The organism is Prosthecodimorpha staleyi (assembly GCF_018729455.1).
Lineage (GTDB): Bacteria > Pseudomonadota > Alphaproteobacteria > Rhizobiales > Ancalomicrobiaceae > Prosthecodimorpha > Prosthecodimorpha staleyi.
The window spans coordinates 56,324-112,004 of the sequence record NZ_JAHHZF010000013.1 but is presented as its reverse complement, the minus strand read 5'-3'; the positions used below and the strand labels follow the sequence as shown (position 1 = coordinate 112,004).

At 69.7% G+C, this 55,681-nt stretch carries 56 protein-coding genes and 1 riboswitch (1 of these 57 only partly in view); of the genes, 34 read left to right on the top strand and 22 right to left on the bottom strand.

Annotated features, from left to right (window positions below; genetic code table 11):
• Positions 1 to 156: 156 nt before the first annotated feature.
• Positions 157 to 741, bottom strand: a complete 585-nt coding sequence (locus KL771_RS23440) for a TetR/AcrR family transcriptional regulator (protein WP_261970936.1) — start codon at positions 739 to 741, stop codon at positions 157 to 159.
• A 201-nt stretch (positions 742 to 942) separates the two neighbouring features.
• On the opposite strand from KL771_RS23440, the gene KL771_RS23435 reads away from it, so the two are divergent.
• From KL771_RS23435 to KL771_RS23410, 6 genes are all read left to right on the top strand, one after another.
• Positions 943 to 3,195: an ATP-binding protein gene (locus tag KL771_RS23435; protein ID WP_261970935.1), complete on the top strand. Its 2,253-nt coding sequence runs from the start codon at positions 943 to 945 to the stop codon at positions 3,193 to 3,195.
• 157 nt (positions 3,196 to 3,352) lie between these two features.
• Positions 3,353 to 4,954, top strand: a complete 1,602-nt coding sequence (locus KL771_RS23430; RefSeq protein WP_261970934.1) for an ABC transporter substrate-binding protein — start codon at positions 3,353 to 3,355, stop codon at positions 4,952 to 4,954.
• Between the two features lie 152 nt (positions 4,955 to 5,106).
• A complete protein-coding gene (locus tag KL771_RS23425) occupies positions 5,107 to 5,361 on the top strand; it encodes a sulfur globule protein precursor (protein WP_315901522.1) in 255 nt (84 codons plus the stop codon).
• 395 nt (positions 5,362 to 5,756) lie between these two features.
• Entirely contained in the window at positions 5,757 to 6,347 is a 591-nt protein-coding gene (locus KL771_RS23420; protein WP_261970933.1) for a PRC-barrel domain-containing protein, read from the top strand.
• 339 nt (positions 6,348 to 6,686) lie between these two features.
• Positions 6,687 to 7,280 carry a formyltransferase family protein gene (locus tag KL771_RS23415; RefSeq protein WP_261970932.1) on the top strand — a complete coding sequence of 198 codons (594 nt, stop codon included), beginning with the start codon at positions 6,687 to 6,689 and terminating at the stop codon, positions 7,278 to 7,280.
• A gap of 147 nt (positions 7,281 to 7,427) precedes the next feature.
• Positions 7,428 to 8,612, top strand: a complete 1,185-nt coding sequence (locus KL771_RS23410) for a multidrug effflux MFS transporter (protein ID WP_261970931.1) — start codon at positions 7,428 to 7,430, stop codon at positions 8,610 to 8,612.
• Positions 8,613 to 8,676: 64 nt separating this feature from the next.
• Here the strand turns inward: KL771_RS23410 and KL771_RS23405 are convergent, their stop codons facing one another.
• The 3 genes from KL771_RS23405 to KL771_RS23395 all read right to left on the bottom strand — a co-directional run bounded on the left by KL771_RS23405 (position 8,677) and on the right by KL771_RS23395 (position 12,278).
• A complete protein-coding gene (locus tag KL771_RS23405) occupies positions 8,677 to 9,039 on the bottom strand; it encodes an ArsR/SmtB family transcription factor (RefSeq protein ID WP_261970930.1) in 363 nt (120 codons plus the stop codon).
• Positions 9,040 to 9,249: 210 nt separating this feature from the next.
• Positions 9,250 to 10,659: a glucuronate isomerase gene (uxaC, locus tag KL771_RS23400; protein WP_261970929.1), complete on the bottom strand. Its 1,410-nt coding sequence runs from the start codon at positions 10,657 to 10,659 to the stop codon at positions 9,250 to 9,252.
• An 89-nt stretch (positions 10,660 to 10,748) separates the two neighbouring features.
• A complete protein-coding gene (locus tag KL771_RS23395) occupies positions 10,749 to 12,278 on the bottom strand; it encodes a glycosyltransferase family 39 protein (RefSeq protein ID WP_261970928.1) in 1,530 nt (509 codons plus the stop codon).
• 173 nt (positions 12,279 to 12,451) lie between these two features.
• Between KL771_RS23395 and KL771_RS23390 the strand changes: the two genes are divergently transcribed.
• The 16 genes from KL771_RS23390 to KL771_RS23315 all read left to right on the top strand — a co-directional run bounded on the left by KL771_RS23390 (position 12,452) and on the right by KL771_RS23315 (position 27,118).
• Complete coding sequence (locus tag KL771_RS23390) at positions 12,452 to 13,252, top strand: phosphatase PAP2 family protein (RefSeq protein ID WP_261970927.1); 801 nt, start codon at positions 12,452 to 12,454, stop codon at positions 13,250 to 13,252.
• Between the two features lie 177 nt (positions 13,253 to 13,429).
• A complete protein-coding gene (locus KL771_RS23385) occupies positions 13,430 to 14,494 on the top strand; it encodes a sugar phosphate isomerase/epimerase family protein (protein WP_261970926.1) in 1,065 nt (354 codons plus the stop codon).
• Between the two features lie 28 nt (positions 14,495 to 14,522).
• Positions 14,523 to 15,695 carry a Gfo/Idh/MocA family protein gene (locus tag KL771_RS23380; RefSeq protein WP_261970925.1) on the top strand — a complete coding sequence of 391 codons (1,173 nt, stop codon included), beginning with the start codon at positions 14,523 to 14,525 and terminating at the stop codon, positions 15,693 to 15,695.
• Positions 15,696 to 15,941: 246 nt separating this feature from the next.
• Positions 15,942 to 17,276 (top strand): ABC transporter substrate-binding protein, encoded by a 1,335-nt coding sequence (locus KL771_RS23375; RefSeq protein WP_261970924.1) that lies wholly within the window; start codon positions 15,942 to 15,944, stop codon positions 17,274 to 17,276.
• 359 nt (positions 17,277 to 17,635) lie between these two features.
• Positions 17,636 to 18,583, top strand: coding sequence for a carbohydrate ABC transporter permease (locus KL771_RS23370; RefSeq protein ID WP_261970923.1), 948 nt, complete (start codon positions 17,636 to 17,638; stop codon positions 18,581 to 18,583).
• Positions 18,580 to 19,527 carry a carbohydrate ABC transporter permease gene (locus KL771_RS23365; RefSeq protein WP_261970922.1) on the top strand — a complete coding sequence of 316 codons (948 nt, stop codon included), beginning with the start codon at positions 18,580 to 18,582 and terminating at the stop codon, positions 19,525 to 19,527. Before KL771_RS23370 ends, KL771_RS23365 begins: the two co-directional genes overlap by 4 nt.
• Positions 19,524 to 19,739, top strand: a complete 216-nt coding sequence (locus KL771_RS23360; protein ID WP_261970921.1) for a hypothetical protein — start codon at positions 19,524 to 19,526, stop codon at positions 19,737 to 19,739. The genes KL771_RS23365 and KL771_RS23360 overlap by 4 nt, the downstream gene beginning before the upstream one ends.
• 11 nt (positions 19,740 to 19,750) lie before the next feature.
• On the top strand, positions 19,751 to 20,863 hold the full coding sequence (locus KL771_RS23355) for an ABC transporter ATP-binding protein (protein ID WP_261970920.1): 1,113 nt from the start codon (positions 19,751 to 19,753) through the stop codon (positions 20,861 to 20,863).
• A complete protein-coding gene (locus KL771_RS23350) occupies positions 20,856 to 21,866 on the top strand; it encodes an ABC transporter ATP-binding protein (protein WP_261970919.1) in 1,011 nt (336 codons plus the stop codon). The genes KL771_RS23355 and KL771_RS23350 overlap by 8 nt, the downstream gene beginning before the upstream one ends.
• Positions 21,867 to 21,876: 10 nt before the next feature.
• Positions 21,877 to 22,476, top strand: a complete 600-nt coding sequence (gene dhaL / locus KL771_RS23345) for a dihydroxyacetone kinase subunit DhaL (RefSeq protein WP_261970918.1) — start codon at positions 21,877 to 21,879, stop codon at positions 22,474 to 22,476.
• Positions 22,473 to 22,865 carry a dihydroxyacetone kinase phosphoryl donor subunit DhaM gene (gene dhaM, locus KL771_RS23340; protein WP_054359073.1) on the top strand — a complete coding sequence of 131 codons (393 nt, stop codon included), beginning with the start codon at positions 22,473 to 22,475 and terminating at the stop codon, positions 22,863 to 22,865. The genes dhaL and dhaM overlap by 4 nt, the downstream gene beginning before the upstream one ends.
• A 12-nt stretch (positions 22,866 to 22,877) precedes the next feature.
• Positions 22,878 to 23,168 (top strand): HPr family phosphocarrier protein, encoded by a 291-nt coding sequence (locus tag KL771_RS23335; RefSeq protein ID WP_140942706.1) that lies wholly within the window; start codon positions 22,878 to 22,880, stop codon positions 23,166 to 23,168.
• Position 23,169: 1 nt separating this feature from the next.
• Positions 23,170 to 24,822, top strand: a complete 1,653-nt coding sequence (gene ptsP, locus KL771_RS23330; protein WP_261970917.1) for a phosphoenolpyruvate--protein phosphotransferase — start codon at positions 23,170 to 23,172, stop codon at positions 24,820 to 24,822.
• Complete coding sequence (locus tag KL771_RS23325) at positions 24,819 to 25,244, top strand: hypothetical protein (protein ID WP_261970916.1); 426 nt, start codon at positions 24,819 to 24,821, stop codon at positions 25,242 to 25,244. The genes ptsP and KL771_RS23325 overlap by 4 nt, the downstream gene beginning before the upstream one ends.
• Before the next feature lie 34 nt (positions 25,245 to 25,278).
• Complete coding sequence (gene dhaK / locus KL771_RS23320; RefSeq protein WP_261970915.1) at positions 25,279 to 26,268, top strand: dihydroxyacetone kinase subunit DhaK; 990 nt, start codon at positions 25,279 to 25,281, stop codon at positions 26,266 to 26,268.
• Between the two features lie 202 nt (positions 26,269 to 26,470).
• Positions 26,471 to 27,118 (top strand): FecR family protein, encoded by a 648-nt coding sequence (locus KL771_RS23315; protein ID WP_261970914.1) that lies wholly within the window; start codon positions 26,471 to 26,473, stop codon positions 27,116 to 27,118.
• An 8-nt stretch (positions 27,119 to 27,126) separates the two neighbouring features.
• Here KL771_RS23315 and KL771_RS23310 read toward each other — a convergent pair whose 3' ends face one another.
• The 5 genes from KL771_RS23310 to KL771_RS23290 form a co-directional block, all read right to left on the bottom strand.
• Positions 27,127 to 29,226 (bottom strand): CHASE2 domain-containing protein, encoded by a 2,100-nt coding sequence (locus tag KL771_RS23310; RefSeq protein WP_261970913.1) that lies wholly within the window; start codon positions 29,224 to 29,226, stop codon positions 27,127 to 27,129.
• A 51-nt stretch (positions 29,227 to 29,277) separates the two neighbouring features.
• Positions 29,278 to 29,994, bottom strand: a complete 717-nt coding sequence (locus KL771_RS23305; protein WP_261970912.1) for a Crp/Fnr family transcriptional regulator — start codon at positions 29,992 to 29,994, stop codon at positions 29,278 to 29,280.
• A gap of 65 nt (positions 29,995 to 30,059) precedes the next feature.
• On the bottom strand, positions 30,060 to 32,333 hold the full coding sequence (locus tag KL771_RS23300; RefSeq protein WP_261970911.1) for an ATP-binding protein: 2,274 nt from the start codon (positions 32,331 to 32,333) through the stop codon (positions 30,060 to 30,062).
• Between the two features lie 22 nt (positions 32,334 to 32,355).
• Positions 32,356 to 32,883: a molybdopterin-dependent oxidoreductase gene (locus KL771_RS23295; RefSeq protein WP_261970910.1), complete on the bottom strand. Its 528-nt coding sequence runs from the start codon at positions 32,881 to 32,883 to the stop codon at positions 32,356 to 32,358.
• A gap of 35 nt (positions 32,884 to 32,918) precedes the next feature.
• Complete coding sequence (locus KL771_RS23290; RefSeq protein WP_261970909.1) at positions 32,919 to 34,106, bottom strand: HD domain-containing phosphohydrolase; 1,188 nt, start codon at positions 34,104 to 34,106, stop codon at positions 32,919 to 32,921.
• A 515-nt stretch (positions 34,107 to 34,621) separates the two neighbouring features.
• Between KL771_RS23290 and KL771_RS23285 the strand changes: the two genes are divergently transcribed.
• From KL771_RS23285 to KL771_RS23265, 5 genes are all read left to right on the top strand, one after another.
• Positions 34,622 to 34,906 (top strand): hypothetical protein, encoded by a 285-nt coding sequence (locus KL771_RS23285; protein ID WP_261970908.1) that lies wholly within the window; start codon positions 34,622 to 34,624, stop codon positions 34,904 to 34,906.
• 137 nt (positions 34,907 to 35,043) lie between these two features.
• Entirely contained in the window at positions 35,044 to 35,787 is a 744-nt protein-coding gene (locus KL771_RS23280) for an ABC transporter ATP-binding protein (protein ID WP_261970907.1), read from the top strand.
• Positions 35,788 to 35,792: 5 nt separating this feature from the next.
• Entirely contained in the window at positions 35,793 to 36,548 is a 756-nt protein-coding gene (locus KL771_RS23275) for an ABC transporter ATP-binding protein (protein WP_261970906.1), read from the top strand.
• A gap of 51 nt (positions 36,549 to 36,599) precedes the next feature.
• Complete coding sequence (locus KL771_RS23270; protein ID WP_261970905.1) at positions 36,600 to 38,489, top strand: bifunctional sugar phosphate isomerase/epimerase/4-hydroxyphenylpyruvate dioxygenase family protein; 1,890 nt, start codon at positions 36,600 to 36,602, stop codon at positions 38,487 to 38,489.
• Between the two features lie 74 nt (positions 38,490 to 38,563).
• Positions 38,564 to 39,631 (top strand): Gfo/Idh/MocA family protein, encoded by a 1,068-nt coding sequence (locus tag KL771_RS23265; RefSeq protein WP_261970904.1) that lies wholly within the window; start codon positions 38,564 to 38,566, stop codon positions 39,629 to 39,631.
• 32 nt (positions 39,632 to 39,663) lie between these two features.
• Here KL771_RS23265 and KL771_RS23260 read toward each other — a convergent pair whose 3' ends face one another.
• The 7 genes from KL771_RS23260 to pcaC form a co-directional block, all read right to left on the bottom strand.
• Positions 39,664 to 40,254 carry a cation transporter gene (locus tag KL771_RS23260; protein WP_261970903.1) on the bottom strand — a complete coding sequence of 197 codons (591 nt, stop codon included), beginning with the start codon at positions 40,252 to 40,254 and terminating at the stop codon, positions 39,664 to 39,666.
• A gap of 4 nt (positions 40,255 to 40,258) precedes the next feature.
• Entirely contained in the window at positions 40,259 to 40,696 is a 438-nt protein-coding gene (locus KL771_RS23255; RefSeq protein WP_261970902.1) for an EamA family transporter, read from the bottom strand.
• An 8-nt stretch (positions 40,697 to 40,704) separates the two neighbouring features.
• Entirely contained in the window at positions 40,705 to 41,079 is a 375-nt protein-coding gene (crcB, locus tag KL771_RS23250; RefSeq protein ID WP_261970901.1) for a fluoride efflux transporter CrcB, read from the bottom strand.
• A 98-nt stretch (positions 41,080 to 41,177) separates the two neighbouring features.
• Positions 41,178 to 41,238, bottom strand: a riboswitch (Fluoride riboswitch).
• A gap of 190 nt (positions 41,239 to 41,428) precedes the next feature.
• A complete protein-coding gene (locus tag KL771_RS23245; protein ID WP_261970900.1) occupies positions 41,429 to 42,265 on the bottom strand; it encodes a BKACE family enzyme in 837 nt (278 codons plus the stop codon).
• Between the two features lie 7 nt (positions 42,266 to 42,272).
• Positions 42,273 to 42,899, bottom strand: a complete 627-nt coding sequence (pcaG, locus tag KL771_RS23240; protein WP_261970899.1) for a protocatechuate 3,4-dioxygenase subunit alpha — start codon at positions 42,897 to 42,899, stop codon at positions 42,273 to 42,275.
• A 3-nt stretch (positions 42,900 to 42,902) separates the two neighbouring features.
• A complete protein-coding gene (pcaH, locus tag KL771_RS23235) occupies positions 42,903 to 43,643 on the bottom strand; it encodes a protocatechuate 3,4-dioxygenase subunit beta (protein WP_261970898.1) in 741 nt (246 codons plus the stop codon).
• Between the two features lie 31 nt (positions 43,644 to 43,674).
• The gene (gene pcaC / locus KL771_RS23230) at positions 43,675 to 44,052 is read right to left on the bottom strand and encodes a 4-carboxymuconolactone decarboxylase (RefSeq protein ID WP_261970897.1); all 378 of its coding nucleotides are present in this window, start codon (positions 44,050 to 44,052) and stop codon (positions 43,675 to 43,677) included.
• A 176-nt stretch (positions 44,053 to 44,228) separates the two neighbouring features.
• On the opposite strand from pcaC, the gene KL771_RS23225 reads away from it, so the two are divergent.
• The gene (locus KL771_RS23225; RefSeq protein ID WP_261970896.1) at positions 44,229 to 45,170 is read left to right on the top strand and encodes a LysR substrate-binding domain-containing protein; all 942 of its coding nucleotides are present in this window, start codon (positions 44,229 to 44,231) and stop codon (positions 45,168 to 45,170) included.
• On the opposite strand, the gene KL771_RS23220 is transcribed toward KL771_RS23225, so the two are convergent.
• The 6 genes from KL771_RS23220 to KL771_RS23195 all read right to left on the bottom strand — a co-directional run bounded on the left by KL771_RS23220 (position 45,149) and on the right by KL771_RS23195 (position 50,561).
• A complete protein-coding gene (locus KL771_RS23220; RefSeq protein WP_261970895.1) occupies positions 45,149 to 46,099 on the bottom strand; it encodes a catechol 2,3-dioxygenase in 951 nt (316 codons plus the stop codon). The two genes, KL771_RS23225 and KL771_RS23220, sit on opposite strands and share 22 nt — an antisense overlap.
• Entirely contained in the window at positions 46,089 to 46,967 is an 879-nt protein-coding gene (locus tag KL771_RS23215; RefSeq protein WP_261970894.1) for an NAD(P)-dependent oxidoreductase, read from the bottom strand. Before KL771_RS23215 ends, KL771_RS23220 begins: the two co-directional genes overlap by 11 nt.
• Before the next feature lies 1 nt (position 46,968).
• On the bottom strand, positions 46,969 to 47,661 hold the full coding sequence (locus KL771_RS23210; protein WP_261970893.1) for a 4-carboxy-4-hydroxy-2-oxoadipate aldolase/oxaloacetate decarboxylase: 693 nt from the start codon (positions 47,659 to 47,661) through the stop codon (positions 46,969 to 46,971).
• Positions 47,658 to 48,380: a PIG-L deacetylase family protein gene (locus KL771_RS23205; protein WP_261970892.1), complete on the bottom strand. Its 723-nt coding sequence runs from the start codon at positions 48,378 to 48,380 to the stop codon at positions 47,658 to 47,660. The genes KL771_RS23210 and KL771_RS23205 overlap by 4 nt, the downstream gene beginning before the upstream one ends.
• Before the next feature lie 33 nt (positions 48,381 to 48,413).
• Positions 48,414 to 49,526 carry a 4-oxalomesaconate tautomerase gene (locus KL771_RS23200; RefSeq protein WP_261970891.1) on the bottom strand — a complete coding sequence of 371 codons (1,113 nt, stop codon included), beginning with the start codon at positions 49,524 to 49,526 and terminating at the stop codon, positions 48,414 to 48,416.
• 96 nt (positions 49,527 to 49,622) lie between these two features.
• The gene (locus KL771_RS23195; RefSeq protein ID WP_261970890.1) at positions 49,623 to 50,561 is read right to left on the bottom strand and encodes a LysR family transcriptional regulator; all 939 of its coding nucleotides are present in this window, start codon (positions 50,559 to 50,561) and stop codon (positions 49,623 to 49,625) included.
• Between the two features lie 224 nt (positions 50,562 to 50,785).
• On the opposite strand from KL771_RS23195, the gene KL771_RS23190 reads away from it, so the two are divergent.
• The 6 genes from KL771_RS23190 to KL771_RS23165 form a co-directional block, all read left to right on the top strand.
• On the top strand, positions 50,786 to 51,817 hold the full coding sequence (locus tag KL771_RS23190; protein WP_261970889.1) for an alpha/beta fold hydrolase: 1,032 nt from the start codon (positions 50,786 to 50,788) through the stop codon (positions 51,815 to 51,817).
• Positions 51,817 to 52,695 (top strand): class III extradiol dioxygenase family protein, encoded by an 879-nt coding sequence (locus KL771_RS23185; RefSeq protein ID WP_261970888.1) that lies wholly within the window; start codon positions 51,817 to 51,819, stop codon positions 52,693 to 52,695. Before KL771_RS23190 ends, KL771_RS23185 begins: the two co-directional genes overlap by 1 nt.
• Positions 52,692 to 53,024, top strand: a complete 333-nt coding sequence (locus KL771_RS23180) for a YciI family protein (RefSeq protein ID WP_261970887.1) — start codon at positions 52,692 to 52,694, stop codon at positions 53,022 to 53,024. The genes KL771_RS23185 and KL771_RS23180 overlap by 4 nt, the downstream gene beginning before the upstream one ends.
• 62 nt (positions 53,025 to 53,086) lie before the next feature.
• A complete protein-coding gene (locus KL771_RS23175; protein ID WP_390867533.1) occupies positions 53,087 to 54,259 on the top strand; it encodes an ABC transporter substrate-binding protein in 1,173 nt (390 codons plus the stop codon).
• A gap of 260 nt (positions 54,260 to 54,519) precedes the next feature.
• Positions 54,520 to 55,602, top strand: a complete 1,083-nt coding sequence (locus KL771_RS23170; RefSeq protein ID WP_261970886.1) for an aromatic ring-hydroxylating dioxygenase subunit alpha — start codon at positions 54,520 to 54,522, stop codon at positions 55,600 to 55,602.
• Between the two features lie 4 nt (positions 55,603 to 55,606).
• On the top strand, positions 55,607 to 55,681 hold the 5' end (the start) of the coding sequence (locus KL771_RS23165) for a PDR/VanB family oxidoreductase (protein WP_261970885.1). It continues 903 nt past the right edge of the window; 75 of the gene's 978 nt are visible here — the first part of the coding sequence; it begins with the start codon at positions 55,607 to 55,609; its stop codon lies beyond the right edge, outside the window.

Sequence of the window (55,681 nt, the reverse complement as noted above, 5' to 3'; positions counted from 1 at the left end):
TCGGGAGGGAACACCGATCGCGGCGGATCGCCCTCGGTGCGACGGGGGACACGACCGAACAACGGGCGACCGCCTGTAGGCGTCAATGTGGCGTGCGGTCTGGCCATTTCAAGATTACAGAAAGCTGACATCCGCCATCGAGACGGCGGATCCGCCTCAAATCGATGTGATGACCGCCGGCGCTGCGGCCGGCGCGCCGAATTCCGCGCGCAGGGCGGCGATCTCGGTCGCCAGGATGGCCCCGTCGCCGAGCCCTGCCGCCAGCACGATGGCCCCCTGCCAGCGCGCCAGCGCCGAGCGCGCGGCCGCCTCGGCATCGGTCCGCCCGGCCTCGGCGAGGCGCGCCGCGAGCCAGCCGATCATGATGCGAAACACCTGCGCGGGCCCGCCGCTCTCGGCATCGGCCGGAAAGTCCCGCGTCGCCCGGGCGATCGGACAGCCGCGCGCCACCCGCGAGACGACCGTATCGGCGATGAGGTCGAAGAAGGCGGCGATGCGTCGGGCCGGATCGCCGCCGCGCCGGTCGATCTCGGCCAGGGTCCCGGCGACCTCGGCCACGAACAGCGCCGTCACCGCGCGGGCGAGATCGGCCTTGGTCGGGAAGTGATAGAAGACGTTGCCGGGCGGCACGCCTGCCGCCGCCGCGATGGCGGCGAGCGTCGCGGTCTCGTAGCCCACCGCCCAGAACTGGTCGGCGGCCGCATGGACCAGCCTTTCGCGTGTCTGCCGCCTCGCCGACATGGACAGCCTCCCCGGGCCGCCAGCATAGCTCCATCCGCGCGCGGCGGAAGCCGGCTCGACCGGCCCGGCGCCCGGGGGGTTCCGCCCGGGCGGGTGCGCAACCATCGCCTCCGCGCCGACGACCTGCTAAGAACCGCATGGGTCGGTGCGGATCAGGCAAGAGCGGCTCCGACGCATGTCGGAACGGAATGGCTTCGGCAGATGCGGATACGCTACAAGGTCGCCCTGGTCGGCGGCATCCCGATTACGATCGCGGCCGCGATCGCGCTGGTCGCCTGGCTCCTGCTCGACGAGGCGGAGCAGGCGCGGCGCGGTGCCGTGCTGGCCAGCGCGGCGACGCGCGACCTCGCCGCCGTTTCGATCGCGCGCGACGACTTCATCCGCGTGCAGCCGCAGGACCGCACGCGCGGCGCGGAACGTTTCGTCGACTTCGCCGGCCGCGCACGGGCGCGCCTGGAAGACCTGAAAGGCCCCTCGCAGGGCGAGTTCCTGCCGGTGGTGGTCGAGGTGCGCCGGGCGCTCGAACTCTACAGCCGCGAGATGGAGGAGTTGAGCCTGGTCACCCGGCGCAACGATCATCTCGTGCAGGAAATGAATGCCCGCGCCGCCGCGCTGATCGCGCTGACCGACACCGCGCGCGCCCGCCAGCATGCCTCGAATGCCGACATCGTCACCTCGATCACCGAAGGCGACCGGCGCCTGCGCATCGCGCGCGACATCGTCGACAAGGCTCAGGAACTGCGTGCCGCCATCCTGGCGATCCGGCTCGAGGCCCATGCGGGCGGTCCGACACCGACCGGCATCGCGCGGGCGAGTGCGGCGGCAGAGGATGTCGAGACGCTGCTGCGCACCTCCGACAAGGTCGACGAGGCGGACGAACTGCGCGCCATGATCCCGGCCGCGGCGACCGGCGGCAGCGACGCCGGCGCGCTGACCGACTGGATCGAGCGGCTGATCAAGGTCAACGCCACCGACCAGCGCTCGCTGCACGAGGAGATCACCCAGCTCCTGACCTATTCGGTGCAGGCCTCCGAAACCGAGCAGGCGACGCAGACCATCGCGATCCAGACCCTGAAGCTCGGCCGGCGCACCGTCGACGCGCTGGCGGCGCGCGATGTCGAGACCGTGGCGGCGATCCTGGCGGAGAGCGCGAGCCTCGGCACCACGGTGTCGAGCCTGCCGATCTCGCCGCTGATCCAGACCGAGATGATCGATTCCATCGATCAATGGCGCCAGCGCCTGACCACCACCCGCGACGGGCTGCAGGAGCAGAACCGCATCCTGGCGCGGATGGACGCGACCGCCGCCGACATGACCCGCCATGCCGACACGCTCAACGAGCGATTCGCCGCCAATGCCGAGCGCATCGACGGCTTCGTCCGCACCATGCTGCTGATCGGCACCGGGCTCGGCCTGCTGCTCGGCTCGATCACGGCCTGGATCGTGGCGCTGTCGATCACCGGCCCGCTGATGCGGCTGCGCGACGACATGCGCGCGCTCGCCGCCGATCCCTCGCGCGGCCGGGTCACCGGCGCGGACCGCAACGACGAGCTCGGCGCCATGGCGCGGGCGGCAAATTTCTTCGTCGCCGAACTCGGCCGGCGCGAGCGCGACCTGATCGGCGCCAAGGAGCGCGCCGACGCGGCGCTGGCGGAGCTGAAGGAGACCCAGACCAACCTGATCCAGGCCGAGAAGCTGGCCTCGCTCGGCCAGCTGGTCGCCGGCGTGGCGCATGAGATCAACACGCCGGTCGGCATCGCGCTGACCACGTCGACGGCGCTCGACGGCGAGGTCAAGCGGCTGAAGGAGGGAGCGGAGACCGGGCGCCTGCTGCGCTCCGACCTGACCCGGGCGGTCGAGCGTCTGACCGAGGGCTCGCGCCTGCTGTTCGCCAATCTCTACCGGGCGGCCGAACTGGTGCACAGCTTCAAGCAGGTCGCCGCCGACCAGGCGAGCGGCGAACGGCGGTCGTTCGAGATGCAGGAATGGCTGAAGGAGGTGCTGACCAGCCTGTCACCGGTGCTGCGCAAGTCCGGCCACCAGATCCGGATCGACTGTCCGGACGGGCTGGTGCTCGACAGCTATCCGGGCAGCCTCGCCCAGGTCGTCACCAACCTGATCACCAATGCGCGCGATCACGCCTTCCGGGACGGCCGCTCGGGCGTGCTGTCGATCGTGGTCACCGATCCGAAGCCCGGCTGGGTGCGCATCGAGTTCTCCGACGACGGCAGCGGCATCGCCGCCGAGCATCTGCCGAAGGTGTTCGACCCCTTCTACACGACCGGCCGCGACCGCGGCCGCACCGGCCTCGGCCTGCATATCGTCCACAACATCGTCACGGTCACGCTGCAGGGGCAGATCCAGATCTTCTCCAAGCCCGGCGAGGGCACCCGCTTCGTCATCGACATCCCGGCGACGCTCGGCGGCCCCGAGGCGCTGCGCCAATCCGCATGAACCGTCCCGTTCCCCGGTGGTTCGATCGAAACGGATGGCACCCATCCGTCTCGGGAATCCGAACCACTCACTCTTTGACTCCGTGGTCCATCCAATCGGACATTCGCGGAACGCAAATGTCCGATTGGATGGACCACCCGGCTCCGGAGGCCCTTCGATGATCCCCATCCGCAAGCCACGCGCCCTCTTCCTGGCCGCCGCGCTGGTGGCCGCGCCGCTGCCCGCCGCCGCCAAGACGCTGGTCTATTGCTCGGAGGGCAATCCGGAGGCGCTGAACCCGCAGCTCGTCACCACCACGACCGGGGTGACGGCCGGCAAGCCGATGTTCAACTCGCTGGTCGAGTTCGAGCCGGGCGGCACCCGCATCCTGCCGGGCCTCGCCGAGTCCTGGACCATCTCAGAGGACGGCCGGGTCTATACCTTCCGGCTGCGCGAGGGCGTGAAGTTCCATTCCAACGCCGTCTTCACCCCGTCGCGGACCATGAATGCCGACGATGTGGTCTTCTCGCTGATGCGGCAGTGGAAGGCGGACCACCCCTACCACAAGATCTCGGGCGGCAATTACGACTACTTCAAGGATCTGGCCATGCCAGAGCTTCTCGATGCCATCGAGAAGCGCGACGAGCGGACCGTGGTCATCCGACTGAAGCGGCCGAACGCGCCGTTCCTGGCCAATCTGGCGATGTCGTTCAATGTCGTCCATTCGGCCGAATATGCCGACCTGCTGCTCCGCCAGGGCCATCCCGAACAGCTCGATCTGGAGCCGATCGGCACCGGACCGTTCTCGTTCGTCTCCTACCAGAAGGATGTCGCGATCCGCTATCGCGTATTCCCGGACTATTGGGGCGGGCGCATGCCGCTCGACACGCTGGTCTTCTCCATCACGCCCAATCCGGCGGTGCGGCTGACCAAGCTGAAGGCCGGCGAATGCCACGTCATGGCCTTCCCGAACCCGGCCGACATCCGGCGCATCGAAACCGATCCGGCCCTGCGGCTGCTGCGGCTGGAGGGGCTGAACATCGGCTACATGTCGCTCAACGTCACGCGCGCGCCGTTCGACGACCTGCGCGTCCGGCGCGCCGTCAACATGGCGATCGACAAGCAGACCATCGTGGCCGCCGTCTATGGCGGCGCCGGCACGCCGGCCAAGAACCCGATTCCGCCGACGCTGTGGTCCTACAACGACGACGTGAAGGACTATCCCTACGACCCGGCCGCCGCCCGCAAGCTGCTCGCCGAGGCGGGGCTGGCGCAGGGCTTCGAGACCGAGCTCTGGTACATGCCGGTCAGCCGCCCCTACAATCCGAACGGCAAGCGCATCGCCGAGCTGATCCAGGCCGATCTCGCCAAGGTCGGCGTCCGGCTGAAGCTGGTCACCGACGAATGGAGCTCCTACCGCGCCCGCTTGCAGGCCGGCGAGGCGCCGATGGCCCTGTTCGGCTGGACCGGCGACAACGGCGACCCGGACAATTTCCTCGACACCATGCTGGGCTGCACGGCCGCGCGCGCCGGCGGCAACAACGTTGCCAAGTGGTGCAACGCCGATTTCGACCAGCTGATCACCCGCGCCAAGGAGACCGCGATCCAGACCGAGCGCGAGCGCTACTACCGCGAGGCGCAGATCATCGCCAAGGCCGACGCGCCCTGGGTGCCGATCGCCCATTCGGTCGTCTACATGGCGACCCGCAAGGAGGTGACCGGTTTCCGCATGGACCCGCTCGGCCGCTACCCCTTCGACGGCGTCGACCTGCAGCCGTAGACGGCCGCCTACGGGGTGCGGTCGCGGCCGACATCTCGAATCCTGCAAGTTTGCTGAACGGCGCCCTCAGAACGGGTTCAGCGCCGCGGCTGCATCCTCTCCTCATGACGGATCGATCGACGGTCCGACCCGAAAGAGAGAGAGACACCGACATGATCATGCGCAAGACCATGATGGCCCTGGCCGCCACCGCCGCCCTCGCCACCGGCACCGTCGCCGCCACCTCCGCGGCCGAAGCCAAGGTGGTGATCAAGGTCCACGGCCATCACGGCGGCCACTTCTACGGCGGCCCCTACTATGGCGGCCCGTATTACGGCGGCTACTATGGCGGCGGCTGCGTGGTGAAGCCGAAGCTGGTTCACACCCCCTGGGGCCCGGTCTGGAAGAACAAGACCTTCTGCTACTGATCCGCTGCCGGCCGGATGCCGGGACGACGAGCCGGAGCGCCCCCTTGGGCGGCTCCGGCTTCGCCATTGCGGGCGGCCCGGCCCGCATTCGGGCGGCGTCGGAATTTTTCGGTCCGCCGCGGAACCCGCCGCGCCGTCATGCGTTGTCCCGTCGGACGTCAGGCTTTGGCGGACGTCCGGACGCAGAGACGTTCCCCTTCCTGACCTTGGCGGCCGATCGCTCCCCAGCGGTCGGCCGTATTTTTCGTCCGGCAGAACGGATGCCCGGATCATCGGCACACTTGAGCTAAGCAATAAGACCACGCCTTTTCTGTATTGCCCGGAACCAAATTCAGTGTTCGACCGTTGATACCAAGAGCGCGAATTGCGCCGTCCCTATAGAAGGAAGAAAACCCATGATGAAGCGTGCCCTGATGATCTCCGCCCTGGTGGCTGTTCCGTTCACCGGCGCCATGGCCCAGAGCGATACCAAGACCCCCGGCACCATCACCCCGCCGATCGGCACCTCGACGCCCGGCGTCGTGAATCCGCCGGTCGGCACGACCACCACCGGCGCGACGACGACCACCACCACCACCACGACCGGCCGGACCAGCATCACCTTCGTGCAGCAGCAGATGCCCGACCAGATGCTCGCCTCGGGCCTGATCGGCGCCACGGTGCGCGGTTCGGCGAACGAGACGATCGGCGAGATCGACGACGTGATTCTGGACCGGGACGGCCGGGCCCAGGCGGTGGTGATCGGCGTCGGCGGCTTCCTCGGCATGGGCGAGAAGAATGTCGCGGTCCCCTACGACGCGGTGCAGGTGACCCGCGATCCGGACAACGCGCAGGTCTCGCGGGTCGCCATGTCGACCACCAAGGAGGCCCTCAAGGCGGCTCCGGAATTCAAGAAAGTCGACAAGCGCAACGCCGGCAGCAGCGCGACCACGGGGGCGACCGGCTCCGGCCCGGTGGCCCCGAAGACGCCCGTCAATCCGCAGTAACCGAAAGCACAGCCGCCTCGCGGCACCGAATCGGACGGCCCGGCGCACCCCGCCGGGCCGTTCGGCTTGGGGCCAGGCCCCGCCCGGCGGCCGGCGGGTGGTGCGGGATGCGCCGGTCCAGGCGCGACGGGCCCGGACGAGGCGCGCCGCGGCCCCCTCAAGCCCTTGACTCTGGTGCATTTCCTTTTCGCCTGCGCGATTTCGTCCGCGCCCGAAATGCTCTAGGATGCGGGTTGCGACCGGCCGCCGCACCAGGACCTTGGACGGTTCCGATCGCGGCGCAAAGCTGGCACAACGAATGCCAGATCACGGTCCGGCACGGCAATCCGGGGAGGAAACATGAAGATCACGGTGGTCGGCTCCCGCTATTTCGGCTCGGCGGCTCTCGATGCGATCCTGGCCGAGGGCGGCAACGTCATCGGCGTTGTGGTGCCGACGGCGGATGACCGGCTGAAATCCGCGGCCGAACAGAAGGGCATCCCGGTCACGGTCCAGGCCGACCCGAAGGTCGTGCCGGCGGGCGAGATCCCGGACGGCACCGACCTGATCGTGACCGCGCACAGCCATGCGCGCGTCACCGCCGAGGCGGTCGCCAAGGCGCCGCTCGGCGGCGTCGGCTACCATCCCTCCCTGCTGCCGCGCCATCGCGGCATCGCGGCGGTCGAATGGACCGTCAAGGAGGGCGACGCGATCGCCGGCGGCACCATCTACCATCTTGCCGACAAGATGGATGCCGGCGCGATCGCCATGCAGGACTGGTGCTTCGTCCGCAAGGGCGAGACCGCCCGCGAATTGTGGGAGCGTGCCCTGGCGCCGCTCGGGCTGAAGCTGATCGGCCGCCTGGTCCGCCACGCCAACGAGCATGGCTCGATCCCGTCGCTGCCGCAGGACGAGCAGTTCGCCACCCGGGCACCGAAGATCAAGGACGCCTGACCGGACAGGCCGTAACGGACCGGCCGCAGCGGACCGGCCGGCATCGGCCGGACCCGATCCCCGCAGCTTGCGCATAGCGGCTCGGCCTTGCGTCCGGCAGGCTGCCGAAGGATGGTCGCGCCCGTCTCCAACTGGGCGTGATCTTCCGTGCTGAAACCCAACACCCTCGGCATGACGCTGGTCCTGGCGCTGCTCATCGCGCTCGGCCCCATGTCGACCGACATGTATCTCCCGTCGCTGCCGGCGATCGGTCGCGCCCTGCAGGCCGATAGCCCCGCGGTCCAACTGACCCTGTCGGGCTTCATGTTCGGCTTCGCCATCGGGCAGGTGCTGTACGGGCCGGTCTCCGACCGGCTCGGCCGCAAGCCGGTGCTCGTCGCAAGCCTTAGCCTCTACGCCCTGGCCTCGGCGCTGTGCGCCTTCGCCTGGTCGATCGAGACCCTGATCGCCGCCCGTTTCATTCAGGCCCTGGGTGCCTGCGGGCCGATCGTGATCGCGCGGGCGATCGTGCGCGACCTCTATTCCGGCGACCGGGCCGGCCAGGAACTGTCGCGGATGGGGACCATCATGGCCTTCGTGCCGGCGGTCGCGCCGGTCGTCGGCGCCGGTCTCGAGGTGACGCTCGGCTGGCGCGCCAACTTCCTCGGCGCCTTGGCACTGGCCGGGACGGCGCTGTGGTTCGTCGTCATGCGCCTGCCGGAGACCGTCCGGCAGCGCCTGGACTCGCCGCTCTCGGTCGTCGCGATCCTGACGGACTTCGGCGCCCTGCTGCGCTCGGACCATTTCCGCCTGCATGTGCTGCTGTGCGCGGGGACCTATGGCGGCCTGTTCGCCTTCATTTCCGGCTCGTCCTTCGTCCTGCAGGGGCTCTACGGGCTGGGCGAGATCGCCTATGGCCTCGCCTTCGGCGCCTGCGCGCTCGCCTATATGCTCGGCACCGTGACCGGCCGCTTCCTGGTCCGCCTCGCCGGCATGGCGCGCGCGATCGGTTTCGGCGCCGCCGCCATGGGCACGGGCGGTCTGGCCATGGCGGCCGGCGTCGCCTTCGGTCCGGGCCATGTCCTGGAGATCGTCGCCCCGATGATGGTCTACATGATCGGCGTCGGCATCGCCTTCCCGCTGACCCAGGCCTCGGCGCTGATGCCCTTCCCGGAGCGGGCCGGCGCGGCCTCCTCGCTGATCGGCCTCCTGCAGATGACCGCGGCGGCCGTCATCGGCATCGTCGTCGGCGCCGGGGCGGCGCGGACCGCCTGGGCGCTGGCCGGTACCGTCGCGGTGGTGGGGGTCGCCGTCTTCGTCACCGAACGCGTCATCGCCGCGCGCCGCGTCTGAGCGCGGCGCCTCGGGATGCCGACCGGCCGGACCCGCGATGCGCCTTCGGGCCACCGCGGCGCGGTCAGAACTTCAGGCGCCCGGCGATGCGGATCAGGTCGGCGAGTTCGGGGGCGGCGAGTTGATAGAGCACGTTCTTGCCTTCGCGCCGGAACGCGACCAGCCGCGAAGCCCTGAGCGCCGCCAGGATCTGCGACGTCGCCGGCTGGTTCAGATGCAGATGGTCGCAGATGTCGCCGACCGACTTCTCGCCGTCGGCCAGAAAGGCCAGGGCGGCGAGCCGTCCGTCATGGCCGAGCCCCTTGAAGACCTCCGCGGCGCTGCGGATCTCGGCCGGTCCCAAGGCCGCGATCTCAATGTCCGGGACCGGCGGCGGCATCGCCGAATCGTCTGCCGGATCGGGGATGGCGATGGTCGGCTCCGGCACGACGCGGCTCCTGGGCGGACACGGGATCGCAGGCTTTCGCCCGACATCGGATGACGGCTTCGCGCGATCGAACCGTGGTTCCGCGACGGAGCATAGGAAGTCAAGTATCTGACTTCAAGACCATTCCGACCCGCCGGGGACCGCCGGACGGCCGCCGCTTCGGGGCGAGGCCGGGGGCGGCGCCGGCGCTTCGGCCGCCGCCCCGCCGGCTCAGTCGAGCTTGTAGGCCTTGCGCGCCAGGTCGTAGGCGAGGTCGCGGGCAACCACGAAGGCCTCGTCCTCGTCGAGGCGATGGCTGGCGACCAGCCCGGCCAGATAGCCGCAATCGACCCGGCGCGACACGTCGTGACGGGCCGGGATCGACGTGAAGGCACGGGTGTCATCGTTGAAGCCGACGGTATTGTAGAAACCCGCCGTCTCGGTGACCAGGTCGCGGTAGCGCTTCATGCCCTCGGGGCTGTCGAAGAACCACCAGGCCGGGCCGATCCGAAGCGCCGGATAGTGTCCGGCGAGCGGGGCCAGTTCGCGCGAATAGGTGGTCTCGTCGAGCGTGAACACGATCACGGTCAGCGCGGGCTCGTTGCCGTAGCGGTCGAGCAGCGGCTTCAGCGCGCCGACATAGTCGGTCCGGCTCGGAATGTCGGCGCCCATGTCGCGCCCGAACCGATCGAACAGCAGCGGGTTGTGGTTGCGCCACGAGCCCGGATGGATCTGCATGACCAGACCGTCCTCGAGGCTCATCCCGGCCATCTCGGTCAGGCACTGCGCGCGGTAGAGTTCGGCATCCTGGGCCGAGACCGCCCCCGCCATGACCCGCGCATGCAGCGCCTCGGCATCGGCGCGCGCGAGGTCGGCGGTGCGCGCGGTCGGATGGCCGTGATCGGTCGAGGTCGCGCCGAAGCTCTTGAAGAAGGCGCGCCGCCGGCGATGCGCCTCCAGATAGCCCGACCAGGAACCGGTGTCGCAGCCGGTCAATTCGCCCAGTTGGCGGACATTGTCGTGGAAGCCGGCAAAATCCGGATCGCAGACCGGATCCGGCCGGTAGGCCGTGATCACCTGGCCGGACCAGCCCGACGCGCGGATCATGCCATGCCAGTGCAACGGATCGAGCGGGCTCTCGGTGGTGGCGATGACCTCGATCTTGAAGCGCTCGAACAGGGCGCGCGGGCGGTAGTCGTCGCGCGCGAGATGGTCGGCGATGGTGTCGTAGTAGAGATCCGCCGTTTCGGCGCTCAGCCGGGTGTCCAGCCCGAACAGGGTCGCGAAGGAATGGTCGAGCCACATGCGCGAGGGGGTGCCGCGGAACAGATGGTAGTTCTCGGCGAAGCGGCGCCAGATGCGCCGCGGATCGGTCTCGGTCGGGCTGCCGTCGCGGGTGGCGATGCCGAGTTCCTGAAGCCGAACGCCCTGGCTGTAGAGCATCCGCGTCACATAATGGTCCGGGATGACGAACAGCCGGGCCGGATCCGGAAAGGGCTCGTTTTCGGCGAACCAGCGCGGATCGGTATGACCGTGCGGGGAGACGATGGGTAGATCCTTCACGGTCTCGTAGAGCCGCCGCGCGATCGCGCGGGTGGTCGGGTCCGCCGGAAACAGGCGGTCTTCGTGAATGAGGCCCATCGGTTTCTCCTCCGAGGCATGCGGTCGGGTTGGCGACTTGTCATACGAGTTGCGATGCCGATCAAGACCGGACTCGGCCGCGGGCCTGATTACGGTCCGGAATGGCCGGCGGCAATCCGGCCGGACAGTCCATACGGCCAGGGATAGGGGACGCGCAGCCGGGTCGCCGGCGCCGCGCGGACCGGCAGTTCCGCCCCGCCCGGCAGGACCAGGGTCAGGTCGCGGATCGGGCCGATCCGTTCGAACAGCCCGTTCATCAGCGCGAGGTCGCGGGCGAAGCCCGGCCCGGTGCCGATCACCACGGCGTCGCGGCCGAGCCGGGCGTCGGCCGGCGCCAGGAAGGCGAAGCCGCGCGGGTCCGGCGAGAAGACCGTGACCGGGACGCGCCCGGCCAGCCCGCCGGCGATCCGCCCGCCCTGCCGCCAACTGGTCGCGACCGCGAATCCATTCGCAGGCAGCAGGCCCTCCCGTTCGAGCAGCCGGTCGAGGCCGCGCCAGGCGAGCGCCTCGGCGAAGGCCCGGTCGACGCCCGGGCGCCAGGCGGCCGGCAAACGCGTCTGCAGGAAGGGCGCCGCCACCACGACGGCGGCCGCCACGGCGAGGAGGCCGCCCGATGCCGCGCCGGCCCGGCGCGGCCAGGGCGATCCGGCCTGGGCGGCGGCCGCGATCCGGGCACCGAACAGCGGGACGGCGAAGAACCAGCCCGGCATCGCCCAATGCGGCAAGCCCTGGCCGGACAGGAACGGGACGAGCGTCATGACAGCGATACAGGGCCATGCCAGAGAGGCGAGATAGCGCTGCGGCGTGTCCGCGCCGGCCCGCGCGATCCCGCCCCAGAGCGCCCAGACGAGGCCGGCGAAGGTCCAGGGCAGCAGATAGAGCACCTGCCCGCCGAGGAGCCGGACGCCTGCAGCCGGATGCCAGCCCGTCGGCACGCCGCGTCCGCCCTGGAAGCCGAACGAGACCCAGTCATGCGCCGCGTTCCAGCCGAGCACCGGCGCGAAGACCAGCAGGGCGACGGCGCCGGCCAGCCAGGGTCCGCGCGTGGCGAGGAGGCCCCTGTGGCGCGGCGAGCCCAGCAGAAACACCAGCGCCCCGATCCCGATCAGGCCGGCATGGAGCTTGGAGAGCAGCGCCAGCCCGAAGGCGAGACCGGCCAGCAGCCAGAGCCGGTCGGCGCGGCCGGGATCGGCCTCGTCGAACAGGATGCGCGCCATGACCAGGGCGGCGAGGCCGACGAACAGCAACATCGGCCCGTCCGGTACGATCCAGCTGCCGGCCGAGACCAGAAAGAAGGGTGCGAGCGTCAGCACCGCGACGGCCGCGACCCCGGCGCGCTCGCCGCCCAGGCGCGCCGCCAGCCGGAACATCAGCGCACCGGTCGCCGTGAAAGCCGCCACGAAGGGCAGGCGCACCAGCCAGACCGGCGCAGCCGGTCCGGCGACGGCCTGAACCGCGTGCACGATCCAGAAGGTCAGCGGCGGGTGGTCGAAATAGGACCAGTCCAGGCGCTGCGCGACGGCGCGCGCATAGGCCTCGTCGATGCCGGGATCGATCAGGGCGGCCAGCAGCAGACGGACCGCGGTCGAGGCCGCCAGAAGCAGCAGGAGATTGCGCATGGCCGTTTCGGACGGTGCCTTCGTGAAATTCGTCAGGCTGTCGCCAGCCTTCCTCATATAGGGTCCCGGACCGGCCTTCCGGTCGGCACCGGTGGTGCGTTCGAAGCCGGGCTTGCCAGCCGTGGCGGACGCGCCGCTAACTCCCCGATCTCGCGTCGCGACGCGGAGGCCTCATGACGGTTGTGGAAGACGGTGGCGGCAGGATGGCTCGGGAAAGGACTGGACCGCGGTGGGGGGCGGGCAGGTCGATCCTGATCACGCTGCTGGCCACTCTGGTCGTCTCCGTCCTGCTCTATGCCTTGCCGGATCTCGACACCGGCATGACGGCGCTTTTCTACCAGACGGGTCGTGGATTTGCAGCCGAAGAGTCCGGCTGGCTGCTGGTCCTGCGCGAGGCCGGTCGCCTGGCGACCTGGGTGCTGGCGCTGGCCGCTTTGGTGCCGATCGGGCTGAAGATCGCCAAGCCGGCCTGGGTCGACGGGGTCGATGTCCGGCGCCCGCTGTTCCTCGGCGCCAGCCTGATCGCCGGTCCGCTGGTCGTCGTCAACCTGATCCTCAAGCAGCATTGGGGCCGTGCCCGGCCGAACCATGTCGACCTCTACGGGGGCACGGCGCAGTTCACGCCGCCCTGGATTCCGGCCGACCAATGCGCGGCCAACTGTTCCTTCGTCTCCGGCGAGGCCTCCACGGCGGTTCTGTTCATGGCCTTCGCGATCCTGGCGCCGGCGCGCTGGCGGCTGCCCATCGTTGTGACGGCGGCGGTCTGGACCGTGGCGATCTCGCTCAACCGGATCGCCTTCGGGGCGCATTTCCTGTCCGACGTGGTCATCGCCTGGGGCCTGACCCTGCTCGTCATGTTCGTGATGCGCGACATCTTCCTGGTGCGCATGAGCCCCGACCAGGGCCGCGCGCTCGATGCCGCGCTCGCCCGCTTCGGCCGCGGTATTGCCGGTCGCTTCCGCGCCGATCGCTGAGCCGCGACCCCGCAGAGGATCCGCATCGGGGAGTTGCGGCACCGCTGCCAATCGTGACAGACTTCGTCCCGCGACCGTTTCGGGATCGGCCTGCATCCTCCGCCTCCGGCGGCTGGAGCAGCCCCCCGGAACGCCCAAGAGCCGCATCAGACGGCTCTCTCGCGTGGGAGGATTTCCGTGACCAAGCTCGGTTCCATCAAGGGGCCCGCGATCTTTCTCGCCCAGTTCGCGGGCGACGCGGCGCCGTTCGACAGCCTGCCCGCCATCGTCCGCTGGGCCGCGGACCACGGCTACGAGGGCATCCAGATCCCGACCTGGGACGCCCGCCTGTTCGATCTCGACAAGGCCGCCGCCTCGAAGACCTATTGCGACGAGGTCAAGGGCATCTGCGCCGAATCCGGCGTCGCGATCACCGAACTGTCGACCCATCTGCAGGGTCAGCTGGTCGCCGTGCATCCGGCCTATGACGAAGCCTTCGACGGCTTCGCCGCCCCGGCGGTGCGCGGCAATCCCAAGGCCCGCGCCGAATGGGCGGTCGACCAGATGCTGAAGGCCGCGCGCGCCTCCGCCCATCTCGGCCTGACCTCGCATGTCACCTTCCCGGGCGCGCTCGCCTGGCCCTATCTCTATCCCTGGCCGCAGCGCCCCGCCGGCCTGGTCGAGACCGCCTTCGACGAACTGGCCCGGCGCTGGCGCCCGATCCTCGACGCCTATGACGCGGCCGGCTGCGACGTCTGCTACGAGATCCATCCCGGCGAGGACATCCACGACGGCGCGACCTTCGAGATGTTCCTGGAGCGGGTCGGCAACCATCCGCGCTGCGCGATCAACTACGATCCGTCGCATTTCGTGCTGCAGCAGCTCGACTATCTCGCCTTCATCGACATCTACCACGAGCGCATCCGCGCCTTCCACGTCAAGGATGCCGAGTTCAACCCGTCCGGCCGGGTCGGCGTCTATGGCGGCTACCAATCCTGGATCGACCGCGCCGGCCGCTTCCGCTCGCTCGGCGACGGCCAGGTCGACTTCTCCGGCATCTTCTCCAAGCTCGCCCAATACGGCTATTCGGGCTGGGCGGTGCTGGAATGGGAATGCTGCCTGAAGCATCCCGAGCAGGGCGCCGCGGAGGGCGCGCCGTTCATCGCCGGCCACATCATCCGCGTCACCGAGCGCGCCTTCGACGATTTCGCCGCCGCCGGCATCGACGAGGCGGCCAACCGCCGCCTGCTCGGCCTCGCTTGATCCAGAGCCACAAACCACGGAGCATCCCATGAGCATCGAAGGTCGTGGCGACGCGGTCGGCGGGCGGCTGCGTCTCGGCATGGTCGGCGGCGGACAGGGCGCCTTCATCGGCGCGGTCCACCGCATGGCGGCCCGGCTCGACGACCGCTGGGTCCTGGCCGCCGGCGCGCTGTCGTCCGATCCGGTGCGGGCGCGCGCCTCGGCGCTGGAGCTCGGCATCGCCGAGGACCGCGCCTATGCGTCCTACCAGGACATGCTGGCCGCCGAGGCCGGCCGGGCCGACCGCATCGACGCGGTCGCGATCGTGACGCCGAACCACATGCACTATCCGGTCGCCCGCGCGGCACTGGAGGCCGGCTTCGACGTGATCTGCGACAAGCCGCTGACCGCGACCGTCGCGGAGGCCGAGGCACTGGCCGATCTGGTCGCGACAAGCGGCCGGCTGTTCGCCGTCACCTACAATTATACCGGCTATCCGCTGATCCGGCAGGCCCGCGCCATGGTGGCGGCCGGCGCGATCGGCGACATACGGGTGGTGCAGGTCGAATATCCGCAGGCCTGGCTGACCGAGCCGATCGAGCAGGGCGGCCAGAAGCAGGCCGACTGGCGCACCGATCCGGCCCGCTCGGGCGCCGGCGGCTGCGTCGGCGACATCGGCACCCACGCCTACGATCTCGCCCGCTTCGTCAGCGGCCTGGAGGCGGAGGCGATCCTCGCCGAACTGACCACCTTCGTGCCCGGCCGGCGGCTCGACGACAATGTCGGCGTGCTCATCCGCTACCGCGGCGGCGCGCGCGGCATGCTCTGGGCGAGCCAGGTCGCGCCCGGCAACGAGAACGGCCTGCGCCTGCGCGTCTATGGCAGCCGCGGCGGGCTGGAATGGTCGCAGGAGGATCCGAACTATCTCTGGTTCACGCCGCTCGGCGAGCCGAAGCGCCGCATCACCCGCGGCGGCGACGGCGCCAGCCCCGAGGCCGGCCGGCTGACGCGCGTGCCGTTCGGCCACCCGGAGGGCTATATCGAGGGCTTCGCCAACATCTACCGCGAGATCGCCGATGCGCTGGCCGCACGAAAGAGCGGCGGCGCCGTCGATCCGGCGGTGGTCTTCCCCGATGTGGCCGACGGGCTGGCCGGTGTCCGCTTCGTCGCCGCGGCCGTGAAAAGCGCGTCGGCCGGCGGCACCTGGGTGCCTCTGGCATAATCGGCGGAACGCGGCCTCCGCCCTCTTGCCAAGTTTAGTGATTTGAGTTTCACTAAACACGCAAACTAAACGTCCCCGTTTCAGAGGGACGATCCGGGAGGAGGCGCATCGCCTCCAGCACAATCAGGCTGATTCCGCGCGCTCGACTTGGGTTTGGGCGCGACGGGATGGTGCTTTTCCTCGCTCGACGGCGATTGATCTCGCCGTTTCGGGGCGCGGTGGCACGCGAACATGGGAGGACATCGCATGAGGAAGATTCTGGCGTCGGCCGGCCTCGCGGCGGCCACGACCCTCGTCGCCACGGCGCTCACCGCCGCTCCGGCCGCCGCACAGGGCAAGACCATCACGCTGTGCTGGGCCGCCTGGGACCCGGCCAACGCGTTGGTCGAACTGTCCAAGGATTTCACGGCCAAGTCCGGCGTCGGCATGAAGTTCGAATTCGTGCCCTGGCCCAATTTCGCCGACCGCATGCTCAACGAGCTGAACTCGAAGGGCAAGCTGTGCGACCTGCTGATCGGCGACAGCCAGTGGATCGGCGGTTCGGCCGAGAACGGCCACTACGTCAAGCTGAACGACTTCTTCGCCAAGGAAGGCATCAAGATCGACGACTTCATGCCGGCGACGGTCGCCGGCTATGCCGAATGGCCGAAGGGCACGCCGAACTACTGGGCGCTGCCGGCCATGGGCGACGCGCTCGGCTGGACCTACCGCAAGGACTGGTTCGCCAAGCCCGAGCTGCAGGCCGAATTCAAGAAGAAGCACAACCGCGATCTCGCCCCGCCGAAGACGCAGACCGAACTGAAGCAAATCGCCGAATTCTTCCAGGGCCGCGAGATCGACGGCAAGAAGGTCTACGGCGCCGCGATCTTCACCGAGCGCGGCTCGGAAGGCATCACGATGGGCGTGTCCAACGCGCTCTACACCTTCGGCTTCCAGTACCAGGATCCGAAGAAGCCCTACAGCATGGAAGGCTTCGTCAACAGCGCCGACGCCGTCAAGGGCCTCGAATTCTACAAGGCGCTGTACAAGTGCTGCACGCCGCCGGGCTATACGGACGCCTACATGCAGGAAGGCCTCGACGCCTTCAAGTCCGGCCAGGTCGCGATGCAGATGAACTGGTTCGCCTTCTTCCCCGGCCTCTACAAGGACGAGAAGGTCGGCGGAGCCAAGATCGGCTTCTTCGTCAATCCGGGCGAGAAGGTTCACGCCTCGCAGCTCGGCGGCCAGGGCATCTCGGTCGTCAGCTACTCGCCCAACAAGAACGAGGCGCTGCAGTATATCAAGTGGTTCGCCTCGCTCGACGTGCAGAAGAAGTGGTGGGCGCTCGGCGGTTACACCTGCCACAAGGGCGTGCTCAACGCGCCGGACTTCAAGGCCTCCGCGCCCTTTGCAGCCGACTTCCTGACGGCGATGGGTGAGGTCAAGGACTTCTGGGCCGATCCGTCCTATGCCCAGCTCCTGCTCGCCGAACAGAAGCGCATCCACGAATATGTCGTCGCCGACAAGGGCACCGCCAAGGAAGCCCTCGACGCCCTGGTCAAGGACTGGATCAAGGTGTTCAAGGACGACGGCAAGCTCTGACGCCGTCCAGGCCTCCGCCCGCGGGCTCCCGGCCGCGGGCGGAGGCCGCCGAACCGGCGCGTCCATGCCGGCCCACGAAGGTCCGGGCCGGTATGGACGGAAACAGGCATCCGGTCCGGGCAAGGTCCGGCCGAGACCCCGCCCATCCCGCCGCCCGCCGCCCGGCGTTCCGGGCTTCGCCCGCCGGCCGGCCGGGACCGCCCGAAGACGCGCCGGGTGACGATCATCCGGTCCGGCACCTGTGCCGTGATCCTGCGGCCGCCCGTGCGGGGCCGCTTGCGAATGCCCTGCGGCGCCGTGGCATCAGCCTGCCGCGCACGCCCCGCCAGAGCCCTCACCAGAGCCATGGATCCGAGACCGTGAGCCCGCCCATCATCGACCGCGCCGCCGCGTCCACGCCGCCTGCCCTCGCCCGGCACATCCGCGGCCTGTCGGACCGCGCGATCGCGTGGCTGTTCATCGCGCCGACGATCGTGCTCCTGCTCGCGATCAACATCTTTCCGCTGATCTGGACGATCCGGCTGTCGTTCACCAACTTCCGCGCCAACCGCACCAATGCGCCGGTCCGCGATGTCGGCATCGACAACTACGTGTCGATCCTGACCGATCCGGAAGTCTGGCAGCCGATGCAGGCGACCGCGCATTTCGTCATCTGGACCATCCTGATCCAGACCGTGCTCGGCTTCTCGCTCGCCTGGGCGATCGACCGCAAGTTCCGCGGCCACGGCTTCTGGACCACCGTAATCCTGGTGCCGATGATGCTGTCGCCGGCCGTGGTCGGCAATTTCTGGCGCTTCCTGTTCCAGCCCCAGATCGGCCTGTTCAACTACGGCATCTCGGCCGTGACCGGCGTACCGCCGTCCTCCTTCGAGATGCTTGGCACGGTCGCGCTGGCGCCCTGGGCGATCGTCATCGTCGACACCTGGATGTGGACCCCCTACGTGATCCTCATCTGCCTGGCCGGCCTGCGCTCGATTCCCGACTACATCTACGAAGCCGCCGAGGTCGACCGCGCCTCGCCCTGGCGCCAGTTCTGGACCATCACGCTGCCCATGGCGCTACCCTTCATCATGCTGGCCGTGCTGTTCCGGGGCATCGAGAACTTCAAGATGTTCGACATGGTCAACCTGTTGACCTCCGGCGGGCCCGGTTCGACCACCGAGGTCGCCTCGATCACCCTGAAGCGCGAAGCCTTCGAGAAATGGCGCACCGGCTATTCCTCCGCCTTCGCGATCATTCTCTTCGTCACCGTCTTCGGCCTCGCCAACATCTACGTGAAGGCGCTCAACCGGGTGAAGAGCCGATGAGCACGTCCGCCCATTCCGTCGTCGAGCCCTCGGGCCGCACCAAGGCCATCGCCGGCAGCCTGGTCATCGCCTATGCGCTGATCACCATGCTGCCGCTGGTCTGGATCTTCCTGACGGCGCTGAAGACGCCGCCGGATTCGATCTCCTATCCGCCCAAGATCGTGTTCACGCCGTCGCTGGAAGGCTTCTGCAACCTGTTCACGACCCGCTCGCGGCAGACCGAGGACTATATCAAGTCCCTGCCCCCGGCCTCGGGCACCTGCGAGGAGATCGCCCGGGCGCGCAACATGGTCATTGCCGGCCCGTCCAACTACGTGCCGCGCTTCTGGAACTCGGTCGTGATCGCCTTCGGGTCGACCTTCTTCGCGGTCGCGCTCGGCACCATGGCGGCCTACGGCTTCTCGCGCTTCCGGGTGCCGCTCGCCGACGACCTGCTGTTCTTCATCCTGTCGACGCGCATGATGCCGCCGATCGCAGTCGCCATCCCGATCTACCTGATGTATCGCGAGCTCGGCCTGTCCGACACCAAGTTCGGCATGATCCTGCTCTACACCGCCGTCAACGTCTCGCTCGCGGTCTGGCTGCTGAAGGGCTTCATCGACGAGATCCCGCGCGAATACGAGGAAGCGGCGATGATCGACGGCTATACGCGGCTGCAAGCCTTCCGAAAGGTCGTGCTGCCGCAGGCCGCCACCGGCATCGCCGCAACCGCCATCTTCTGCATGATCTTCGCCTGGAACGAATATGCCTTCGCGGTCTTGCTGACCTCCGGCGAGGCGCAGACCGCCCCGCCCTTCATCCCGATCATCATCGGCGAGGGCGGCCAGGACTGGCCTGCCGTCGCGGCCGGCACGGCGATCTTCCTGGTCCCGATCGTGGTCTTCACGGTGCTCCTGAGAAAGCACCTCCTGCGCGGCATCACCTTCGGAGCGGTCAGGAAATGAGCCGGCTGAACGAACCCGAATCCGCCTCTCCGGGCTCCGAAAGGCGCCGGCTCTCGCCGCGCGGCCTCGCCGAGGGCCTGGCCACCACCCTGATCGTCGCCGGCGTGATCATGCTGATGCAGCCCTTCTCACTGACCCTCTACACCTATTCCTTCGCGGTCACGCTCGCCGGCACGGTGCTGTTCGTGGTCGGATCGAAGTTCCCGGCCTGAGGAGCGCAGACGTGGCCGAGATCCGGGTCGAGAACCTGCACAAATCCTTCGGCGAGTTCGTCGCCGTCAAGAATTCCAGCTTCACCGTGGCGAGCGGCGAATTCTTCGTCATGCTCGGGCCGTCCGGCTGCGGCAAGACGACGACGCTGCGCATGATCGCCGGGCTCGAACTGCCCTCCTCCGGCCTGATCAGGCTCGACGGCGACGACGTGACCCAACTCCGGGCGTCCGCCCGCGACATCGCTTTCGTGTTCCAGCTGTTCGCGCTCTATCCGCACATGAACGTGCGCAAGAACATCGGCTATCCGCTCGCCAACCAGGGCGTCGCCAAGCCCGAGATCAAGACCCGGGTCGAGGAGGCGGCGCGCACGCTGCGCATCGGCCATCTGCTCGACCGCTCGGTCTCCGGCCTGTCCGGCGGCGACCGCCAGCGCGTCGCCCTCGGCCGCGCCATCGTGCGCAACCCGAAGGCCTTCCTGATGGACGAGCCGCTCGGCGCGCTCGACACCGAATTGCGCGAGGCCATGATCGCCGAACTGCGCGCCCTGCACGACCGGCTCGGCGCGACCACGCTTTACGTCACCCACGACCAGCTCGAGGCCATGGCGATGGCCGACAAGATCGCGGTCATGAACAAGGGCGTGATCGAGCAGTTCGACACCCCGCAGCAGATCTACGGCCGGCCGGCGACGCTGTTTGTGGCCGACTTCATCGGCTCGCCGCCGATGAACCTGATCCCCTGCCGCGGCCCGCTCGCGCCCGGCGCGACTACCGTGCAGGTCGGCGAGACCGTCGCCGCCATCCCGGCCGTGCTCGACGGCACCACCGCCACCGATCTGGTCCTCGGCGTGCGCCCCGAACAGGTCCAGCTGGTCGACGACGGCGGCCTGCGCGGCGAGGTGTTCGGCGCCGAATATCTCGGCACCACGCAGATCGTCACCATCCGCACCGGCGCCGGCACGGTGCGCGCGCGCCTGCCCTCCGCCGAGAGCGTCACGGTCGGGGCGCCGGTCGGCCTCGCCTTCCGGCCCGAGAAGCTGTCGCTGTTCGACAAGGCGACCGGCCGGGCGCTGAGGACGGCCTGGACCGTCGCCGCCGAGACGAAGGGGCATCGCCGTGGCTGAGATCAGGCTCGAAGGCGTCACCAAGCGATTCGGCCGCACCACCGCGGTCGAGGATCTGTCGCTGACCATCGCGGACGGCGAATTCCTGGTCCTGCTCGGTCCGACCGGGGCCGGCAAGACCACCGCGCTGCGCCTGGTCGCCGGGCTGGAGCGGCCCGATGCCGGCCGCATCGCCATCGGCGGACGCGACGTGACCGCGGAGCCGCCGGCGGCACGCGACGTGACCTTCGTGTTCCAGCAATATTCGCTCTACCCGCATCTCTCGGTCTACGACAACCTCGCCTTCCCGCTGCGCTCGCCGACCCGGCGCGTGCCCGAGGCCGAAATCGAGACGACGGTGCGCGAACTCGCCCGTCTGCTGCAGATCGAGGACAAACTGAAGAACCGCGCCACGCAACTGTCCGGCGGGCAGATGCAGCGCGTCGCCATCGGCCGCGCCCTGGTGCGCCGGCCGTCGGTCTACCTGATGGACGAGCCGCTCTCCTCGCTCGACGCCAAGCTGCGCGCCGATCTCCGGCTGGAATTGAAACGAATCCAGGTGGATCTCGGCGCCACGATCCTCTACGTCACCCACGACCAGATCGAAGCCATGACGCTTGCCACCCGCATCGGCGTGATCGATCGCGGACGGCTGGTGCAGGTCGGCAGTCCGCGCGAGATCTACGAGCAGCCGGTCGACACCTATGTCGCCCAGCGGCTCGGCCAGCCCGCCATCAACCTGCTGCCGGCCGACCTGCTGCCCGCCAACCGGCTGGCTGCGGGCACCCGCACGGTCGGCGCGCGCACCGAGCATATCCGCGTCACCCCGGCGGACGGCCAGGCGCGCGGCCGGGTGAAGTGGGTCGAGCATCTCGGCGACCAGAGCCACCTGCACATCGCCCTCGACGGCCATTCGCTGGTCGCCCTGGTCGATCCCGATACCGCGCTCGAACGCGATGCCGCCGTCGACATCACGCTCGCCGACCCGCTCTGCTTCGATGCCGCCGGCCGGCGGATCGATTGAGGCCAGACCCATGCAAGACACGATGGACCGCCTGTTCGAGACCGTGACCGCCCGCATCGTCGCCGCCGCGGAGGAACTGACCGAACTCGATTCCGCGATCGGCGACGGCGATCACGGCAGCAACATGAAGCGCGGCATGGAGGCCGTGGCGGCCGACCGCGCCAAGCTCGCTGCGCTGGCGCCCGGCGAGGCGCTGAAGACCGCCGGCATGACGCTGGTCATGAAGGTCGGCGGCGCCTCCGGGCCGCTCTACGGCACCCTGTTCATGACGCTCGGCAAGGAACTCGGCGCCGCGCCGGACCGCGCCGGCGTGGCCCGTGCCTTCGCGGCCGCGATCGACGCCGTCAAGGCGCGCGGCAAGTCGGAGACCGGGCAGAAGACCATGCTGGACGTGCTGGTGCCGGTTTCCGCAGCCCTGTCATCCGGCGCAAGCCTTGCAGAGATCCGCGAAATCGCGTCCAAGAGCGCGGCCGCGACGGTGCCCATGCTGGCGATCCGCGGCCGGGCATCCTTCCTGGGCGAACGCTCGATCGGCCATATGGACCCGGGCGCGCGCTCGTCGGTGATCATGATCGAGGCGGTCCTCGACGTGTTGGAGACCAAGGCATGAGCGACAAGGTCGGCATCGTCATCGTCTCCCATTCGCCCGACGTGGCGAAGGGAACGGCCGACATGGTGCGGCAGATGGTCGGCACCGAGGTTCCGCTGGCCTGGACCGGCGGCGACCCCGGCGGCGGGCTCGGCACCTCGGTCGAGAAGATCATGGCCGCGATCGATGCGGCCTGGTCGCCCAAGGGCGTCGCCATCCTGGTCGATCTCGGCGGCGCGGAGACCAACAGCGAGATGGCGATCGAGCTGATGCCCGAGGACCGTCGCGATCGGATCGTCGTCTGCAACGCCCCCGTGGTGGAAGGCGCCGTGATGGCCGCCACCGAGGCCTGGGGCGGCGCGAGCCTCGACGAGGTGCGCCGCACGGCCGAAGAGCTTTCGCCGGGTTGAGGAGGCCCGTTCATGACCAAGGCAAACGCCTCCGTTCTCCTGTTCCACGAGGTCGGCCTGCATGCCCGGCCCTCGGTCAAGCTGACCAAGGTCGCCAAGGGCTTCGGGGCGCGCATCGAACTGGCCACCAACGCGGCCGGACCCTGGATCGATGCCAAGAGCATCGTCCGGGTGATGGCCGCCAAGGCGCCGAAGGACACCGTGCTGCATTTCCGGGCCGAGGGCGGCGATGCCGAGGCGGCCGTCGCGGCGCTGGTCCGGCTGGTCGAATCCGATTTCGCCGAGGTCGAGGAAGGCGCCTGACATGACCGCCGCATCCGCCGCCCGTCCGAGCCGCATCCTGCAAGGCCGCACCGCCGCGCCGGGCTTCGCGGCCGGGCGGATCGTGCGGCTGGAGCGCGGGGCGGCGGACGGGATCGCGGCCGCGCGCACGGTCGGGACCCCGGACGAGGAGACTGCGGCGCTGAAGGCCGCGCTCGCCGCGTCCGCGGCCGATCTCGCCGGCCTGATCGGCAGCCTCGACGACGAAGAAGCCGCCGCCATGCTCGAATTCCAGCTCGCCATGCTGGAGGACGACGCCCTGACCGAGCCGGCCTTCGCGGCGCTCGCCGAGGGCATGGGCGCAGAGGCCGCCTTCGCGGCGCAGCTCGACGCAGAGATCGCCGGCTACCGCGCTTCCGACGACGACTATTTCCGTGCCCGCGGCAGCGATCTGGAAGACCTGAAGGCGCGCGTCCTGGCGCATCTCGCCGGCGAGGCCGGCACCGCCGCCATGATCGCCGACGACGCCATCCTGGTCGGCCGCGACCTCGCCCCGTCGCGCTTCCTGGAGATCGACTGGCGTCCCGGCCAGGGCATCGCGCTGGCCGAGGGCAGCCTGACCAGCCATGTTGCGATCCTGGCGCGCGCGCGCGGCATTCCGATGCTGGTCGGCTTGGCCGGGATCGACGCGCCGGACGGCACCGAGGCCCTGCTCGATGCCGAGGCCGGGACGCTGCTTCTCGCCCCCGATGCCGCGGACCGCGCCCTGTTCGACGCCCGTCGCGCGGCCGGGCTTGACCGCGACCGGGACGCCGCGACCTTCGCGTTGGAACCGGCCGCGACCGCCTGCGGCACGCCGATCCAGGTCCTGCTCAATATCGGGGCCCCGAGCGATCTCGCCGGGCTCGATCCGGCGCTCTGCGACGGCATCGGGCTGGTGCGCACCGAATTCCTGTTCCACGGCCGCGGCGGCGACGACCTGCCCGGCGAGGACGAGCAGTTCGAGGCCTACCGGGCGATCCTTGCCTGGGCCGACGGCCGGCCGGTGACCATCCGCACGCTCGATGCCGGCGGCGACAAGCCGATCCCCGGCTACACGCTCGACGGCGAGGCCAATCCGTTCCTCGGCCTGCGCGGCGTGCGCCTGTCGCTCGCCCGCGAGGCGGTGTTCCGCGTCCAGTTGCGCGCGCTGCTGCGCGCCGCCGCGCACGGAGCGCTCAAGATCATGATCCCGATGGTCGCCGTGCCGGCCGAGATGGCCGCCGTGCGGACGTTGGTCGAGGAGGAAGCGGCAAGTCTCGCCACGGCCGGCACCCCACCCGGCCGGTTCGAGCTCGGCATGATGGTCGAGGTGCCGGCGGCGGCGCTGACGCTCGATCTGTTCGCAGTCGACTTCGTGTCGATCGGCTCCAACGATCTCGTGCAGTATCTGATGGCCGCCGGGCGCGATTCCACCGCCGTGGCGGCATTGGCCGATCCGCTCGCCCCCGCGGTCCTGCGCGTGATCGAGACCGTCGCGCGCGAGGCCGCCGCGCGCGGCGTGCCGGTCAGCCTGTGCGGCGATGCCGGCGGCGATCCGGCCGCGATCCCGCATCTGCTCGCCGCGGGCCTGCGCGTGCTGTCGATGGGCGCGGCCGCCGTGCCGCGCGCCAAGGCGGCGATCCGAGCAACGACCTTGCCGGGCCGCCGGCCATGAGCGTGCAGGACGCCGCCACCCCGGGCCCGGACGGCCATCCGGCGGTCGCCGCCTACAAGGCGGTGCTGCGCGAGGTGCTCGGCAAGCGCCCCTCCGGCATGCGCCGGCGCCTCGCCGAGGCGCTGGAGCGCAATCCGAGCTTCGTCAGCCAGATCGCCAATCCCGCCTATCCGACGCCGATCCCGGTCGCCCATGTCGAGACGATCCTGGAGATCTGCCATTTCTCTGCGGCCGAGCGCGCCCGTTTCCTGGCCGCCTACGAGGAGGCGCATCCGCGCCGCGCGCGCCGGCCGGCCGAGGCGCGCCGCCACCGGACCCTGGCGCTGCGCCTGCCGGATTTCGAGGATGCCAAGAAAAACAAGGTGATGGACGACATGATCCACGATCTCGTCGCACGCATCGCCAAGCTGGTCGAGGATTGAGGTCCCGGCCGGCGCGAACAGCAGGGAGACGTCCATGAAGAAGCTGATCAACGCCGTCGATACCGTCCTGTCCGAAAGCCTCGCCGGCTTCGTGCGCGCGCATGCCGACATCGTGACGCTCGGCGACGAGGGCAAGTTCGTGCGCCGACGCTTCCCCGTGCGCGGCAAGGTGGCGCTGATCTCCGGCGGCGGTTCCGGCCACGAGCCGCTGCATGCCGGCTTCGTCGGCCACGGCATGCTCGATGCCGCCTGCCCGGGCCAGGTCTTCACCTCGCCGACGCCGGACCAGATGCTCGCCGCCGCAGAGACCGTCGATGGCGGCGCCGGCGTCCTCTACATCGTCAAGAATTACGAGGGCGATGTGATGAATTTCGAAATGGCCGCCGAGATGGCGTCCGGCCCGGTCGCCCGCATCCTGACCGACGACGACGTGGCCGTGGAGAGCTCGACCTGGTCGACCGGCCGGCGCGGCGTCGCCGGCACCATGGTGGTCGAGAAGATCGTCGGCGCCGCCGCCGAGGCTGGTTACGATCTCGACGCCTGCAAGGCGCTCGGCGACCGCGTCAACCAGGCGACCCGCTCGATGGGCGTGGCGCTGACCAGCTGTACCGTGCCGGCCGCCGGCAAGCCGACCTTCACGCTCGGCGAGAACGAGATGGAGATGGGCGTCGGCATTCATGGCGAGCCGGGCCGCCGCCGCGTGCCGCTGACGCCGGCCGCCGAGATCGCCGCGGAGATGATCGGCGCCATCGTGCATGATTTCGGCGATTTCGCCGGGTCCGACGTGCTCCTGCTGGTCAACGGCTTCGGCGGCACGCCGGCCATGGAGCTCTACCTGATGTTCGACAACGCCGCCCGCATGCTGGACAAGCACGGGCTGCGCGTCGCCCGCTCGGCGGTCGGCAACTACGTCACCTCGCTCGACATGGCCGGCTGCTCGCTGACCGTCACCAAGCTTGATACCGAGACGGCCCGCCTCTGGGACGCCCGCGTCCACACCGCCGCCCTGCGCTGGGGCATGTGAGGCGACGCGGCGGCGCCAAGGCCCGACGCTCCTGCTCGCGGAGTGCGCCGGGCCCTGCATGCTCATTGACCGGCGCTCTTGCAGCACCGGCGAGGCCAGCCGCCCGTACCGAAGTCCGGGTCCGTCCGGTCATGTTCCGTTCAGGCACCGGATGCCACGGTCCTGCGTCGGCCGCCGGAGGGCCGGCAGGGAGACGCAGCGCATGGAACCTTCGCAAAGCCTTTCGCGAACGCGCCTGACGCGACGGGAACTCATCGCCACCGCCCTGCTGGCCACCGCCCCGGGATCGGTCGTATTGGCCGGCTCCGCATCGGCTGCGACCGCCGGCCGGATCGGTGCCGTGCAGGAGGTGATCGGCGACGCCTTCGCACGCGGCGATGCGGCCGAAAGGCGCCTCGCGGCTGCGGCCGACCTCTATCTGCAGGACATGGTCTGGACCGGGACCGAGGCGCGCCTTGCCATGAAACTCGGCCTCGCCACCACGGTGCGCCTCGGCGCGCGCAGCCGGCTGGTGATCGACCGCTTCATCGCCGACATGGGCGGGGTGCTCGACCTCGCCGACGGCGCGGTGCTGTTCGACCGTCCGGAAACCGCCCCCAAGGTCGACGTGAAGATGCGCTCGGCCTATGGGGTGATCGCGGTGCGCGGCACGCGCTTCTTCGCCGGCCCGAGCCGCGGCGCCTTCGGCGTCTTCGTCGAGCGGGGCGCCGTTACGGTCGCGGCGGCGGGCGTGACCCGAATGCTGGCCGCCGGCGAGGGCACCGACATCCCGGCTCCCGGCCGGCCGCCGAGCCCGGTCGCCCGCTGGGGTGCGCCGCGCATCGCCGAGGCGATGGCGAGCGTGCTCTGAGAAGCCCTTCAGCCAGTTGATCCGCCGCCGAGCCGGGCCACCCAGCCGGCCAGCACGGCGTCATCGGGATGCGCGGCCGCCAGGACCGCGAAAGCCGCGGCGGCGCCGGCCGGATCGTCGTCGGTCCGCGCGAAGGCTGCCGCATAGCCGGCGATCAGGTCCGCCGGCGCGCTGTCCGGCCAGGGCTCGCTGACCAGTGTCGGCGCCGAGAGACCCCGCAGCGTGATCCGGCCGAGCGGGCGCCAGGATCGCTCGGGCAATGCGGCGACCAGGGCCGGTCCGACGCAGATCGTCGAGCCGAACTGTTTGTTGGCCGCCTCCAACCGGGCGGCCGAATTGACCACCGTGCCGTGCGCGGTGAAATCGAGCTTCCGTCCGCCGCCCACGTCGCCGACGATCGCCGGCCCGGTTTCGAGCCCGATCCGCGTCCGCCCGAACTGAAGCGCGGCGGCATCCGGCTCGCGGGCGAAGCGGGCCGCGAAGGCGGCGAGCGCGAGCGCGCAATCGACCGCCCGGGCGGCGTGATCGGGCTGGTCGACTGGCACGTTGAAGAGCGCATGGACGGCGTCGCCGACGATCTTGTCGACCAGGCCGCCATGGGCGACGACGGTCTGCGTCATGCCCTCGAAATAGCGGTCGAGCAGCGCGACGAGAGCGCGCGGCGCGGCCCGCTCGGTCAGGCTGGTGAAGCCCTCCACATCGGTGAACAGCGCCGTCACCGGCCGCAATTCGCCCTCGACGCGGACAAGGTCGGGGTTCTCGACGAGGCGCCGGACCAGATCGGGCGCCAGATGCTGCTCGAAGCGGCGCCGCAGCGCGCCCTCCCGGCGTCGGGTCTCGGCGAAGGCCGCCAGCGAGGTGGCCGCAAAGGCGATCAAGGCAACCGCCGGCGGCGTGACCGGATCGACGATGCGGTCGAATTGCAGCGTCGCCGTGGCGGCGCCGACGGCCCAGGCGGTAGCGGCGGCGATCATCGCGGCGGCGCCGATCCAGGGGCCGGTGGCAAGCGCCAGCGCGACGGCCAGCACGGTCGCGATCAGGGCGGCACCGCGTTCCCAGGCGACGGCCGCCGCGGCGCGGACCGGAATCCGGCCGGACAGGATCTGTCCGGCGGCATCGGCCTGGATGCGGACCGAGGGCGTCAGCGGATCGGCCGGGGTCGGCCGGAGGCCGCCGAGTTCCGGCGCGCTCGAGCCGAGGAAGACGATCGCCCCGGCCAGCCGGCTGCGCGCCGGCGCCGGGTCGGGATCGAACAGATCGGCTGCCGACATCGTGGCCGCCCCCTGGCGTGTCCGATCGGTCGGCCGCAGCGCCATCGTGCCCTGCGCCGAGATCGGAACCCGCCGGCTTCCGATCGCCATCTGCGCCGGACTGCCGGCGACGAGATGCGAGCGGGCGCCCTCGGCAACCCGGGCCGCCTCGGCGGCAAGGCCCGCATAGGCGCGCCCCCCGAAGACCGCGAGCAGCGGCACGCCGCGCACCACCCCGTCCGACTCGTCGCCGGTCAGGGACAGGACGCCGATCCCCGCCGCGCCGGCGGCAAGGACCGTGAGCGGCCCTTCCACGCCGGGCTCGGTCCAGACCGACCCGACCGCCGCCTGGCGGGCGATCACGATCGGCGGTCCGGCCGTCGCCCCGCCGGGCTCTGCCGCGGCGACCAGGCCGAACACGGTCGGCACGCGCGCGATCGCCGCGGCCAGCCGGGCGTCCGGATCGGGCAGGCCCTCGGCCAGCCGGGCGAGATCGTCGCGACCGGTGGCGGCGCCGAGGGCGCGGGCGAGCGCGGCGGGGGATCGGCGGTCCGGTTCGGACAACAGGATGTCGATCGCCAGCGTCCGCGGCGCCGCCTCGGCGATCCGCTCGACCAGATCCGCCAGGCGGTCGCGCGGCCACGGCCAGGGGCCGAGGCGGGCGAAACTCGCCCGGTCGATGTCGACGACCACGATGCCGGGCGCCACCGCGGCGGGAAAATGCTCGTAGAGCGCATCGATCGCCGGTGTCGACAGGACATCCTCGACCGCCTGCGGCCAGACCGACCACGACACCAGCACGGCGATGCCCGCCGCCAGCCCGGCCGCCGCGGCGCGGCCCCGCGGCCCGACCTTCATGGCGCCGCCGTCATCGAATGGGCCTCGACCGGGCTGTCGCCGGAGCGCGCGTCACAGGCCCCCGTCCTCCGCCTCTGCGATGCCGGTGAGCGCCTCGATCCGGCACAGGATCTCGCCGCCGCTGCGGCGGATCGCGCCGGCCTCCTCCAGCGCGATCAGGGCGCGGTTGACCTTCGGCCGGCTCGCCCCGACGATCTCGGCGAGATGGGTCTGGTTGATGTCCAGCCGCAGGGGCGCCGAGCGGGCGGTGTCGAGATCGTGGGTCTGGCGCAGGAGCCCGAGGAACAGCCGTGCGAGCCGCGCCTCGATCCGGTAGAGGGCGATCGATTCGAGCTGGTCCGTGGTGTCGCGCAACCGGCCGCACAGCATGCGCACGACGCCGCGGGCGAAGCCGGGGCGGGTCTCGAACAGGCGCTCGAAATCGCCACGCGACAGGATCTGTGCCGAGACCGCGTCAAGGGCGGTCGCGTCGGCGCTGCGCGAACCGCCGTCGAGCACGGCGATCTCGCCCACGATCGAGCCCGGGCCGGCGATGCGCAACGACAGTTCGCGGCCGTCGGCGGCCATGACCGACAGCCGGATGCGGCCGGCCTCGATCAGGATCAGGTAGTCGCCCGGATCGCCGCGCGCGAAGACGAGTTCGTCGCGGCCGTAGCGGTGGCGCCGGAACAGCCGGGCGGCCGCGGCGAGATCGTCGGCCGAAGCGCCTGCGAAGAGCGGCTGCGCCGACAGGGCGGCGATCAGTGGCGAAGCATCGGCAGCGGACATCGGATCGGCCGTCCCCCTCGGGAAGGCGACATCATCGCCCGCCCGGCCCGCGCCGTCGAGGGTGCTCAGGCGGCGCGGCGGCGGCCGTCGGCGAGCAGGCCGAGGGCGACGGCAAACGGCGCCGACGTCGCCGCGGCGGGATCGCCGCGCATCATGCGCGCATGCTCGGCGAGGGCGGTGAAGCCGACATTGGCGGCGGCGCCCGCGATGGTATGGAGGACATGGTCGATCTCGACGAGATCGGCCGCTGCCACGGCCGCTTCCAGCGCGGCGACCAGGCCGCCGAGATCGTCGGCGAAGCTTTCGACCAGTTCGCCGACGCTGTCCTCGCCGATCGCCTCGATCAGTTCCTGACGCCGATCCGGGTCCTGGCAGGCGAGCAGGGCGGCCGGGTCGGACGCCGCCGGCCGGGTGGCGTCCGCATGGGCACCGGCGCGCGCGGCATCGGAGGCTGCGGCATCGGAGGCTGCGGCTGCATCCGCCTCCGGCTCGCGCGCCGGGCCGCCCGGCAGGGCCGGCTGCGGAGCGAATTCGGACAGCATCGCGCGCAACTGTTCGAGCCCGACCGGCTTCGACAGGAAGCCGTTCATCCCGGCGCGCGTGCAGGCCAGCCGGTCCTGGTCGGAGGCGTTGGCGGTCACCGCCACGATCGGGGTCCGGCCATTGATGCCGGTCCCGGCGCGGATCGCGGTCGTCGCCGCGAGGCCGTCCATGCCGGGCATGTGCATGTCCATCAGGATCAGATCGAAGCGTTCTGCCTCCGCGGCGGCGACACCGCTCCGCCCGTCGTCGGCGAGCGCCACCGTGTGGCCGAGCCGCATCAGGAAGCGCCGGATCACGTCCTGATTGACCCGGTTGTCCTCGACCACCAGGATGCGCAGGCCTGCCGCGGCCGCCGGCGCATCGTCGACGATCGCGGCCGGCGCGGCCGCCGAGGGGGTCAGCGCCGCCTGCAAGGGCAGTGCGAACCAGAAGGTCGACCCGCGGCCCGGCTCGCTTTCGAAGCCGATCTCGCCGCCGAGCCGTTCGACGATCCGCTTGCAGATCGACAGGCCGAGACCGGTGCCGCCGAACTTGCGGCTGATCGAGCTGTCGACCTGGCTGAATTCCTTGAAGATGCGATGATGCGCCTCGGGCGGAATGCCGATGCCGGTATCCTCGACGGCGAAGCGCAGCCGATCCCGCCCGACGGGCCCGACCGACAGGCGGATGGTCCCGTTCTCGGTGAACTTGACCGCGTTGCCGAGCACGTTGACGAGCACCTGCCGGATGCGGCTCGGATCCGCGTGCAGGCGCTCGGGGACCTCGGCGGCGAGCGAGACGGTGATCGCGTTGTGCCGCTGGCGCGCCCGCGCCTCGACCACCGAAACGGACGAGCGGATCAGCGGCGCCAGCTCGAAATCGATCGGGCTGACCGGGAACTCGCCGGCCTCGAACTTGGCGAAATCGAGCATCGAATCGATCATCTCGACCAGCGTCCGGCCGCAATCGTCGATCGCCGCCAGGCAGGCGGTCTGGTCCTTGTCGAGCCGGGTCTCGGCCAGCGCCGCCGCCATGCCGAGCACCCCGTTGAGCGGGGTCCGGATTTCGTGGCCGATCGTGGCCAGGAAGGCGGACTTGGCCCTGTTGCCGGCCTCCGCCGCCGTCGCCGCCTCCTCCAGCGAGGCGACCAGGGCGGCGATCTCGGCGCGCGACCGCAGGGCGGCGCGGATCTGGCGGACCAGAAGCGCGACGATGCCGACCATGGCCAGGGTCAGGCACAGGATGGCGAAGCCGAGCGATCGATAGAGGCGGCTGGTGCCGTCACGGAAATCCGCGCGCATCTCGTTGACGCGCGCATTGGCGAAGGTGAGCAGATCCTCGGTCGAGCGGCGCAGATCCGTGAAGACGATCAGGAACGGGCGCAGTTCGTAGACGGTCGGGACATAGCCGGCCTCGATCCGGTCGAACAGGGTACGGGCCGATTGCACCGCCGCCCAGGCGCGTTCGAACTCGGCGTTCAGCCGGTCGAGCTTGCGGAATTCGAGCGCGAAGTTGCCGTTGTTGAGGAATTCGATCCGGCTGAACAGGATGTCGTAGCGCAGGGTGAGGGATTCCAGCGCCGCCTGGTCGATCCGGCCCGACGAGACCACGCCGTCCAGCGCGGCGGCGAATTTCGCCGTTTCGCGATCGAACTGGTAGATCGCCCAGAGCGCGTCCTCGCGCGCGCTCTGCCGAACCTGATCCTCGCGGTCGTCCAGCGCTCCGAAGATCAGCACGACCGTGACCAGGAACGCGCAGGCGATCGCGCCGAGGACCAGAAACGGTGTGAATGCCCTGACGCTGCGACTGCCGGTCAATTCCTCTCTCCCGGGAAGGCCGTTAGCGGATTTCGATGGACTTAACCTGCCAGACCGAACGGGCGAAATACTTCTCGTTGTAGAGGCTCGGATCCTTGTCGAACGGATAGATCACGAAGAGCGGTCCCTTGGCGCGCACCGGAATCGGTTCGCCGTTGATCTTCGTGGCCAGGATCATGTCGAGGTTCTTGCAATCCTCGAGCGGGACATCGGCCGCGTAGTCGTTCAGAGCCCTGACGACGATCGGTGCCGTCCCGTTCGCTCCGGCGGCCGCCAGGATCGCACGGCACAGCGGTCCCGAGAAGGTGGTTTCTCCCTCCGTCCAGGGCGTCTTCATTCGGGCCGTGCGACCCGGCAGGGCGTCCAGCATGGCGAGATCGAATTCGGCGCCGGCACTGCCGTTGGTTTCGGTGATCTTGCCGGTGACCGTCAGGACCACCTTGCCCTGCGGCTTGTCCAGCGCCGAGACCGGACCGGAGAGCCCGAATGCCAGGAGACCGGCAGTCAGGAGACCGGCAGTCAGGAAGCGGATCATGGATTTCACGCCCATCGAGCGGGGCTCCTCTCTTCAGTTCGGCGTCGAAGTCAGATGGCAGGATCGAACGCAGTGCCAGCTTCCGGCGGGCATGGATCCACGTGATCGGCGAGAATGGCCAGAATGGTGGCGAAACCGGCCACCAAGGCGTCGACACAGGCGGGATCGAACTGCTGCCCGCTGCCGCGCACCAGAAATTCGAGGGCATCGTATGGCGCCCAGGCGGCCTTGTAGGATCGCGGCGTGGTCAGCGCATCGAACACGTCGGCGACGGCGACGATCCGCGCACCGAGCGGAATGTCGGTGCCGGCGAGCCCATGCGGATAGCCGGTGCCATCCCAGCGCTCGTGATGGGCGGCGGCGATCTCCGCGGCAAGCGCGATGACCGGACGGGAGCTGCCGTCCAGGATGGAGCTTCCGATGGTGGTATGGCTCTCGATGACCAGCCGCTCGGCCTCGGTCAGCGGGCCGCGCTTCTGCAGGATGGCGTCGGGGATCGCGATCTTGCCGATATCGTGCATCGGCGCCGCCAGGAACACATCCTGGCAGAAGGCGTTGGGGCAGCCGAGCCGGCGCGCGATCTCGCGCGCATAGGCGGCGACACGCAGCGTATGCTGGCCGGTATTGCCGTCGCGCTGCTCGGCGGCGCGCGACAGCCGGAAGATCACTTCGGCCTCGAGCTCGCACAGGTCCCGCGTCGCCGCCTCGACCTCGAGGGCGAGGCGGTCCGCGCGTTCCTGCAGGGCGATCTGGGCGCGCCGGATGGTGACGATATTGGCGAAGCGGGCGCGGAACTCGACCGCATTGACCGGCTTGGACAGGAAGTCGGTCGCGCCGGCCTGCAGCGCCTCCAGCCGCACGTCGTCCTGATCGAAGGTCGTCACCATGACCAGCGGAAGGTCGGCGCAGCAGTCCATGGCGCGGATGTGCCGGATCAGCTCCGTGCCGGTCATGCCGGGCATCTGATGGTCGATGATGCCGATGTCGATCCTGTTGTTCCGGAACGCCTCTGCGGCATCGAACGGGCTGTTGAAGGTCTCGATCTGGAAGGCGTCCAGACGCCGGATCATGTGACTGAGCAGGATGCAGTTGGTCTGGTTGTCGTCGACGACGGCGACGCGCAGCTTGTCCCTGCCGGCCAGGGCCGGATCGGCGCCGTCGCCGGCCCGCTCCGGGGGCGCGGGACGGACCGGCAGGCTCGCAACCTTCGCGTCGCCAAACGTGCGTTTCGCCAACATCATTTGCTCCTGCCTGCTCCCGCCACGCCGTTCACGGTCGACCGGTCCGAATGGGCGCCGCCCCCGAGACCCTCGATCCGGGGTCGTCGGCCGTCGACGCCGAACTGCCGGCATGTGTGGCCGCCGCCCGGCCGGACCGGGAGTGCCGGCCTCTTCCGGGCGTCGGATGGTTCATCGCCTGATCGACAACATAGTGGCGCGTGGAGTCTAACGGGTATCTTAAAATCTGAATTTGATCGGAACGAATAGTCCAGGTGCCTAACAAGGCGTAACAACCGAACGCCCTCCGGAAAGCATATTCTCCGGGCCCGAAATGGAAGATGGCCGGCATATCGGAAAATATACTCCGCATGTATCGACGCAAACGTTTTGACGGCTTCGACACACAACCGAATTCGATGCCTCCCATCGGATTGCCGGGCAGGCCCCTGTCTATTGCGGCACGATACCGGCATCGTCGGCGTCACCGAGCCGCCCGGCTCTGCGTCGCAGCCCCGATCCGACAGGAGACCGCCATGACCTTCCGCACGACCGCAGCCCTCGCCCTTCTCGCCCTCTCTCTCGGCGCCGGCGCGGCCCGGGCCGAGGTCGTGGTTCAGGCCAACAGCCTCGAGGCCGGCGCCATCATCGACGCCGATCCGGCCTCCGCCGAAGACAGGCTGCTGATCGTCAACGGCAATTCCGGCCGGGTGATCTATGACGACGGCCGCAACGACCTCTTCTGCGTCACCCGCGTGGTCTTCTCCTACTACGACCATTACGGCCGCCCGCACTATCGCCGCACCATGCGCTGCCGCTGACCCTCGCCCCGGCCGTCGGTTTCCGCCCCCTGCCCGGCCCCGACGGTCGACGGCACCCGGACCGGGCCTTGCTCTTGCGCCGCAATTGGTGCCAGATCGACCCAAGCGGCCGGCGTGTCGCATGAGGGGACGAGAGGATGGGCAGGGTCCTGGAAGTGACCGAACTGCGCAAGCAGTTCGGCGGCATCCACGCCGTCGACGGCGTGTCGTTCCATGTCGAGGAGGGCGAAATCCTCGGCATCATCGGCCCGAACGGCTGCGGCAAGTCCACGCTGTTCAACTGCATCCTCGGCCAGTTGCGGCCGAGCGCCGGCGAGGTGAAGCTCGACGGACAGCCGGTCACCGGGCTCTATCCGGCGGCCCTCAACCGGCTCGGCGTGTCGCGCACCTTCCAGCTCCTGCAGGTCTTTCCGCAGCTGAGCGTGCGCGAGAACCTGATCCTGGCCGGCCAGGAGCACCAGGGCAGCATGGTCTCGCGCCTGTTCGGCGCCCGCGACGCCGGCCTGACCGCCCAGGCGAACCGCATGATCGCCTTCTTCCGCCTGGACCATCTCGCCGACGAGAAGGCCGGCGGCCTCTCCTACGGCCAGCAGAAGCTGCTCGACGCCGCCATGGCCTTCATGGCCGGCCCGCGCCTAGTGCTGCTCGACGAACCGGCCGGCGGCGTCAACCTGACCATGCTGGCCAGCCTCAAGGAGCGCCTCAGGGCGATCAACGCCGAGCTCAAGGCGACCTTCGTGGTCATCGAGCACAATATGGATTTCGTCATGAGCCTGTGCACGCGGGTGCTGGTGATGGCCGAGGGCCGGGTGCTCGCGACCGGCACGCCGGCCGAGGTGCGCGCCAATCCGGCCGTCGTCGACGCCTATCTGGGACATTGAGGCCGATGACCGCCATGACCCCGCCCGCCGACACGATCCTGACGCTCGAGGCCGTCGTCGCCGGCTACGGCAAGACGACCATCCTGAACGGCACCACGTTCTCGGTCCCGCGCGGCTCGATCACGACCGTGATCGGCCCCAACGGTGCCGGCAAGTCGACCGTGTTCAAGACGATCTTCGGTCTCCTGCCGGCGCGCGAGGGCCGCATCGCCTTCGACGGCCGCGACGTGACCAACTGGACGCCGCGCAGGCTCCTGGAGGCGGGCATCTGCTACGTCCCGCAGGGCCGCAACATCTTCCCGGAGCTGTCGGTGTTCCACAATATCGAGTTCGGCACCATCGCGGCCGGCCGCGGCGTCACCGACATGCCGGCGCGCATCGAGGCCGCGCTCGACCGCTTCCCGGTGCTGCGCCGCAAGCGCGACCAGCAGGCCTCGACGCTCTCGGGCGGCGAGCAGAAGCAGCTGGAGATCGTGCGCGGCCTGCTGCTCGATCCCAAGCTGGTGCTGATCGACGAACCCTCCATCGGCCTGTCGCCGAAGATGGTCGAGGAGACCTTCGGCATCCTCCTGGAACTGCGCGTCAAGGGCGTCTCCGTCCTGATGATCGAGCAGAACGCCCGCTCGGCGCTGCAGATGTCCGACTACGGCCTGGTACTCGAACTCGGCCAGACCCGGATGTTCGATACAGCCGCACAAATCCTCAACGATCCGCGCGTCGGGCAGCTGTTCCTCGGCGGCAGCCTGGAAACGGCCGCCTGAGACCGCTATGCCTTTGAGAGCGAATCGGTTTCGGCGTGCGGGAGCGACCCGATGAAGACATCCATCGCCACGGTCTCGATTTCGGGCGACTTCCGGGACAAGCTCAAGGCGATCCAGAGCGCCGGCTTCGACGGCATCGAGATCTTCGAGCAGGATTTCATCGCCACAGACGCCTCCCCGCGCGAGGTCGGTGCCATGGTGCGCGACCACGGGCTGGAAATCATGCTGTTCCAGCCGTTCCGCGATTTCGAGGGCCTGCCCGAGCCCCTGCGCACGCGCGCCTTCGCCCGCGCCGAGCGCAAGTTCGACCTGATGCAGGAGCTCGGCACCGACCTGGTGCTGGTCTGCTCCTCGGTCCACCCGGAAGCGCTCGGCGGCATCGACCGGGCCGCGGCCGACTTCCACGAACTCGGCGAGCGCGCCGCCCGGCGCGGGCTGCGCATCGGCTTCGAGGCGCTGTGCTGGGGCCGCTATGTCGACGACCATCGCGACGCCTGGGAGATCGTCCGCCGCGCCGACCATCCGCAGGTCGGCCTGATTCTCGACAGCTTCCATTCGCTCGGCCGCAAGATCCCGCCCGACACCATCCGGCGCATTCCCGGCGACAAGATCTTCTTCATCCAGCTGGCCGACGCGCCGGCCATCCCGATGGACCTGCTCTACTGGTCGCGCCACTTCCGCAACATGCCGGGCGAGGGCGATCTCGACGTGACCGGCTTCATGCGCGCCGTGATGGCGACCGGCTATCGCGGCCCGATCAGCCTGGAGATCTTCAACGACCAGTACCGCGCCGCCCTGCCGCGCCTGATCGCCGCCGACGGGCGGCGCTCGCTCGTCCATCTGATGGACCGGGTGCGCCGGGCCGAGCCGGCCGTGGTCGCCGATCTGCCGGCCCTGCCGCCGCGCGCCCATGCGCAGGCGATCGAGTTCATCGAATTCGCCACCGGCGGCGAGGATGCCGGCAAGCTGGCGGGGCTCCTGACCGCCCTCGGCTTCGAGCCGGCCGGCCGGCACGTCTCCAAGGCGGTGACGCTCTGGCGCCAGGGTGCGATCAACATCCTGCTCAACACCGAGCAGACCGGCTTCGCCCGCAGCGCCTTCGTGACCCATGGCACCACGGTCAGCGACATCGCGGTCCGGGTCGACGACGCCCCGGCGACCCTCGCCCGCGCCCGCGCGCTCGGCACCGACCTGTTCGAGCAGGCGACCGCGCCCGGCGAATTGCAGATCCCGGCGATCCGCGGCGTCGGCGGCAGCGTGTTGCGCTTCGTCGATCCGAAGTCCGATCTCGGACGGCTCTGGGAGGTGGATTTCCGCCTCGACCGGCCCGGCCCGCTCCACGGCGCCGGCCTGACCCGCGTCGACCATATCGGCCAGACCATGATCTATGCCGAGATGCTCAGCTGGGCCCTGTTCTACACCGCGATCTTCGAGGCCGCGAAGGCACCGATGGTCGATGTCGCCGACCCGGACGGCCTCGTCCGCAGCCAGGCGATCGAGACCGCCGGCGGCGCACTGAGGGTAACGCTGAACGGGGCGGAATCGAGCCGCACCCAGGCCGGCCGCTTCATCTCCGACAGCTTCGGCTCGGCCGTGCAGCACATCGCCTTCGCCACCGACGACATCTTCGCCACCGCCGCGGCGCTGGCCGAGCACGGCTTCCCGGTGCTCGACATCGGCCCGAACTATTACGACGATCTCGACGCCCGCTTCGGCCTCGACCCGGACCTGCTGGCGCGGCTGAAGGCCGGCGGCATCATGTATGACCGCGACCGCGGCGGGGAATTCTTCCAGCTCTACGGACGCGCCTTCGGCGAGGGCCTGTTCTTCGAGATCGTCGAGCGGCGCGGCGACTATACCGGCTACGGTGCCCCCAACGCCCCCTTCCGCACCGCCGCCCAGCGCCGCACCGCGCGGCCGTCCGGCATGCCGGTGCGCTGAGCCCCGCAGGCCGCCGGGACGCGCAGTTGCACGGCCGCGAAAGAAGACAGGGACAGGGACAGGACCGAGAGCCGATGACCGCAGCCCCGTCCGGCCGACCGCCGGTCCGCATCCTCGTCGCCGGCGCCGGGCTGATCGGCCGCGCCCATATCGGCCGCATCCTCGCCGATCCGGACACCGTGCTGGCCGGCATCGCCGATCCCTCGGCGAGTGCCCGGGACCATGCCGCCGCGCTCGGAGTGCCGTGGTTCGAGACCCTGGACCAGGGCCTCGACGGCGCCCGGCCGGACGCAGCCATCCTGGCCACGCCCAACCAGCTCCATGTCGCCGGCGGTCTCGCGGCGATCGCGGCCGGCGTGCCGGTGCTGATCGAGAAGCCGATCGCCGAGACGGTCGCGGGTGCGGTCGAGCTCGCCGAGGCGTCGGAGCGGGCCGGTGTCCCGGTCCTGGTCGGCCACCACCGCCGCCACAGCCCGATCGCGGCGCGCGCTCGCGCCATCGTCGCTTCCGGCCAGCTCGGCCGCATCGTCGCCGTCAACGGCCTGTCCTGGCTGCGCAAGCCCGACAGCGGCTATTTCGACGGCGCCGGCGCCTGGCGGCGCGAGCCCGGCGGCGGGCCGATCCTGATCAACCTGGTGCATGTCGTCGACGATCTGCGCGCGCTCTGCGGCGACATCGTCGCCGTCCAGGCGATCGCCTCCAACGCCACGCGCGGCTTCGCGGTCGAGGACACCGCCGCGGTGCTGTTCACCTTCGCGAGCGGCGCGCTCGGCACGCTGTCGCTGTCCGACACCGCCGTCGGGCCGTGGAGCTGGGAGCTGACCTCGGGCGAGAACAAGGCCTATCCGGCGACCGGCGAGGCCTGCTACCTGATCGCCGGCACCGAGGCGGCCCTGTCGGTGCCGCGCCTGGAACTCTGGCGCCACGAGGGCGCGCCGCACTGGTTCCATCCGATCGCCGCCACCCGCCTGGTCGCGCCGGAGGCCGATCCGCTCGTCCTGCAATTGAAGCACTTCACGGCCGTCATCCGCGGTGAGGACAGGCCGCTGGTCGATGCCCGCTCGGCCGCCCGCACGCTCGCCGCCACCCTGGCGGTCAGCGCGGCGGCGGCCGCGGGCGGGGTGGTCAGGCCGGAACTGTAGGCAGCGGACCAGGGCGGATCGCAGGCCGCGCATCATGGCCGGGCGCGGTGTTCCGCACGGGCGGCCTGCCAGACTTCGCGGGCCGCATCCGCATTCATCGCCGCGATGGCCAGGCCGACGACCAGATCGGGCCAGGCGGAATGCCAAAGAAAGGCCGTCACGCAGCCGGCCGCCACGATCGCCACATTGGCGAGCGCATCGTTGCGGGCCGAGAGAAAGGCCGCCCGAGTCAGACTGCCGCCGTGGTGACGATAGCGGGCGAGCATAAAGGCGCAGGTAAGATTGACCGCCAGGGCGCCGAGGCCGGCCGCCGAGAGCGGCAGAGCGTCGGGGGCGACCGGCATCCGGACCTTGTCCCAGGCCGTCCAGAGCGTGGCGATGCCGGGAACGAGCAGCAGACCGGCGAGCGCCATGCCCATCCGGGCGCGGCCCTGCGCCGACCAGCCGAGTGCGAGGACGATCAGCAGGTTAACCGCCGCATCTTCGAGGAAGTCCACGCTGTCGGCGAACAGCGAGACCGACCCGATGGCCAGGGCGGCGGCGAATTCGACGCCGAAATAGCCGAGATTCAGCAAGGCGACGACGACAACGACCCGGCGCAACCCGGGCTCCAACACATCCATCCGATCACCCCTTGAACGCGACGAGAACGGCGCCGGCCGCGATCATCGCAACGCCGAGCCAGTTGGCGGCGGAAAGCCGTTCGCCGAGGAACGCGACGCCGAAGACCGCCACCAGCACCACCGAGAGCTTGTCGATCGGCGCCACCCGCGCCGCGTCGCCGAGTTTCAGGGCACGGAAGTAGCACAGCCAGGAGGCCCCGGTGGCAATCCCCGACAGGACCAGAAACAGCCATGTCCGGGCCGACACCGTCGAGGGCGCCTGCCACTGTCCGGTGACGGTCAGGAGGGCGCCGAGCACCGCCAGGATGACGACGGTGCGGATGAAGGTGGCGTAGTCCGAGCCGATCGACGCAATGCCAACCTTGGCGAAGACCGCCGTCAAGGCCGCGCAAGCCGCCGACAGCAGGGCCCAGGCCTGCCAGGATTTGAGAAGCTCTGCCATTGGTTGCCTCACGAGATCTGCCGGACCACGAAGAGCCCGAGAAAAAGCCCCAGGATGGACAGCACGACCGAGCCGAAGGCGTAGCCGAGCGCGGCCGCGAACTGTCCCCGCTCGTAGAGCAGCGCGGCGTCGAGCGAGAAGGCCGAGAAGGTCGTGAAGCCGCCGAGGATCCCGGTGGTCAGGAAGAGGCGGACGGCCTGCGGGGCCTCTCCGCGCAGGGCGAAGTAGCCGGCGACCAGCCCCATCAGGCAGGACCCGACGATGTTGATGATCAGCGTCCCGAATGGAAATCCGCTTCCGAGCAGGCGCAGGACCCATTGGTTGACGCCGTGCCGGCAGGCTCCGCCGATGCCGGCACCCAGGAAGACGATCCAGTAGCTCATGGTCACCCTTTCGCTCAATGGGACGAAGGGCAACAAAAAACCCGCCGACGGCGGGTTCGCTCGGTCGCGCTCCCACCGCGACGGGCCGTTCGGGCCCGTTCGCAGTAGGAGCTATCAGCCTTCCGGCGGTTGTCGGGGAGCTCCATCCCCATCACACGGGCAGAGCGTAAACGCGGCGGCAGTTCGCTGTCAAAGGCATTCTGACCCCACGTCCCGGCGCGCCCGCCGAGACGTCCGCGCCGAAGCCGGATACCGAGCCGAGGTCGTCCGAACGGCCGTCGAAATCATTCGAACAGCAGGGCAACGGCGCCAGGATCATTGCAATCCGGCGCCGGCGCGCGCCCGGACCTCACGCCGCGACCGGACGCAGGCCCAGGATGGCGCGGGCCTCGCGCCAGGTGGCGACCGGGCGGGCATGGCGCTCGCAGATCTCCACGGCCCGCCGGACCAGCGCGGCGTTGGAGGGGGCGAGGCGGTCGCGGTCGAGGCGGACATTGTCCTCCATGCCGGTGCGGGTATGGCCGCCCTTGGCGATCGACCATTCGTTGATCAGGATCTGGTTCGGCCCGATCCCGGCCGCGCACCACTGCGCATCCGGCGCCAGCCGCTTCAGGGTCTCGATATAGAAATCGAAGATCGGTTCGTCGGCCGGCATCGCATTCTTCACGCCCATGACGAACTGGACATAGAGCGGCCCCTTCAGCCGGCCGTCCGCCGCCATGCGGGTCGCCTGGACGATATGCGAGAGATCGAAGGCCTCGATCTCCGGCTTGATGTCGTAGGCGAGCATCTCCGAGGCCAGCCAGTCGACCAGATCGGGCGGGTTCTCGTAGACCCGGGTCGGGAAATTGTTCGAGCCGACCGACAGCGAGGCCATGTCGGGGCGAAGCGGCAGCATGCCGCCGCGCGCCTTGCCGGCGCCCGAGCGGCCGCCGGTCGACAATTGCACGATCATGCCCGGACAGTGCTTCTCGAGCCCCTCCTTCAGCCGGGCGAAGCGCTCCGGGTCGGAGGTCGGCTTGCCGTCGTCGTCGCGAACATGGCAATGCGCGATGCTGGCGCCGGCCTCGAAAGCTTCGTGGGTACTTTCGATCTGCTCGGCGACCGTGATCGGAACTGCCGGATTGTTGTCCTTGGTCGGCAGGCTGCCGGTGATCGCCACGCAGATGATGCACGGATTGGACATCGTACCCTCAGAGGTCGAAGAAGACGGTCTCGTTGTCGCCCTGGAGGCGGATGTCGAAGCGGTAGACCGGCTTGCCGTCCCGGACCGACCGCGCGGCGACCAGGGTCTGCCGGCGGTTGACATGCTCGATCATATTCAAGACCGGATCGGCCGCATTGGCGTCCGCCTCGTCGTCGAAATAGAGCCGCGTGTGGAGACCGATATTGATGCCGCGGGCGACGATCCAGAGCGAGATGTGCGGCGCCTGACGGCTGCCGTTCCGCCCCGCCACCGGCCCCGGCTTGACGGTGTCGAAACCCCAAAGTCCGGTCTCGAAGTCGGTGATCACCCGGCCCCAGCCGCGGAAACCGTCGGCGATCTGATCGCGCCGCTGGTCCTCGGGATGGGCATGGACGCCGTTGGCATCCGCCTGCCAGACCTCGATGAGCACGTCCTTGACCGGCGATCCGGTGCCGTCGATGACGATGCCCTCGACACGGATGCGCTCGCCCGGCGCGTTCGGCCCGGCAATGTCCCAGCCCAGTTCGCGGCGGAAGATCTGGAACCCGGCGGCGCCCGGCGCGAGCCCGATATGGACATAGGGGCCTGCCGTCTGCGAGGCGGTTTCTCTCAAATAGTCAAGCGATTGCGGCATGGCTCAATTGCCCTCCAGCCGGTTCTCGAAGAGCGTCGAGCGACGGCCCCGGAGCACGATGTCGAACTTGTAGGCGAGGCAGTCGAGCGGGATCGCGGCATTCATGTCGAGCGGCGCGATCAGCTGGTCGATGGCCTTGGGGTCCGGGATCGTATTGACGATCGGGCAGACCTTGATCAGCGGATCGCCCTCGAAATACATCTGGGTGATCAGCCGCTGCACGAAGCTCGTCCCGAAGACCGAGACGTGGATATGCGCCGGCCGCCAGCTGTTGACGTAGTTGCGCCAGGGATAGGCGCCGGGCTTGACGGTCCGGAAGAAGTAGAAGCCGTTCTCGTCGGTCAGGGTCCGGCCGCAGCCGCCGAAATTCGGGTCGATCGGCGCCAGATAGGTGTCCTTCTTGTGCCGGTAGCGGCCGCCCGCATTGGCCTGCCAGATCTCGACCAGCGTGTTCGGCACGCCCCGCCCGCTCTCGTCGAGCACGCGGCCATGGACGATGATCCGCTCGCCGATCGGATCGCCGGTCTTGGCGTAGTTCTTGATCAGGTCGTTGTCGATCGGATCGATGTCGTTGTGCCCAAACACCGGCCCGGTGATCTCGGAGATCGTATTTTCAAGCGAAAGCAGCGCATAGCGCGGCGAGCGCGCCACGCTGGTCTTGTAGATCGGCGTATACTGCGGCGGATGCAGGTTCCGATCGCGCTGGAAGAATTCGCCGGGTCTCGGCTTGTCGTTCCTCAACATGTCGTTTCCCCCGTCGGAGCTTGGGCGTGCGTCACGCCTTCTCCATTTCGGCAAAGGTCTCGCGGGCGATCTTGATGGCGTGGTTGGCGCGCGGCACGCCGGCATAGATGGCGACATGCAGCAGCGCCTCCATCACGTCCTCCCGGCTGGCCCCCGTCCGGGCCGTGGCGCGGATATGCATGGCGAGCTCGTGATCGTTGCCGAGCCCGGCCAGAAGCGCAATGGTCAGCATCGACCGTTCGCGCAACGAGATGGTGTCGCGCGACCAGACATGCCCCCAGGCCGCATCGGTGATCAGGGCCTGGAACGGCTCGTCGAAGGCGGTCTTCATGGCCTCGGCACGATCGACATGGGCATCGCCCAGCACGCGTCGCCGCGTCGCCATCGCCTTCTGAACCGTATCCGACATCACGCGCCCTCCTCCCGATCGGCCGGACCGCGCGACACGCCCCCGCGCGCCCCGCTGCCCGGTCCCGTCCCTGACCGGCGACGGCCTCCCATCCTTGCCGCCGCGCACGGTCACCTATAACCTTCCACAGTCAAAGCTCCCGCGATACTGCAAACTGAGGTGCGATCCATACCGAAATGGTTATGCATCCGGGCATCAAGCTGCGCCATATCCGCGCCTTCCTGGAGATCGCCGACGAGGGCAGCCTGTCGGCGGCGGCCCGCGCGCGGCGCCTGACCCAGCCGGCTTTGTCGCGCAGCCTCGGCGAGCTGGAAGCCATGCTCGGCCAACCCCTATTCCTGCGCCAGGGCCGCGGGCTGGCGCTGACCGAGGCCGGCCGCCTGTTCCGCCGCCATGCGGCGGCCGGCGTCGAGGCCCTGGAGGCGGGCGCGGCGGCGCTCGCCCCGGCGACGGCCGGCGGGCGGATCGAGGTCGGCGTGCTGCCGACGGTCGCGGCGCGGCTGTTCCCCCGGGTGGCGCTGCGTTTCGGGGCGCTGCGGGCCGGCATCGTGCTGTCGGTCGAGACCGGCCCCAACACCTACCTGCTGCGCCGCCTGCGCGACGGCGCCATCGACCTGATGGTCGGGCGCATGCCGGAGGCCGCCGAGATGGCCGGCCTGACTTTCGAACATCTCTACGAAGAGGAGATCCTGCTTTGCGCCCGCGCCGGCCACCCGCTCGCCGGCCTGCCGGCACGAGACGTGCTGCGCCGGTCGCCGCTGATCCTGCCGCCGGCAGGCGCGATCATCCGCCGCCCGGTCGCCGACTATCTGGCCGCCCACGGCCTCGGCGGGGTGGTGCCGGTGTTCGAGACGGTCTCGCTGGCGGTCGGGCGCGGCCTGCTGCTCGGCTCCGACGCGGTCTGGTTCATCTCGGCCGGGGTGATCGCCGAGGATCTGGCGCGCGGCGATCTCGTCGCCATCCCGACCGGCGCGCGCTTCCTGTCCGGCTCGGTCGGCATGACCACCCGCCAGGCCGGCGCCGACCGCCCCGGCCTCGATCTCCTGATCCAATTGACCCGCGATCTCGGCCGCCGGCTGCAGGGCGGAGATACGGATCAGACCGGCGGTGTGCCGTAGGTGTGGAAGCTCTCTACGGTCTTCAGGCCCCAGGCTTGGCCCTTCTTGCGCTCGGTCTCGGTCCACACGACCGGCTTCCAGTCCGGCGCCAGGATCAGCCGCGCGCCGGCATTGGCGATCTCGACGCGGTTGCCGCCGGGCTCGAAGACATAGAGGAAGAAGGTCTGCTGGACGGCATGCTTGTGCGGGCCGGATTCGATCGGCACGCCGGCCTCCAGGAAGATGTCGGCGGCGCGCAGGATGTCCTCGCGGCTGTCGACCGCATAGGTCAGGTGGTGGAAGCGCCCCATCGAGCCGGTCGCGTCGCGCGTATAGGCGAAATCGTAGCTCTTGTTCGTGAAGGTCATCCACATGCCGGCCTCGATGCCGCTGTCGAGCACGATCTGCTCGGTCAGCCGGCAGCCGAGATAAGTCTCGAAAAATACCCGGTTGGCGGCGATGTCGCGGGCGAGGCAATTCAGGTGGTCGAGCCGGCGCACGTTGCAGCCGCGCGCCGGGAAGCGCTGGGCCTGGTTCTTGAGCGCGGGCCTGAGCGCCGGCGGCGCCTCGTAGCGGACGGTCTCGTAGTAGAGCTCGATGACATGGCCGTCCGGATCGCGGCAGCGGAAGGCCGGGCCGTGGCCGTTGTCGCCGTCGGTCCAGCCGATCGCGAATTCGGTGTCCTTCAGGGCCGCCACGCGCCGCTCCAGCGCCTGCGGGCTGCGCGCGCGGAAGCCCATATGGCCCATGCCGGGCTTCGCCGACGCCGTCAGCTTGAGCGTGTGATACTCGTAGTCGTCCCAGCCGCGCAGGTAGACGCTGTCGCCGGAGCGGCCGCTCTCGGTCATGCCCATCACATCGACGAAGAAGTCCAGGCTTTCCTGCGGCTTCGGCGTCAGGAGTTCGAGATGGCCGAGATGGGCGATGTCGAGGATCGGTTCAGGCGACATGGGCGGGGCTCCGCTCCGATAGGGACGAGGGCGGGGACGGGGCCGGCGCCTCGGCGGCCCGGGCGGCGGCCGCGAAGGTCTCGTGGCGCACCGCAATCGCCTCGGCGAGCGCGCCGGACAGGCCGGCCTCGCGCATCATCACCGCGACCTCGCGCATTTCCGCGGCCCGGCGCACACCGTGGCGGGCGACGCGGGTCGGCATGATCCGGAGGATCTGCGCCCAGTCCATGCCCGGATAGGAGGCGGTCAGGCTGGCCAGCACGGCCGGCAACACGCCATGTTCCGAACCCGCCGCAGCGAGATCGACCATCAGCGCCTCCATGCCCTTGATGACGATCGAGCGGCACAGCTTGGTGGCCGAGGCGACGCCGATGCGGTCGGCGACGGCATCGATGCGCATGCCGAGCGGGTTGAGGCGCTCGGCCCATGCGGCGGCACGTGGGCCCCCGGCCAGGATCGGCACGGCGATGCCCGGCTCGGCGACCGGCGCCATCACGGCCCATTCGACGAAATCGACCCCGCTGGGATCGAGCACCGCCGCGACCTCGGCCTTGGTCGACGGCGAGACGGAGTTGAGGTCGACATAGGTCTGGCCGGGCGCGAGGGCCGGGGCGCATTGCCGGGCAGCCGTCACGGCCTGGTCGGCGGTGACGGCGGAGATCACGAGCGGCTGGCCGCGGCAGGCGCCGGCATGGTCGGGCGCCACGGTCACGCCGAGCGCAGCCGCATCGGCCTTCAGGGCAGCCCCGCGCGCGGGATCGTCGAACAGCCGGTCATAGGCCGTGACGGCGACGCCCTGCCGGATCCATTGCCGGGCGAACAGCCGGCCGACCTCGCCGAAGCCGATCAGCGCGATGCGCTCGGTCATGTCAGTCCTCCGGGGTCCAGGCGACATAGGTCAGGCCGGCCTTGGCCAGCGGCTCGCGCATGCCGTAGAGGTCGAGGCCGAGCACGCCGGCGGCGAGCTTTTCGCGCTTGGAGGCCTCGTTGGCGAGACGCGCCTCGCCGGCGGCCGCCGTCGCCTCGGCCTCGCGCCGCGGCACGACCAGGACGCCGTCGTCGTCGGCCACGATCACGTCGCCGGGCTTGACCAGTGCGCCGGCGCAGACGACCGGCACGTTGACGGCGCCGAGGGTCGCCTTGACGGTGCCCTTGGCGGAAACCGCCCGCGACCAGACCGGGAAGCCCATCTCGGTCAGGGTCGCCACGTCCCGGCAGCCGGCATCGATGATCAGGCCGATCACGCCGCGCGCCTTGAGCGCCGTGGCGAGCAGGTCGCCGAACATGCCGTCGGTATTGTCCGCCGTGCAGGCGACCACCATCACGTCGCCGGGCTGGCACTGCTCGACCGCGACATGGATCATCCAGTTGTCGCCGGGCTGGGCGAGCACCGTAACCGCATTGCCGGCGATCGCCGCGCCGGGCCAGATCGGCCGCATATAGGGCTTTAGCAGCCCGGAGCGGCCGAGCGCCTCATGGGCGGTGGCGACGCCGAGCACGGCGAGGCGGTTAACCACCGCCAGGTCTGTGCGCGGGGCGCCGGTGACGACGACGGGCTTCATGCCAGCACCTCGACGATTTCGGGGAAGATGCGCTGATAGGCCTCGCCATAGGTCATGGCCTTGCCGGAGTTCCGCCCACCCTGAACGCCGCGGTTGAGCGCCACGCGGGTATAGTATTCCCAGAGATGTTTCTGGGCGGCGAGCACCTCGAAGGCCTTGCGCTTGATCTCCCAGACTTCGTCGATATTGAGGATCACGTTCGGCTTGTAGTTGCACTGCTCGGGCTGGTGCGGCTCGAACAGAAACACCGGCGGGGCCGAATAGGCGAGGTCCGGGCTCGGCTTGTGGCCGGCCGCCTGGGCGATGATGCGCGCCTCCTGGGCGAAGCGGGTCGCCTCGGGGTGGTCGACATTGTAGGGGTCTTCGAGCGAGTGGGTCAGCACGAAGGCCGGCTTGAGGTCGCGATAGATGTCGACCAGCCGGTCGAGCATGGCGGGCGTCGGGTGTAGCGGATAGTCGCCGGCATCGAAGAACTCGATCTCGGCACCGAGGGTGGCGGCGGCGCGCTCGGCCTCGTCGCGGCGCTGCGCCTTGACCTCGGCGAGCGAAACGTCGCCCTTTTTCCAGGCCCACTGGCTCTCACCGCGCTCGCCGAAGGACAGGCAGACGATCTTCATCCGGTAGCCCCGGGCGGCATGCAGCGCGATCGCGCCGCCCGCGCGCCAGACGAAATCGCCCGGATGGGCGGTGACGACGAGGCCGGTCTTGTCGGTGGCCATGGAACCCTCTGTGGACGTGAAAACGAAGCGGGATCAGGCGGCGTCGCGGGCCGGCACGGCGGCGGCCTCGGCGAGGTCCTCATGCGCGAAGGCGATGCCGTCGAACAGCAGGCGCGCGGTGCGCAGCAGGCCGGCGCGCTCGACGACCGGCGCCTCCGGGCTGCCGCCGACTGTCAGGACGACGCTGAATTCGCCGGTCGGATGCTCGATCGAGAGCGTCTTGTCGGCACCCGCCGGGACCTGGGCGACCGCCGCGGCCGGGCTGCCCGGCAGCATGGCGGCGGTGGCGACGCTGACGGCGGCAAAGACGCCGATCGAGGCGTGGCACTCATGCGGGATGAAGCTGCGCGTATTCAGCGTGCCGCCGGCGGCCGGCGGCGAGACCAGGCACATCTTCGGCACGACCTTCTTGGACACGTCACCGAGCCCCATCAGCCGGCCGGCCTCGAGCCGGATCGCCTCCAGCCGCGCCTTGAGTTCGGTATCCTTGTCGAGGAGATCGCGCGGCTCCAGGCCGGTGCGCCCGACGGACTCGGCGGCGAGCACCACGACCGGCATGCCGTTGTCGATCAGGGTGCAGTCGACGCCTGCGACCCGGTCGACGGCATGGCCGGTCGGCAGGAGCGCACCGCAGACCGAGCCTTCGGTATCCATGAAGGCGACCGCGATCGGCGCCGCCGTGCCCGGCACGCCGTCGATCCGCGCCGCGCCGCCATAGCGCACGCGCCGGTTCGGCGTCTCGACGGTCAGTTCCGCCAGCGTGCCGGTGTTCAGCGTCAGCACCCGGACGGTGGTGCGGCCGTCGGCGGCGGCGATCAGACCGCGCTCGATCGCGAAGGGGCCGATGCCGGCGAGGATGTTGCCGCAATTGGGCGTGTAATCGATGCGCGCCTCGGTGACGAGGACCTGGCCGAACAGGAATTCGATGTCCGCGCCCGGCTTCGTCGAGCGCGCGACGATGGCGATCTTGCTGGTCAGCGGATGGGCACCGCCGAGCCCGTCGACCTGCCGGCTGTCGGGCGAGCCCATCACCGAGAGGATCAGCCGGTCGCGCGCGGCCGGGTCGGCGGGCAGGTCGGCAGCGAGGAAATAGGCGCCCTTCGAGGTTCCGCCCCGGATCAGCATGCAGGGGACGCGCGGTTGCATGGCTCTCCTCCCGAACCTCGTTGTGACGGAGAGGAGTTCTGAGCCCGGATGCGTCATGCAGCAAATGCTTTGTTTGGCGCCTTTCATGAATGAGATTCAGGTATGCGTCGTCCCGCCCGCCTCGTCCTCGTCGCTGTCGGCGGCATTCGGGCTGAACTCCTCGACCACGTAGCGGCGCAGCTCCTCGGCCAGCGGCGACAGCGGCGCAGCCCGGCGCGAGACGATGCCGATCTGGCGGGTGACGCCCGGATTGCGCAGGCGCATGACATGCAGGTCGCCGCGGTCGAGCGTGTCGAGGGCGAGGCGGGGCACGACGGTCATGCCGAGCCCGGCGCGGACCAGCGCGATGGCGGTCGCCACATGCTGCACCTCGTAGCGCCAGGACAGCTGTTCGCGCCGGCTGCCGAGCGCATCGTCGATCATCATGCGGTTGCCGGTCTGCTGGCTGATGCGGATCAGCGGCACGCCCTCCAGTTCGGCCCAGCTGGCAGTCGGCCGCGCCGCGAAGGCATGGTCGGCGCGGCAGACCAGCACGAAGGGCTCGCGGGCCAGAAGCTCGACCTCGAAATCCCAGCGATGCGCTGCGAGCAGCGTGATGCCGAACTCGATCGTGCCCTCGGCGACATGGCGGGCGATCTCGGAGGCGGAATTGTCGTGGACCTGGACGGTCACGTCCGGATGGGCACGGCGGAAGCGCATCAGCACGGCCGGCAGGCGCCCGGCCGCGATGGTCGGCAGGCAGCCGACGGCGATGCGTTCCTGGCGTGCCTTGCCGGTGCCGCGCAGGTCTTCCAGCGAGGCCGCCAGGCCCTCGATGGTCGCCTTGACGCGCGGCAGCAGGTCGAGCCCGGCCGGCGTCAGCGCCACCTCCCGGGTGGTGCGCGCGAGAAGCCGGACGCCGAGATCGTCCTCGAGCTTGCGCATGCGGTGGCTGAGCGCCGTCTGCGATAGGTTCAGATGCGCGGCAGCTTGCTGGAAGCTGCCGCGTTCGGCGATGGCCAGGAAGGCATGCAGGCCGAGAAAGTCGATGCGCATGACGGCATTCCGTTACGGTCGATGGTTCCTATGAATCTATTTCATGAAAGCCACAAAACAAACCATTTGCTTCATTTGTCCGCATTCCACCATCTAACCGCCGGAGGACCGGCCGGAAGAGCCGGACCGGGCGGGACGGAGCATGGCGCCGATACGGCGGCCGCGGCGACCGATCCTGGCCCCGCTCCGAAAGCAACGACAGCGCTTTCCTGGGATGAAACGCCGTGCAGATCGTCCTTCTACCGGGCCTTCTCTGTGACGCGAGCATGTGGAGCGGCCAGATCGCGGCGCTTCAGCCCCATGCCGACGTCGCGGTGGCCGATTTCTCGCAGCTGGACTCGATCGGCGCCATGGCCGAGGCGGCGCTGGCGCTCAAGGACGGACCGATCGTCGCGGTCGGCCATTCCATGGGCGGGCGGGTCGCACTGGAGATGGTGCGCCGGGCGCCGGAGCGGATCGCCCGGCTGGTCCTGCTCGATACCGGTGCGCGGCCGCGCCGCGAGGGCGAGGAGGCGATCAGGCAGGTGCTGGTCGATCTCGCCGACCGCGACGGCATGGCGGCGCTGGCCGAGCGCTGGCTGCCGCCGATGGTGCACGAGGACCGCACCGCCGATGCCACACTGATGGCGCCGCTCACCGCCATGGTGCTGCGCGCCACGCCGGAGCAGCATCGGCGCCAGATCCGCGCCTTGCTCGACCGGCCCGACGCGCTGCCGCATTTGGGCGCCATCGGCTGCCCGACCCTGGTCATGGTCGGCCGGCAGGACCGCTGGAGCCCGCTCGCCCAGAACCAGGAGATCGCCGCCGCGATCCCGGGCGCCGAACTGGTCGTCATCGAGGACAGCGGCCACATGACCCCGGCCGAGCAGCCCGCGCAGGTAACCGCCGCCCTACTCCGGTTCCTGGGCCTGCCTGAGACGCCTGCCGACACCATCCCGGCCGTGCCGCTGTTCGACCGCGCCCGCTCGCGGCGCGGCTACCGCATCAACAAGATGGCGATGGGGCTGTCGAAGGCCGACAACCGCGCCGCCTTCCTGGCCGGCGAGGAGGCCTATCTGGACCGCTTCGGCCTCTCCGCCGAGGAGAAGCGGGCGGTCATGGCGCGCGACTGGCGCGAGATGGTCCGCCTCGGCGGCAACCTCTTCTTCATTCTCAAGATTTCCGCCGTGGACCCGGTCCGCATCACCGAGATCGGGGCGCATCAGGCCGGCATGGACCACGACACGTTCCTGCGCGAGCGACTGGGGAAGCGATAATGGCCAAGCTGATCGGAGGTCTCGGCACCTCGCATGTGCCCTCGATCGCCGCCGCGATCGACAAGGGCCTGGCCGGCACGGACGCCTGGAAGCCGTTCTTCGACGGCTATGTTCCGGCCAAGGAGTGGATCGCCCGCGCCAAGCCCGACATCGCTGTGGTGATCTTCAACGATCACGGCAATTCGTTCTTTCTCGACCGCGTGCCGACCTTCGCGGTCGGCTGCGCGGAGGAATACCGCCCGGTCGACGAGGGCTGGGGACCGCGCCCGATCCCGCCCTTCGAGGGCGCGGCCGATTTCTCCTGGCACCTGATCGACACGCTGGTCGACAATCGCTTCGACCCGATGATCTGCCAGGAGATCGAGGTCGATCACGGCCTGCAGGTGCCGATGGAGCTGTTCTTCGGCCGCCCCGAGGCCTGGCCGGTCCGGGTGGTGCCGATCTTCGTCAACGTGATCCAGTACCCGATCCCGCTGCCGAGCCGCTGCTACGAGATGGGCCGCGTGCTGCGCCAGGCGATCGAGTCCTGGCCGGGCGACGAGCGCGTCGTGGTGATCGGCACCGGCGGCCTGTCGCACCAGCTGCAGGGCTCGCGCGCCGGCTTCGTCAATCCGGAGGCGGACCGGGCCTTCCTGAAGGACATCGCGACCGATCCGGACCGGCTCGCCGCCATGTCGCGCGAGCGCTACGTCGAGATGTTCGGCAGCGAAGGCGCCGAGCTGATGATGTGGCTGGTCATGCGCGGCGCGATGGACCGCGACGTGGTCGTCCGCCACACCCACTATTTCGTGCCGGCCTCGATGACCGGCGCCGGCATGATCCTGATGGAGAATGCCGCCACGGCCGAGGCTGCCGACCCGGAGGCGCAGGCCGCATGACCACGACCTTCTGGCTGATGGTCTGCCGGCACCGGCCCGGCCTGGACGCGCTCCGCGCCGCCCATCGCGATGCGCACCGCGCCCATGTCGCCTCGGGCGGCGGCGGGCTCGCCCGCGTGCTGGTCGGCAGCGCCACGACGGACGAGGACGGCGCCAGCCCGACCGGCAATTTCGGCATCCTGGAGGCCGCCTCGCGCGAGGCCGCGCAGGCCTTCGCGGCAGCCGATCCCTATGCCCTGGCGGGCCTCGTCGAGACGATCGAGATCACGCCGCTCTCAGCGCAGTTCCAGGCGCATCGGATCGATCCGATGACGCCGCGCGCCGCCTGAGCACGAAAACCGGAACCAAGCCGGCCGGCACGCTCCGGACCGGCCCCATCGGGAGGAAGACGATGCACAGACGGACCCTGCTCAAGACCGGCGTGGCCGCCCTCGCGGTCGGCCTCGCCGCCATGCCGGCGCACTCGCAAGAGACCGTGAAGATCGGCCTGATCCTGCCGCTGACCGGTCCCTTCGCTTCGACCGGGCGCCAGATCGACGCCGCGGTCAAGCTCTACATGGCGCAGAACGGCGATACCGTCGCCGGCAAGAAGCTGCAGCTGATCGTCAAGGACGACACCGGCGTCGCCGACGTGACCAAGCGCATGGCGCAAGAACTGATCGTCAACGAGAAGGTCTCGGTGCTGGCGGGCTTCGGCCTGACGCCGCTGGCGCTCGCCACCGCCCCGCTGGCGACCCAGTCGAAGACCCCGCAGGTGGTCATGGCGGCCGCGACCTCGATCATCACCGAGGCCTCGCCCTTCGTGGTGCGCACCAGCTTCACCGCCGCGCAGGCGACCGTGCCGCTGGCCGAATGGGCGGCCAAGAACGAGATCAAGAAGGTGGTCTCGATCGTCTCCGACTACGGCCCCGGCATCGATGTCGAGAAGTCCTTCTCGGAGACCTTCACCAAGGCCGGCGGCACCATCGAGAACCTGCGCGTGCCGCTCGCCAATCCGGACTTCGCGCCCTTCCTGCAGAAGGTCGCCGATGCCAAGCCGGATGCTCTGCTGGCCTTCGTGCCGTCCGGCGTCGGCGCCCAGTTCATGCGCCAGTTCGTCGAACGCGGCCTGGACAAGAGCGGCATCAAGCTGATCGCCGAGGGCAGCGTCACCGACGACGATCTCCTCAACGGCGTCGGCGACGTGGCGCTCGGCGTGGTCACCTCGCACCACTATTCGGCGGCGCATGACAGCGCCGAGAACAAGGCCTTCGTCGAGGCCTTCAAGAAGGCGGCTGGGTTCCGCCCGAACTTCATGGCCATGGGCGGCTATGACGGCATGCACCTGATCTACGAGGGCCTCAAGAAGACCAACGGCGCCGGCGGCGAGGCCCTGGTGACTGCCATGAAGGGCATGAGCTGGACGAGCCCGCGCGGCCCGGTCTCGATCGATCCGCAGACGCGCGACATCGTCCAGAACATCTATGTCCGCAAGGTCGCCCGCGTGAACGGCGAGCTCTACAACGTCGAATTCGCCACCACGCCGAACGTCAAGGACCCGGTCAAGGCCGCCAAGGCCAACTGATCGGCCGCTTCCGCCGCGACGCGACAGGGTCGGGCCCATGGGCCCGACCCTTCCACCCGCCGGCTGCCGCCGGACCCGATATCGCGGGACTGCCCTGCCCTTCGCCAGCCGGCGGAGTGGTCTCTCCATATCCGAATCGACCTGTACACAGGAACGCCGCCGAAGCCGCTGACAAGGCGTCGCACCCTGCGTAAAAACCCGCAATTTCCGTTGAATTTTTCCAATGTCTGTATACAGTCCCTGACCAGGGAGGAACGACAATGACCGAGACCAAGACGTTCCCGTTGAATGCCTGGTACGCCGCCGCCTGGGCCCACGAGGTCAAACGCGACCTGACCGCCCGCACGGTCTGCAGCAAGGACATGGTGCTCTACCGCAAGGGCGACGGCACCGCGGTGGCGCTGGAGGATGCCTGCTGGCACCGCCTGCTGCCGCTCTCGATGGGCCATCTGCGCGGCGACGAGGTGGTCTGCGGCTATCACGGTCTGGTCTTCGACGCCGGCGGCCGCTGCACCTACATGCCGGCGCAGAAGACGATCAATCCGTCGGCCTGCGTGCGCGCCTTCCCGGTGGTCGAGCGCCACCGCATGATCTGGGTCTGGCCGGGCGATCCGGCGCTGGCCGACCCTGCCAAGATGCCCGATTTCCACTGGAACGACGGCACCGAATGGATCGGCGAAGGCGGCACCTTCTATTCGATGAAGTGCGACTACCGGCTGGTCATCGACAACCTGATGGACCTGACCCACGAGACCTATGTCCATGCCGGCTCGATCGGCGACGACGCCATCACGGCGACGCCGTTCGACGTGACCCACACGGACCGTTCCGCGACGCTGACCCGCTGGATGATCGACATCGAGCCGCCGCCCTTCTGGGAGAAGCAGCTCGGCCGGCCCGGCAGCCGCGTCGACCGCTGGCAGATCATCACCTTCCAGGCCCCGACCATCATCTCCGGCGATGTCGGCGTGGCCGTGCACGGCACCGGCGCGCCCGACGGCGACCGCCGGCAGGGCGTCAACGGCCATTTCCTGGCCGCCATCACGCCCGAGACCGAGACCACCTGCCATTATCACTGGAATTTCGTGCGCACCTTCCACAAGGACGATGCGGCCCTGACGGCGGCCCTCACCAAGGCCCATGTCAACGACGGCAAGGGGCTCTACGACCAGGATTTCGAGGTCCTGGAGGCGCAGCAGAAGGCGATCGACCGCAATCCGCGCATGCCCTTCTACAATCTCAACATCGATGCCGGCGCGCTTTGGGCGCGGCGCCTGATCGACCACATGATCGAGGCCGAAAGCCCCGGTTCGGCCTTCCGTCCCGGCGTGGCGGCGGAGTGAGCCGATGGCCGAGACGATCGAATGGCGTGCGGCGCGCCTCGCCGCCGCGCGCGACCTGACGCCCGACATCCGCCTGTTC

Coding starts and splice junctions, on each gene's coding strand:
- KL771_RS23440 (WP_261970936.1), bottom strand. CDS start 741: ATGTCGGCGAGGCGGCAGACACGCGAAAGGCTGGTCCATGCGGCCGCC.
- KL771_RS23435 (WP_261970935.1), top strand. CDS start 943: ATGCGGATACGCTACAAGGTCGCCCTGGTCGGCGGCATCCCGATTACG.
- KL771_RS23430 (WP_261970934.1), top strand. CDS start 3,353: ATGATCCCCATCCGCAAGCCACGCGCCCTCTTCCTGGCCGCCGCGCTG.
- KL771_RS23425 (WP_315901522.1), top strand. CDS start 5,107: ATGATCATGCGCAAGACCATGATGGCCCTGGCCGCCACCGCCGCCCTC.
- KL771_RS23420 (WP_261970933.1), top strand. CDS start 5,757: ATGATGAAGCGTGCCCTGATGATCTCCGCCCTGGTGGCTGTTCCGTTC.
- KL771_RS23415 (WP_261970932.1), top strand. CDS start 6,687: ATGAAGATCACGGTGGTCGGCTCCCGCTATTTCGGCTCGGCGGCTCTC.
- uxaC (WP_261970929.1), bottom strand. CDS start 10,659: ATGGGCCTCATTCACGAAGACCGCCTGTTTCCGGCGGACCCGACCACC.
- KL771_RS23395 (WP_261970928.1), bottom strand. CDS start 12,278: ATGCGCAATCTCCTGCTGCTTCTGGCGGCCTCGACCGCGGTCCGTCTG.
- KL771_RS23390 (WP_261970927.1), top strand. CDS start 12,452: ATGACGGTTGTGGAAGACGGTGGCGGCAGGATGGCTCGGGAAAGGACT.
- KL771_RS23380 (WP_261970925.1), top strand. CDS start 14,523: ATGAGCATCGAAGGTCGTGGCGACGCGGTCGGCGGGCGGCTGCGTCTC.
- KL771_RS23375 (WP_261970924.1), top strand. CDS start 15,942: ATGAGGAAGATTCTGGCGTCGGCCGGCCTCGCGGCGGCCACGACCCTC.
- KL771_RS23365 (WP_261970922.1), top strand. CDS start 18,580: ATGAGCACGTCCGCCCATTCCGTCGTCGAGCCCTCGGGCCGCACCAAG.
- KL771_RS23360 (WP_261970921.1), top strand. CDS start 19,524: ATGAGCCGGCTGAACGAACCCGAATCCGCCTCTCCGGGCTCCGAAAGG.
- dhaL (WP_261970918.1), top strand. CDS start 21,877: ATGCAAGACACGATGGACCGCCTGTTCGAGACCGTGACCGCCCGCATC.
- dhaM (WP_054359073.1), top strand. CDS start 22,473: ATGAGCGACAAGGTCGGCATCGTCATCGTCTCCCATTCGCCCGACGTG.
- KL771_RS23335 (WP_140942706.1), top strand. CDS start 22,878: ATGACCAAGGCAAACGCCTCCGTTCTCCTGTTCCACGAGGTCGGCCTG.
- ptsP (WP_261970917.1), top strand. CDS start 23,170: ATGACCGCCGCATCCGCCGCCCGTCCGAGCCGCATCCTGCAAGGCCGC.
- KL771_RS23325 (WP_261970916.1), top strand. CDS start 24,819: ATGAGCGTGCAGGACGCCGCCACCCCGGGCCCGGACGGCCATCCGGCG.
- dhaK (WP_261970915.1), top strand. CDS start 25,279: ATGAAGAAGCTGATCAACGCCGTCGATACCGTCCTGTCCGAAAGCCTC.
- KL771_RS23315 (WP_261970914.1), top strand. CDS start 26,471: ATGGAACCTTCGCAAAGCCTTTCGCGAACGCGCCTGACGCGACGGGAA.
- KL771_RS23310 (WP_261970913.1), bottom strand. CDS start 29,226: ATGAAGGTCGGGCCGCGGGGCCGCGCCGCGGCGGCCGGGCTGGCGGCG.
- KL771_RS23305 (WP_261970912.1), bottom strand. CDS start 29,994: ATGTCCGCTGCCGATGCTTCGCCACTGATCGCCGCCCTGTCGGCGCAG.
- KL771_RS23295 (WP_261970910.1), bottom strand. CDS start 32,883: ATGGGCGTGAAATCCATGATCCGCTTCCTGACTGCCGGTCTCCTGACT.
- KL771_RS23290 (WP_261970909.1), bottom strand. CDS start 34,106: ATGTTGGCGAAACGCACGTTTGGCGACGCGAAGGTTGCGAGCCTGCCG.
- KL771_RS23285 (WP_261970908.1), top strand. CDS start 34,622: ATGACCTTCCGCACGACCGCAGCCCTCGCCCTTCTCGCCCTCTCTCTC.
- KL771_RS23280 (WP_261970907.1), top strand. CDS start 35,044: ATGGGCAGGGTCCTGGAAGTGACCGAACTGCGCAAGCAGTTCGGCGGC.
- KL771_RS23275 (WP_261970906.1), top strand. CDS start 35,793: ATGACCGCCATGACCCCGCCCGCCGACACGATCCTGACGCTCGAGGCC.
- KL771_RS23270 (WP_261970905.1), top strand. CDS start 36,600: ATGAAGACATCCATCGCCACGGTCTCGATTTCGGGCGACTTCCGGGAC.
- KL771_RS23265 (WP_261970904.1), top strand. CDS start 38,564: ATGACCGCAGCCCCGTCCGGCCGACCGCCGGTCCGCATCCTCGTCGCC.
- KL771_RS23260 (WP_261970903.1), bottom strand. CDS start 40,254: ATGGATGTGTTGGAGCCCGGGTTGCGCCGGGTCGTTGTCGTCGTCGCC.
- KL771_RS23255 (WP_261970902.1), bottom strand. CDS start 40,696: ATGGCAGAGCTTCTCAAATCCTGGCAGGCCTGGGCCCTGCTGTCGGCG.
- crcB (WP_261970901.1), bottom strand. CDS start 41,079: ATGAGCTACTGGATCGTCTTCCTGGGTGCCGGCATCGGCGGAGCCTGC.
- KL771_RS23245 (WP_261970900.1), bottom strand. CDS start 42,265: ATGTCCAATCCGTGCATCATCTGCGTGGCGATCACCGGCAGCCTGCCG.
- pcaG (WP_261970899.1), bottom strand. CDS start 42,899: ATGCCGCAATCGCTTGACTATTTGAGAGAAACCGCCTCGCAGACGGCA.
- pcaH (WP_261970898.1), bottom strand. CDS start 43,643: ATGTTGAGGAACGACAAGCCGAGACCCGGCGAATTCTTCCAGCGCGAT.
- pcaC (WP_261970897.1), bottom strand. CDS start 44,052: ATGTCGGATACGGTTCAGAAGGCGATGGCGACGCGGCGACGCGTGCTG.
- KL771_RS23225 (WP_261970896.1), top strand. CDS start 44,229: ATGGTTATGCATCCGGGCATCAAGCTGCGCCATATCCGCGCCTTCCTG.
- KL771_RS23220 (WP_261970895.1), bottom strand. CDS start 46,099: ATGTCGCCTGAACCGATCCTCGACATCGCCCATCTCGGCCATCTCGAA.
- KL771_RS23215 (WP_261970894.1), bottom strand. CDS start 46,967: ATGACCGAGCGCATCGCGCTGATCGGCTTCGGCGAGGTCGGCCGGCTG.
- KL771_RS23210 (WP_261970893.1), bottom strand. CDS start 47,661: ATGAAGCCCGTCGTCGTCACCGGCGCCCCGCGCACAGACCTGGCGGTG.
- KL771_RS23205 (WP_261970892.1), bottom strand. CDS start 48,380: ATGGCCACCGACAAGACCGGCCTCGTCGTCACCGCCCATCCGGGCGAT.
- KL771_RS23200 (WP_261970891.1), bottom strand. CDS start 49,526: ATGCAACCGCGCGTCCCCTGCATGCTGATCCGGGGCGGAACCTCGAAG.
- KL771_RS23195 (WP_261970890.1), bottom strand. CDS start 50,561: ATGCGCATCGACTTTCTCGGCCTGCATGCCTTCCTGGCCATCGCCGAA.
- KL771_RS23185 (WP_261970888.1), top strand. CDS start 51,817: ATGGCCAAGCTGATCGGAGGTCTCGGCACCTCGCATGTGCCCTCGATC.
- KL771_RS23180 (WP_261970887.1), top strand. CDS start 52,692: ATGACCACGACCTTCTGGCTGATGGTCTGCCGGCACCGGCCCGGCCTG.
- KL771_RS23175 (WP_390867533.1), top strand. CDS start 53,087: ATGCACAGACGGACCCTGCTCAAGACCGGCGTGGCCGCCCTCGCGGTC.
- KL771_RS23170 (WP_261970886.1), top strand. CDS start 54,520: ATGACCGAGACCAAGACGTTCCCGTTGAATGCCTGGTACGCCGCCGCC.